Genomic DNA, 57671 nt, shown 5'->3' on the forward strand with positions numbered 1-57671 from the left:
GGGACCCGCGCGCGGATCGAGCATGTGTTTGCCGGCCTGGCCGAGATGGGCGGCAAGGCCGGCGCACGATCGCACTGGCGCGCGCCACCTTGCAGCTCAATTGGAAGGGCGCTGCTTACAATTTGCGGTGCCTGGTCTACTTGAAGATGTACTTAGCTATGTCAATTTAACTTTCTCCATTACCGTATTTCCAAGATCATCCGGTATCGGCGTACGAATAAACCTTGAAGATGACAAGGAACCGCTCCCGAATTTACATTCCTCAAATCGGCAATCCTCGAATGAACAATGAACCAGCGACGCTTTTCTGAAGTTCGTCTTCACAAAAATGCAGTTGACGAATCGAACCTCAGTCCCTATCGCGGATGTTAAATTTGCCATGAAAAAATCGCATTTCGAGAATTCACCCCGCAATACAGCACCTGATAAATTCGCCGACGTAAAGTCGCACGAATTGAAGATTTTTCCTAAATTCGTTTGCAGCGACGCAAAGCAAAATCGCACTTTCTCAACCTTGCACATCCCAAACTGGCCAGTTCGTTCAAGTGCCGCTCCAGAAAGATCGACAGAATTTATCGTTACGTTCCTGATGAATTGCGTGATCGAAATTCCACGTAAATCAACGAACCCATCATCCATCACCGGAAAAGGAAAGGTAGAATTCCCGACGAGCGCTTCTTCACCCTGGGATATTTGTTGGGTAGTCCATCGCTTCTTTAATTGTTCAATCTCTGATTTGTCCATCGCTTTTCTCAAAATGCCACTGCCGGCATCGCGACCGGCGATCACGCGACATTTACCGGTAATTTTAGGTGCCCTAAAGGTAGGGCCAGAAGGTCAGCGCGCCGATCAGCACCGCGCCGGCGGCGGCAATGAGCACGCCGCCGGCGCCGATGTCCTTGGCGTGCTTGACCGCGATGGCGTAGCCGGGCGAGACGACGTCGCACACGTATTCGACCGCCGTGTTGATGGTTTCGGCCACCCACACCGCCACCATGGCCGCGACCAGCCAGCGCCAGTCGGCGCTGCTGACATTGAAGTACAGTCCAAGGCCGACCACGATCACGCTGGCGGCCAGGTGCAGCCACGCGTTGTGCTGGGTCTTGAGCATGAAGACAATGCCCGCAATGGCGTAGCCGAAGCTTTTGGAGCGGGCCGCCAGCGAAAAGCGCTGCGGCGTAGCGACGTTTTTGGTTTCGTTCATGGTGTATCCGTAGGTTTGATCAAGCGCCAGTCCTGCGCCTTGCCGGGCCGGCGCGCCGGCTTGGCCAGCCACGACGTGACTGCGGCAATGCCGCCCAGCACAGCGGCCAGAAGGACGCAGCATGCCATTATCTGCCTCCCTGGACTTGAACGTGCAGGTTTGTGCGCCCGGAGAACGCCATGCTCACGCTGGCCTTGCCGCTGGCGTCGGCCGTGACGCTAACACCGTTGGCAAGGTACTGGCCGTGCGCCCGCAGGCCGACGAGGCCAATTACGTGGATGCCGTCGGCATACAGCACCGCGCGCAAGCCATGGCCGTCGGCATGCGCACTGGCGACCAGGATGTCGGGATACGCCAGCGCATCGAGCTGCGGCCCCGCCACCAGGGGCGGATCGCCAATCACCTGGCGAAAGCCATCGCGCGTGCCGGCGCGCGCCATCAACTCGACGCCGTGCGCCCAGACCGAGGCGCGCATGCGGTGGATCACACCATCCTTGAGCACACTCGGGCACTGCGCTTCCAGCGCGGCCATGCAGGCGTCGTAGACGGCGCTGTCGCCCAGTTCCGCCGCCGCCAGCGCGGTGGCGCTGTAGGCGCTGGCGCGCGAGAAGCCGTAGTTGCCGGTGTCGATAGGCCAGAAGGCGCGGCGGCGCAAGGCGCCATCGGGCCCGAACAACTGGCGCCGCAGCAGCAGCCACTGGCGGCGCGCCAGGTCGGGGGCGACCACGTTCAGGAAGAAGCACGGCATCGCCAGCGGCATCGCGCCGCCGATGGCCGGCAGGGCCAGGCCGGTGCGCGCCGACTTGCAGGGGACATACCGGCCGAAACCGTCGAGGAATTCGGCTTCCAGGTTGTGGCGGAAGTCGTGCGCGCGGGCCGGCCAGCGCTGCTCGCCATGCTGGGCGTCGAAGGCCATGATGGCGCTCGCGCCGATGGTGTTACACAGCGGGTAGACCCAATTCGGCTCGCAGGCGATCAGGTAGTAGGGCGAGGTCGTATATTCGTGTTCGAGGCGCCGCACCAGCGAGCCGGCATCGTGCGCGTAGCGCCGCCCCGATGGATGGGTGAGCGTAAAACGGCCGCTTTCGGAGAAATCGCGGCGCCCGGTGCTGGCACTGAACAGCGCCATTTGCAGCGCCACGAAGCCGGTGTACATGATGTTCTCGCGTGCGATCGGGTCCGGGTCGGCCCGCAGGTTACCCCACAGGTTTTCCAGTCCCCAGTACGACCAGACCCGGTGCTGCGCCTGTTTGTCGAGCAGCGCGATCTGGGCCTTGTGCATGTAGCCGCGAAACGCCGGCGTGTAGCGCGCTTGCGTGAGCGCCACGCCGTAGGCGAGAAAATTCAACTGGTAGCGCGTGGCGGCCGTCTGGAACTGGTCGATTTTTTCGAAGCCGTTGAACTGGTCGAGCGGTTGCAGGGCGCGGTCGAGGGCAAAGCGCAGGCGCCGCAGGTGGTCGAGCGACATTTCTGGCGCATCGCCGGTGCCGGGAGCGGCGTTGAAAATGTGGCTCAAACGGCCCGATTGACTGGCAAGCCAGGCGTTGTCGATCTTGCGCTGGCGGCGTGCGAGGGTGAAGCGGGCGGCCATGGCGAGGGCCAGCGCCACGAAAGCGAGGGCCACACCGGAGAGCACCATGTCGATCGTCGCTGCCCGCAGCGCGCCGTGGCGCATGGTGGCCGCGCCCGTGGCCATGCCCAGCCAGGCCACGGGCGGCGCGAGGATATTGCCGGTGCCGAACCAGACCAGCAGGGCGAAGGCGAAGGTGGCCATGCCGGCAACCGCCGCAAGCAGGTGGCCGACGCCGCTGGCGGTGCAGATGTCGGCATGGGCGAGAAAGCCGCCGCCGGGCAGGATCAGGCCCATGCCCAGGATGCGCAGTTGGTCTTGGTGCGTCAGGAACAGCAAGGCCATTCCTGCGCCGAGCATCAGCAGATAGAGAAGGAACAGGCGGATGAGGCGTGCCTGGGTAACCGGGCCGAACAGGCGTTGGTAAGGTGGCAGGGAAACGATATCGGTGTCGTGAGAGGTCATTCCTGCCGGCCGGTCGGGTAAAGCATCATTTTACTTGAACTGCCGCAAGTAAATTTGTTGCCGCCCAGGATTGGATGACTTTGAAGACATTGGCATGGCTACCATTTGCCATTGAAGCTGCCATCACAAAACTCGCCGTTGCCCTTGACCAATATCGAACACCAGGGCATTTGTCGCGACAATGCCAGCAGCGCCGGACGTGAAAAATTGTCTCCGTCCAGGGTGATGCAAATATGCTCTAATTGCGTCATCGGCGCCAGTCGGTCCAAGCCGGACTGGTCAATCGAGGTCCCGTGAATTTGCAGATCGACCAGATTGTTGAGCTTTAGCAGGTGAACGATGCAGTCGTTGGTGAGCTGATCATTTTCCTTCAGCCGCAGGCTGGTCAGGCGTGGCAGGGCGGCAAGGTGCGCCAGGCCCTGGTCGCTGATCTCCGTCCACTGCAGGTTCAGGTCCTCAATGCTTTTCGCTTTCGCGAGACAGGCAAGCCCGGCATCGTCGAGGTTGGTACCGCTAAAGCACGCAGAGCGCAGGCGGCTTAGCTCGCACAGCTTCTCCAGCTCGTCCATGCGAGCGATATCGCGTGTTCCGGCGAAAGTAAAATGGCGGATAGACCGATCGAACCATGCACCGTCGATATTGATCATGCGTGCCCTCCGCAGGCGCGCGCGCAGATGGTTGAACGTGAGAAATGTAAGATGAATGTCATATGGGGCAAGGATAACCGCGGTCCGGCACCATACGCAAGCGGCCGTTCTTGCGGCTGCTGATATCCGGCACGTCAATCATGGCGTCCTTATATATCCAAACGGAAATTAAATGTATTTACCGCCGCGCATCTAATTTACAATAGACGATCACTGCAACGGTAGTTTTTCATTGGAAACACCCGCTTGCATCGTTTCTGATTGTTAGCGGAGTCAAGTAATGAATTATCAAGAAGGCCCTTTCGCAGGAGGGCTGGAGACAGTTTTCCTGACGCCAACGATCAGCCTCCGTTCAGGCGTCCCGGAGACTTTGCCCGCATTGCAATACTGGCGCGAGCGCGTCAAGCTGCAGGCGCGAGCGCTGATGCATCGGCGCGTCACCGATCAGTGGTTGCGCGTGCTCAATGCGCATCCGGTCTTTTGCGACCTGGTGCGCGATTCGCCGAAGCTGCTGTACAAAATCTATCGCCCCTACATGAGCAATGTGCTGTGCGCCGAGGCGCGCCTGCGCGTGTTGGCGACGCATTACGGCTTTGTGTTTAGCCGTGGAATGGGGCCGCTGATCGTCGCGGCCGCTCGCGCCGGCGTAGCGCTCGGATCGGTCGAGGGCAAAACCGGCGCTATTTATGAGCTGCAACTGCGCGCCGTATCCACCATGGAACGCGAAGGCGAGCTGGTGTTGCAGTTGTGCGACGGCGGCACGCCGGTGTTTTCGCTGGCGTTCACGTTTGCGGAAGAAGAGGGGCAGCAGATCGTGTGCATCGGCTGCATCCAGGGTCCGAAGGGCAGCGACGGGCTCGAAGCGATCCGTACGGCAACGCGCGAGTTGCACGGGGCGCGGCCCAAGCATTTGCTGGTGACCCTGGTGCGGCAGCTGGGCCATGCTGTCGGATGCAGTCGCGTGCGGCTGGTTGGCAATGCGAACCGGGTTGTACACGGTGCGATTCGCCGTGGCAAGGTGATGGCCGACTACGACCAGATGTGGAACGAGCTGGGCGCCGAGCGGCGCGCCGATGGCGATTATGCGATTGCCTGCGAGCCTGTGCCGGAACCCGACATGGAACAAATCCAGTCGAAAAAGCGCTCCGAAGCGCGCAAGCGCCACGCGGTGGTGCTGGAACTGGCCGATGCGCTGGTGGCCAGCCTGGCCAAGCCGCCCAACCCTTGATCCAGCTCAAACCGGGGTCTGACCCTAATGCCGGTAAAAACCGTCATTCCCGCCTACGCGGGAATGACGGGTCTTAACGCCATTAGGGTCTGACCCCGGTTTGAGGCGGATCAAGTCAGGGGACGCTGGTGGCGGCCCCCGCCGGGCAAGCGGCCCGGCTGGCGCCTGTGGAGATGCTCGCCCATCATCGTTCGTGTCAGCGGGGCACGGCGTGGAAGCTGCCGTGCAGCGCGACCGAATTGGCGAGGCGGACATCGTCCAAGCCGGCGCCGTGCACACCTCCCGCCACGTCCGGTGTGTAGGGCGCAATACCATCGGTATAGCCCGCGAGGTTCTTGATCTGCGCGATGGCCGCTGCATCGCCTTCGAATGCCTGCGCCATTTCTTCGGCGTAGTCGAGCGGGTCGCCCATGAACATGATTTCGAGCGGATTCATGGTCAAATACGGAAGCGGCAGGGCTTTGAGCGCATCCATGGCGTTTTGCCAATATGCCTTGCCCAATGCCGGATCGCCGGCGATCGCTTCGAAGTGCGGCAGCGCCTGCGACAGGTTTTCAATCGCCTTGGCGACGGTGGTACATGGCAAGCCGACTTCGATTGCTTCTTCGTCCTCGTCCTCGTCCTCATCTTCATCAAGCTCGACCGTCACCATCTGGATATCGTCCGCCTTGAAGCAGAAAAACCAGGGGATGGGGATCGCGTAGGCCGCTTCGGCAACCTCCGCATAGCTGTTTCCCGGCTTGTCCAGGTCACGGGCCAGCGCAAACGGGTTGCTGGTCAGGACGGATGTGTTTAACAGGACTGCGCGGTTCGACATAGGTGCTTTCCGGTAATAGGATTGAGTCTGACAGTTTATGTTGCCGAGGCCGCACTTGCAACACGCGCAGGCGCCGCCGGACAACCCGCCCAGCTGGTGCCTGCCGGAATGTGCTCGCCCTTCATCACCAGGGTCAGCGGGCCGAGGCGGGCGTTGTCGCCGACTTTGGCGCTGTAGAGCACGGCACTGCGCGGCCCCATCGTGACCTTGCTGCCGATCTCGACATGATCAATCTTCATCACGCGGTCTTCGAACAGGTGGGTCTGCGGGCAGGCGAACGCGTTGAGCTCGCTGTAGTCGCCGATCGAGACGCAGTCGAACTCGGTGATATCGGTGGTGTCCAGATACACGCCGCGCCCCATTTTGCATCCCAACAAGCGGAACGCGACCGGCAGCCAGGGCGTGCCGCGCAGATAGCGCATGAAGTTCGGTACGGCAATGCCCTCGTACAGATTGGTGACGCCTTCCGACAGCCACACGAACGGCGTCCACATCGGCGCCGAGCGCTTGCGGTAGTGGCCCAGCAGCAGCCATTTGAGCGTGAGCACGAACACGAAGTTGCCGATGCCGTACATCAGGCCGGCCAGCGCCAGGTCGGCGATCACCTCGCCCCACAGCCCGGCGGCCGCGGTCGGCATGACGTCGAGCACCACCGTGTAGCCGACCGCAATCACCAGCGCGTGCGGCGCAACGATACGGAAAGTTTCCACCAGGGTGCGCCCGACGCGGCGCAGCGCCGACGGCCGGTAGGTCAGCCATTCGGGATAGCCGCTGACCTGCTCGCGCGCCGGCAAGTGGATCGCCGGCGAACCGAGCCAGGTGTCGCCGCTGGCCATGCGCGCGTTGTCCGGCGCATGGGTGTGCACGCCGACCAGCACGCGTTCCGGCAGGATGGTGCCATCTGGAATATAACTGCCGTTGCCGACAAAGCTGCGGTGCGACACCACGGTCGCCTGCATGGTCATCCAGCCGCCGTCGATGTGTTCGTCGCCGAGCATGACGGCGTCGGCAATGAAGGTTTCGTCGCCCAGGGTCAGCATGTCGGGCACCACGCCGAGCGCGGTCGAAATCTCGGCATCGCGCCCGACCTTGGCGCCCAGCAGGCGATACCAAAAGGGCGCGAACACGGTCGCATAAATGCCGTGCAGCACGTTCAGGCTGGATTCCTGGATATGGCTCACCAGCCATTTTGCACAATAAATATTGCTGTGGACGGCGGAGCGACCCGGTTTCAGGCGTGGCAAGCCGCCCCAGCGGATCGCGGCCGAGACCAGCGCGGTCAGCACGATCAGCACGGCGGAAGCCGGAAATGCCAGCAGGAAATAGCGGACCAGTTGGGTCATGACTTGGTTGCCTTGCAGCCAGGGCATGACTTCCATTTCATCGAGCCAGTCGATCAAGACAAAACTCGGGAACACCGGCATGAAGAACACCGTGGTCACGAGCAAGATGCCGAACACGAAGAAGACCGCTTCGCCCGCCAGGCGCGCAGGGCTGGCCTTCGGTCGCGGCGGCAGGGTCGACACGAACGGCCCCTGGTCGCGCGCGGGCGAGCCGCCCCACACGCGCGCCGCCGGCACGCTGGCGCCATCGGCCAGGGCGGCCTGGCCTTCGAGGTGGCCGAGCGCGCCGACCGAGGTGTTGCCTTCCATGACGGCGTAGGACGATACCGAGGCGTTTTCGCCAAGCGCAATGGCGCCCAGCAGCAGGCGGCCGCGATCGACGCGCGCGTTTTCGAGGTTCACGGCGTTGCCGATGCTCACGCCATCGGCAATGTCGAGCAAGTCCGGCGCGCGCAGGGTCATCGAGCCGACCAGCACTTCGCTACCGACCCGTGCGCCAAGCGCGCGCAGCCACCAGACGTACAGCGAGGATCCGCTCAGCAGGTACACCGGGGCCGACTCGACCAGGCGGTCGGCCAGCCACCAGCGGTAATAGGTCCAGCCCCACAGCGGGTAGGACCCGGCCTTGAGGCGCCCGGCGATGAGCCATTTGCCGGCGATCGCGATGACGAATTCCATCGCGGTGGCGAACAAGAATACGCCGATCGAGGCCGCCACCGCGCGCGCCACCGAGTCGCCCGGTTCTCCGGTGAAAAAGTGATACGTGAAGAACGGCGCCAGCCACTGCGCCATGCGCAGGGTGACCAGCGGCGGAATGGCCAGCGCCTGGCCGGCCGCGCAGATCCAGCGCCGGGTGGCGGACGGCGCCGTCCAATCCTGCTCGGCGGCGCCGGCGGCCGGCGCATCCATCAGGGCGATGGCGATCTTGCCGATCTGGCGTTGCTGATATATATCGCGCACCGTGACGTGGGCAAACGCCGGATCGGTGCGCAAGGCCGAGGCCAGCCGCGCGGCGAACAGGGAATGGCCGCCCAGGTCGGTAAAAAAGTCGGCTTCGCGCCGGATCGGCTGGCCAGGAAACAGGCCGGCCAGGGCCTTGAACAGCGCTGCTTCGGCCGGGGTTTCGGGCTGGTCCGAGCCATCGGCGGCAGCCAGGGTGGCCAGCGGCATGGCCTTGAGCGCCTTGCGGTCGATCTTGCCCGACGTTAAGCGCGGCATCAGCGGCAAGATCTCGTAGCGGCTCGGGACCATATAGGCCGGCAAATGCTCTCCCAGCGCGCGGCGCAGGGTGGGGCTCGATACGGACTCGTCGTTGGCACCGGCGCCGGCCACCACGTAAGCGACCAGCTGGTCGATGCCGTCGTCCTTGCGCAGCAGCACGGCCACCGTGCCCACCCCCGCTTGCTGGGCCAGCACCGCTTCGATTTCGCCCAACTCCACGCGGAAACCCCGGATTTTCACCTGGTCGTCGGTGCGGCCGAGGCACTGCACTTCGCCGTCGGCATCGATGCGCGCCAGGTCGCCGGTACGGTACAGGCGCGCGTCGTGCGGGCCGCTCGACCAGGGGTTGGCCAGGAATTTTTCATCGGTCAGGTCGGGCCGGCCGAGGTAGCCGGCGGCCAGGCCCGGACCGGTGATGCACAACTCGCCCGTGGCGCCGCGCGGCTGCAGCGCCAGGACCGGGCCTTCGGTGCCGATCACCAGCAGCCCGTAGTTGGGCAAGGGGGTGCCGATGGTGATCGTGCGCCCCGGCTCCAGGCGCGCCAGGCTGCACGAGACGGTCGCCTCGGTCGGTCCGTAGGTGTTAAAAATCTGGCGGCCGGGCGCGGCCCAGCGCTCGACCACGGATTCGGGGCACATTTCGCCCCCCAGGTTAATCAGGCGCAAGCCCGGTACGTCCTCGGCGAACAGGGCCAGCAGGGTCGGCACGGCATGCAAGACGGTCACGCGGTTAGCGGACAGCATGCGCGGCAACGTTTCCGGGTCGCCGGCAATGTCCTTGGGGCCAATCCAGAGCGTGGCGCCGACCAGGTAGGAAATCCAGATTTCCTCGAACGACATGTCGAACGCCACCGAAAAGCCCTGGTACACGCGGTCCTCGGCGCGCACGCCGAGCACCGCGTTTTCGCTGCGCAAGAAGTGGCAGATGCTGCGCTGGGAAATCAGGATGCCTTTCGGCTTGCCGGTCGAGCCCGAAGTGTAGATGACGTAGGCGGGCACGTCGGGCGAGACCTCGCCCCGGCGCTGCAGCCGTTCGCCGTCCGCCAGCGGGGCCAGCAAGTCTTCGGCGCACCAGGCGGCGCTGGCGCCGCCGGCCAGTTGCCCGGCAAAGGCGGCGCTGGTGACGACGCCAACGGCGCTGGCGTCGTCCACGCAGACGGCGAGGCGCTCGACCGGCGTATCCTGGTCGACCGGCAGCCAGGCGGCGCCGGCCTTGGCAATGGCAGCTTGCGCAACCAGCAACTCGATGCCGCGCATCATCCACAGGCCGACAATATGGCCGGGACGCACGCCCAGGCCGATCAGGCGCGAGGCGCCGATATCGGCCAGCCGGTCCAGTTCGGCGTAGCTCAGGCGGCGTTCCTGGTAGATCAGCGCAAGCTGGTCGGGCGTGCGGCGGGCGCTCGCTTCGAGCAGGTCGGCCAGGATTTCGTGTTTGAGCAGGGAGGGTTCGGCTGGCCCGTACAGGATGTCGGGATGGGCGGCGACAGGAGCGTCGGAAAGCGAAGTCAATTCGAGCATTTATACCACGTGGTTGAGACGGCGCGGAGGGACCTCGGCGCCAAACGTCAAGATATAACATTTCGCAAGCGCCGTGTTACCGCACGGCTCTTTAATCAGGGAAAATTAAGTCTGTGCATCAATGCATGCCAAGCGGCAGGATTTAGTTTCTCTCTGTCAATTATTCTGCGAGCGCCCCGTGGGAATCCTTGACCTGTTCAACACCAAACCGACCCCCGCCAAATTCGCCACGCTGATGGAGTGGGGCGTGAGCGTCGAGGACGGCCTGGCCGCAGCGTCCGACAATCTGCGCGGGCGCAGCGTGACCAACTTCGACGAGGTGGTGCCGGGCGTCTTCCTCAGCGCCTGGAACGATTCGTACGACAGCTCGCGCCTGCTGTTCCCGGATATCGTGCATCGCCTGAACCTGGGCGCCGAGCCGGTGATGATGATGCCCACGCGTTCGCGCCTGATCGCCACGTCCGCCCACAAGCTCGCGGGCATGCTGGCGATGGTCGAACCGGCGCACTGAATGCTCGACGCCGGCTACCCGCCGCGTTACCGCACCACCGAGTTTCCGCCCAGGGCCGTGCGCGACACGCTGGCGACCATCGCGCTGTAACCGCGCCGCAGCGCCATCGCCAGGTTAAGCAGCAGCCAGCCGGCCGATGCGAACATCGCCCCGGCCGCCGGGCGCGCCAGCTGCGCCGGCCACCAGCAGGCCGCCAGCAGCAGGGCCAGGGCTGCCGCGTGCAGCCAGAATTGGCGCTGCGCCGACTGGTCGGTGATGAGCGTCTTGATGGCCGGCGCGCGCTGGCCATCGGCGGCGCGCTCCTGCAGCTCGCGCCAGACCAGGAACGGCACGATCTTGTACAGCATGCCGTTGATGGTCGAGTACAAAAAACCCACCAGCATCAGCACGCCCATGGCCAGGGTGCGACCGTCGCCCGCCAGCTGCGATGGCAGCGCCCACAGCGCCGCGCAGGCGAGCATGCTGGCCATCGCCAGGCGCCAGAACAGGGTCATGGCGTCGGCCTGCGGACGCTTGCGACGCGCCAGCAGGCGCAGGGTCGCCAGCGCAAACACGGCGTAGGCGCCAAGTACCAGCGCGCCGGCCAGCGTGTCGATCCAGGCCAGGCGCGCGCGCAGCGCCGTGGCGCTCACGCTCCACAGCACCAGCAGCAAAAAGATCGCCACGCCCAGCACCTGCGGCAGCGGTTTGTCGTACAGCGGCGTGACCTGGAACATCGGCACCACCTGGAACGACACACCGACCAGCAGCAGTCCGGCCCACCCGAACACACCCCACAGCGCATGCAGGTCGGTGGCCAGCATCAGCGGCAGCGGCGTGGCCGCTCCCGGCCAGGCAAAGGCGTACGCCAGCAGCGCGCCGAGGCACACCGTGACCACCAGGCTGCCGAGCGCCAGCCGGACGGTGGCCGTCATCGGGATCGCGCCCGGCGGCGGCATCTGCCACAAGGCGACCGTGAGCGCGCCGACCAGCCACGCAAAACCCGGCAGCAGCAAGGCCAGCGCGACTCGAAACAGCCATGGCTGCGTAAACAGGAAGGCGCAGCACAAGGCCGCCGTGCCGCCGCCCAGCAGCGCGTGCACACCGGGCGCCAGCATGCGCGCGCGCGGCAGCGCGACGCCAGCCACCACCGGCAGGAGCTGGATCAGCGCGCCGGCCATGGTCATGCCCAGGGTGCCGAGGGTGAGCAGGTGGGTCAGCGCCAGCGTGGCAGGCGACCAGCGCGAAACCAGCGCCGGTGCGCCCTGCCACAGCAGCAGTGCGGCGGCCAGCATGGCGCACACCGGGGTGGCGAGAAAGTAGCGCAGCACCGCGCCGAGAGGCGGCGATTGTTCGAGCGAGAGGGTGCGCTGCATGCGTCAGGCGGCCGGCACGCGGCGCCAGATGCGCACTTCGTACAGATAGTCGGGCAGCGCGGAGGTGGCGTGGCCATAGCCGTTTTGCGCCAGGATGCGGTACAGCGGGCGCGGCTCGCGTTCGATCAGGATGCACAGGTGGTCGCCCTCGGGCAGGCGCTCGAGCGCGTCGAGCACGCGTTCCAGCGGTTCGGGCGGCTCCAGGCCGCGCACGTCGATGTGGTGGGTTTGCGGGGTAGGCGCGGCGGCGTTCATGCGGCGCTGGCCATCTGGTCCATCGCCCCGAACGCCTGCATGGCCGCCACCAGCTTGTGGCAGTTCGGCGCCAGCACGCGCTCGATCATCGGATAGAGCACGCCTTCTTCCTTTTCGCTGTGCTGGTACAAAACGATGCCCAGCGTGTCGGCGTGATTGAGGAACGCATCGGTATCGCGCTCGCGCAGCGCATTCGACAAGCGCTGCGCCACGCCGCGGATGCGCAGGTGCTCGCTGCGCATCGCGGCGGTGGGGGCGCTGGCGGCGCCGATGGCGTTTTCGAACGCCGGAAAAATGATCCGCTCCTCGATCAGCAAATGCCGTTCCAGCGCGTGGCAAAAGGCGGCGAAGCAGTGTGCGGCTTCGCGCCACAGTCCCTTGCGCACGGCGCGGCGCGCGTCTGCGAACAGTGCGTCGCAGCGCACATGGTCGGCTTCGAGATAGCTTCCGATTGTGTCCATCGTGGTCTCCTGCTGTTTGTGCATGGCGCCATTGTCGCCGCTTCGCAGTCCGGAAATCCTTGATGCACGTCAAAGATTTCCGGACTGCCGTCGGGCTACAGTGCAGTCCCCCACCTTACGACGAATGAACATGATGTCAAATTCTTCCGACGGCGCCGCGCCGTTCGAACTGGTGTGCCCTGCCGGCAGCCTGCCGGCCCTCAAGGCGGCCGTGGACAACGGCGCCGACTGCGTCTACCTGGGTTTTCGCGACGCGACCAACGCCCGCAATTTCGCGGGCCTGAACTTCGACGAGGCGGCCATCGAGCAGGGCATCGCCTACAGCCATGCGCGCGGACGCAAGGTGCTGCTGGCGCTGAACACCTACCCGCAGCCGTCCGCCGGCGCCCTGTGGCGGCGCGCCATCGACCGCGCCGCCGGCGCCGGCATCGACGCCATCATCCTGGCCGATCCGGGCCTGATGCGCTACGCCGCCGAGCGCTATCCGGCGCTGCGGCTGCACCTGTCGGTGCAGGGTTCCGCCACCAACTACGAGGCCATCAACTTCTTCCATCGCCACTTCGGCATTGCCCGGGCCGTGCTGCCGCGCGTGCTGTCGGTGGCGCAGGTGGAGCAGGTTGTACGCAATACGCCTGTGGAAATTGAAGTCTTCGGCTTCGGCAGCCTGTGCGTGATGGTCGAAGGGCGCTGCGCGCTGTCGTCCTACGCCACGGGCGAATCGCCCAATACCCACGGCGTGTGCTCGCCGGCCAAGGCGGTGCGCTGGCAGCAAACGCCGGCCGGGCTGGAGGCGCGCCTGAGCGGCGTTCTGATCGACCGCTACGCCGACGGCGAGCAGGCCAATTATCCGACCCTGTGCAAGGGCCGTTTCGACGTCGCCGGCGAACAGTTTTACGCGATCGAGGAGCCGGCCAGCTTGAATACCCTGGAACTGCTGCCGCAGCTGATCGAGCTGGGCGTCTCCGCCATCAAGATCGAAGGGCGCCAGCGCAGTCCCGCGTACGTGGCGCAGGTAACGCGCGTATGGCGCGAGGCGATCGACCAGTACCGCGCCAGTCCGATGCGTTTTTCGGCCAAACAGGCGTGGATGGCGGATCTGAACAAGGTGGCCGAGGGGCAGCAGCATACGCTGGGCGCCTACCACCGCTCATGGAAATAAGGGAGGCAGCATGATGAAACTGGCCCTCGGCCCGGTGTTGTACTACTGGCCGCGCGATACGATGATGGCGTTCTACGACACGGTGGCGGCAAGCCCGGTCGATATCGTCTACCTTGGCGAAACCGTGTGCTCGCGCCGCCACGAGCTGCGCCTGCCCGACTGGCTGTCGCTGGCCGCCATGCTGGCCGACGCCGGCAAGGAAGTGGTGCTGTCGACCCAGGCGCTGCTCGAATCGGGCAGCGATCTGACCAACCTGCGCAAGCTCACCTCGAACGGGCGCTTTGCGATCGAAGCGAACGACATCGGCGCCGTGCACTGCCTCGACGGCAGCGTGCCGTTCGTGGCCGGCCCGCACCTGAACCTGTACAACGAAGACAGCGTGGCGCTGATGGCGCAACTAGGCGCGCGGCGCTGGGTCATGCCGCTCGAAATGGGGCGCGCCGCGCTGGCGGCGATGCAGCAAAGCCGGCCGGACGGGCTCGAGACCGAGGTATTCGCGTATGGCCGCATGCCGCTGGCGTTTTCGGCGCGCTGCTTTACGGCGCGCCACCGCAACCTGGGCAAGGACGATTGCCAGTTCAGCTGCATGGCCCATCCGGACGGGCTGGAATTGCGCACGCGCGACGCCGACACCTTTTTGATCCTCAACGGCACCCAGATCCAGTCGCACCTGGTGTACAACCTGCTGGGCGAGCTGGCGGTATTGGCGTCGATGGGCGTGGACGTGCTGCGCATCAGTCCACAGGCGCAGCACACCGAGGCCGTGGTCGCGCTGTTCGACCGCGCGCGCCGGGGCCAGGTCGACACCGGGCAGGCGCTGGCCGGGCTGGCCCCGTTGATGCCGGCGGCGGCGTGCGACGGCTACTGGCACGGCAAGCCGGGCATGGCGTTCGACAGGCGGGAGGCGGCATGAAGCAGCACGTTTACCCGGCTGTTCCGGCCCCGCTGGCCGGTTTGTTGGGCCGCCTGCCGCGTTTTCCCGGCTCGCTGCTGTTTGCCGCCGGCTTGAGCCGTGTGCTCGGGCCGCAGCTGCCCGGCGACGTGCGCACCGCGCTGGAGGGGCGCTCGATCAGCATCGGCGTGCTTGACGCCGGCGTGCGCTTCGACGTGAGCTGGCGCGGATCACGCTTCGTGGCCCTGGCGGCCCAGCCGGCGCCGGACCTGTCGATCGGGGCCAGCGCGCGCGACTTTTTGCTGCTGGCGCAGCGGCGCGAAGATCCTGACACGCTGTTTTTTGCACGTCGCCTGACCATGGAGGGCGACACCGAACTGGGGCTGCTGGTGAAGAACACGCTCGACGCGATTGATGTTGCGCTGTTCGATCCGGAGCGTTTGCTACCGGCGCGCTGGCGCCGGGGTTCTGCCATGTAAAGGAGGTCGATGATGGGTACCGACAGGGCGGCGCTGCCGCTGGTGTATTCGTGTTCGGGGTGTTCGAGCGCGGCGCAGATGGCCAATTACCTGGCGCTGGCGCTCGATCGCAGTGGGGCGGCTGAAATGTCGTGCATCGCCGGCGTGGGCGGCGGCGTGGCGCCGCTGGTCAAGCTGGCGCGCTCGGGCCGGCCGGTGCTGGCGATCGATGGGTGTCCGCTGGCGTGCGCGCGCCAGTGCCTGGCGCAGCATGGGGTGGTGCCGGACAAGCATGTGCTGCTCAGTGAGCTCGGGGTGCGCAAGCGGATGCATGCGGATTTCGACAAGGAGCAGGCCGATGAACTGGCGGTGCAGTTGCGTAGCGACGTGGACGCACTCGTATCGGCGGCCATGCCCGTCGTTCCCGCGTAGGCGGGAACCCAAGAAATCACCGACTATGCCCGTCGTTCCCGGCCTCGGCGGCCCCTTGGCGGGAACCCAAGTCTGTTCCGCAGCCAGTAGCGGCTCAACAAACTTGGGTTCCCGCCAAGGGGGCCGCCGAGGCCGGGAACGACGGTCGCAAGGCTTACGGCGCTACGCGGGCCGTAACACAAAGCTGTCGAAGCGCGCGGCAATCCGTTCAAGCGCCGCGGCGCTCATCACCGACCCCGCCGTCGCGTTCAGGCCGGCATCGGCGCAACCCTGCGCGCGGAAGGTCTGGATCGCGTAATTGCGCACGCCGGCGCCGGCCAGCGTTTCCGCCAGGTCTTCAACCTCGGCTTCCGACAGCAAGGCCGGGTGCAGGGTGGTCCTGCACTCATGCGCCACGCCGCTGTCGACGATCATCTCGAGGCAGGCGCGCGCCGGCGCGCCGCTGTCGAACACGCCGGTCACGCGCGGGTAAGCCGCGAACGGCGCCTTGATATCGAATCCCACCCAATCGACCAGCGGCAGCACCGCCTTCAACTGGCGCGGATAGATGCATGCCGTGTGCAGCCCGACCGCAAGCCCCATCTGGCGCACTGCCGCCATCGCAAAGGGCAGGGCCGGGTCCATGGTCGGCTCGCCGCCGCTGAACACCACGCCATCGAGCAAGCCGGCGCGGCGCGCCAGCAGGGCCATGACGTCGGCCCAGGCCAGCGGTCCGCGCTGGCGCGGCTGCAAGTGCGGATTGTGGCAGTAGCCGCAGCGCCACGGGCACCCCTGGATGAACACCGCGGCCGCCAGCTTGCCGGGAAAATCGGTTGCGGTAAAGGCGGTGACACCGCCCACCCGCAGCGCGCCGGCGCCCACGCTAGCCGCGCGCCGCAATGGCGCGTTCGGTGAACCAGGTACGCTCGTGGAACTCGCCCTTCTTGCCGGTATTGAAGGACGATACGGGACGGTGATAACCCATCACGCGGGTCCAGACTTCGCAGGGCTGGCGCTCGGCATCGGTTAACGTGATGGTTTTTGGTGCAAAAAATACGGCTTGGCTCAGGTCTGACATGGATAGCTCCTTTAGTGGTTACGCAAAGTGTTTATGCAAGTTCGCGTTGCTTGCGCGCGATCAGGTCCAGATCGCATTTCGGACAAAACGGGTGGCTGCCCCCCAGGTAACCGTGCTTGGGGCAGATCGAAAACGTTGGCGTGACGGTGATGTACGGCAGGCCAAAGCGGCTGAGGGCGCGTTTGACCAACTGGCGGCAGGCGTCGGCGGAGGACAGCGGCTCGCTCATGTACAGGTGCAGCACGGTGCCGCCGGTGTACTTGCGCTGCAATGGGTCCTGCCGCTCCAGCGCCTCGAACGGATCGTCGGTAAAGCCGACCGGCAGCTGCGAGGAGTTGGTGTAGTAGGGCATGGCGTCGGTGCCGGCCTGCAGGATGTCCGGATGGCGCTTGCGGTCCTCGCGCGCGAAGCGGTAGGTGGTGCCTTCGGCGGGTGTGGCTTCGAGGTTGTACATATGGCCGGTCTGGTCCTGGAACTCCAGCATGCGCGCGCGCACATGGTCCAGCAGGCGCAGGGCGAAGGCGTGCCCCGAGTCGGTGGAGATATCGTGCTCGCCCCAGGTGAAATTGCGGATCATCTCGTTGACGCCGTTCACGCCCAGGGTCGAGAAGTGATTGCGCAAGGTGCCCAGGTAGCGCTTCGTGTACGGGAACAAGCCATTGTCCATGTGGCGCTGGATGACCTTGCGCTTGATCTCCAGGCTGTCGCGGCCCAGGTCCAGCAGGCGGTCGAGCGCGTCGAGCAAACCTTCTTCGTCGTCCGCATGCAGGTAGCCCAGGCGCGCGCAGTTGATCGTCACCACGCCGAGCGAGCCGGTTTGCTCGGCCGATCCGAACAAGCCGTTGCCGCGCTTGAGCAGTTCGCGCAGGTCCAGTTGCAGGCGGCAGCACATCGAACGGATCATGTTCGGCTTCAGTTCCGAGTTGAGGAAGTTCTGGAAGTAGGGCAGGCCGTAGCGCGCAGTCATCTCGAACAGCAGTTCCGCGTTCGGGCTGTTCCACGCGAAGTCCTCGGTGATGTTGTAGGTCGGGATCGGGAAGGTGAACACGCGGCCCTTGGCGTCGCCGGTCATCATGATCTCGATGTAGGCGCGGTTGATCATGTCCATCTCGACCTGCAAGTCGCCGTAGGTGAACGGCATGTCGGTTCCGGCGATGTGCGGCACCTGCTCGCGCAGGTCTTCCGGGCACACCCAGTCGAAGGTCAGGTTGGTGAAGGGCGTTTGCGTGCCCCAGCGCGATGGCACGTTCAGGTTGTAGATCAGCTCCTGGATGTACTGCTTGACGCTCTCGTAACTGAGCTCGTCGACGCGCACGTAGGGCGCCATGTACGTGTCGAAAGAGCTGAACGCCTGGGCGCCTGCCCATTCGTTTTGCAAGGTGCCGAGGAAGTTGACGATCTGGCCGATGGCGCTCGACATGTGTTTCGGCGGCGCCGATTCGATCTTGCCCGGCACGCCGTTCAAGCCTTCGTGCAGCAGCGTGCGCAGCGACCAGCCGGCGCAGTAACCGGCCAGCATGTCGAGGTCGTGGATATGCAGGTCGGCGTTGCGGTGGGCGGCGCCCACGGCGGGTGGATACACGTGATCGAGCCAGTAGTTGGCGATCACCTTGCCCGACACATTGAGAATCAGCCCGCCCAGCGAGTAGCCCTGGTTGGCGTTGGCGTTGACGCGCCAGTCGCGCTGTTCCAGGTATTCGTTCATCGACGCTTCGACGTCGATCAGGCTTTTGCGGTCGCGCCGCAGGCCGTGGTGCTGCTCGCGATAGACCACGAAGGCACGCAGGGTGGCGCGGTGGCCGGCGTCGAACAGGGCGGTCTCCACCGCATCCTGGACTTGCTCGACGCCGGGGGTGTGGACGCCCAGTGCGGACAGCGCGGGCAGGACCGCGTTCCAGGTCAGCAGATGGGCGGCGTCGGCGTCGAACTCGCCGCTGGCCAGCGCGGCGCGCTCCAGGGCCGACGCGATGCGGGTGGCGTCGAACGGCTTGACGGCGCCGTCGCGCTTGCGGATGTGGGTGGGTAAGTGAAGCGGTGGAATAATCATTTGCTCTCCATGAGGCACAAGATGTAGTGCATGGAGAGAGGTTAAATACTATATATAGTGTGGTCAACGGAGTTTTGGAGCGCTTGTAAAATCCTTGATCCAGGTTGGTTTTTGGTGGCCGTGGCGCCTATTTGAGCGCCAACCGGATCTGCGCGACGAAGGCCGGATCGGGCAGGGGACTCAGTTGCGTGCTTGCGGCCAGCAGTTTGCCGTTGGCGTCGAGCAGGCAGACGCGCGCGGTGTGATTGATCTCTCCGTTGGTGACGGCGCGGTACTTGACCTGCAGCGCGCCGGCCATGGCGCGCGTATGGGTTTCGTTGGCGGCCACCGCCAGGCGGAAGATGGCGGGATCGAGCTTGTGCGATTTTGCCAGTCCGGCCAGCGAGTCGGGCGTGTCGTACAGCGGGTCGAGGCTGACCATCAGCACCGCCAGCCGTCCCGGTGCGGGTTTGATCAAGTCGACCGTGCGGCGCAGGTTTTCGATGATGATCGGGCAGGCCGCGTTGCAGTCGCCGTAAAACATTGTCACCAGCAGCGGACGGCCGGCCAGTGCGCGCCAGTCGAACTGGCGGCCCTGGCTATCCTTGAGCGGGACCGACAGGCGGTAGAGCGAGTCGGGCGGCAGCGCATCGGCGTGCGCCAGCGGGGCCGCGATGAAGCTGGCGGCAAGGATGCTCGCGCGCAGCAGCGCGCGGCGCATCGGATTGAAGGTGTTCACGGGGAGTCTTTCGGTTTGGGTGCATCGGTGGCCGCGCCGCGTGCGCAGCGAAAGCCCAGGTAGCCGCCATCCTGCGCGCCTTCCATCGCCGCCAGCAGCGCAATGCGCATCAGCACCGCGTAGTTGCGGCGGTCGCCCAGCGAAAGCGCCGCGCCGCCGCAGTAATCGAGCTGCTTGCGCGGGTCCTGGGTGCGGCTGTCGGCGCTGACGAACAGCGCGCTGTAATCTTCGACCCATTCCCACACCAGGCCGTGCATGTCGTACAGGCCGTGGTAATCCGGCGGATTGGCGCGCACCCGCGCGGGCGGCGTGCTGGCCGGATGGGCGTACCAGTTAAGGATATGTTCCAGCCATTGCGGGTCGTCGCGGGCGTCGGCGCGGGTGGCGTCGGCCGCTGCGGCGTATTCCCATTCGTGCCAGCGCGGCAGACGCGCGCCCTCGCTGGCGCAAAAGGCGTTCGCCGCGTGCCAGCTGACGTTGGTGACCGGGGCATCCGGCGCCAGCGCGCCGTGATCCGCAGGGCCGCGCCACGCGGCCAGGTACGTCGGCGCGGCCAGCACCGCCGGCGCCTGGCCGCGCTGCCACTCGGGATGCGCGAGCACGAAGTCGCGGAATTCGGCGTTGCTGACCGGCGCCGTACGCATCGAAAACGGCGCCACGATGGCCGGCGCCTCCTTGCCGTCGGCCGGCATGACGGAGCGCAGCTCGCCGCCGGGCAGCGCCGCGTACTGGCCGGCTGCTGCGGCGCCGCACAACATCGCCGCGCAGGCGAAGGTGGTCAGGTGACGTTTCATCGCGCGTTCAATTGGCTTTGACCTGGCGCATCTGCTTGACCTGGGCCGGCGTGATGACGGCTTTGCCGCCGTTCATGTCGGTGCTGACGTAGTTGATGACGGCGGCGACATCGTCGTCATCGAGGTCCTGCGGCGGCATGACCGAGTTGTAATGCTCGCCGTTGACGACCATCTCTCCGCTGCGGCCATGCAGCACGATATGCGCCATTTCGTAAGGCCGCTGCTGGAAGAAATCCGAGTTGGCCAGCGGCGGGAACACTCCCGGAACGCCTTTGCCGTCCGGCAGATGGCAGGCCGCGCAGGTGTTGTCATACACCGCCTTGCCGCGCACGCGCTGCGCGCTGGTGACGGCGGGCGCCGGTGGCGCCTTGGCCGCAACGGCCGGTGGCTTGGCGCCGCTCAGCGCTGTCTTGATGCCCTTGCCGTAAATATCGAGCCGTTCGGGACCGCTGATCGCCATCAAGCCGACCGCGCCCTTGTTGAAGGCGCGCGTAAGCGAGTGGTCCACCAGGGTCAGGTTGCCGGGTACTTTGGGGACGAATTCGACGATGGTCGAGCCGCCCGGAGGCACCAGCGTGGTCTGGACGTTTTCCTGGAAGCGCGAGCCGCCGTCGGCAAAGACCTTGTCGAAAATAGCGCCGATGATGTGGAAGCTCGATACCGTGTTCGGTCCGCCCACGCCGAAGAACATGCGCACCTTGTCGCCCGCCTTGGCGGTGAGCGCGCCCTGGCCGGTGAGTGCGCCGTCGGCGCCGTTGAACAGCACGTAGGTGGGGCGCTCGTCGATGGCCTTTTGCAGGTCGAAGCCTTGCAGGCCGGGGGCGCGGTAGGCGCCGGTGGTGTAGAAGTCACCCTGCATGACGTAGTATTCCTTGTCGACCTTGGCCATGCCTTCCTTCGGTTCGACCAGGATCATGCCGTACATGCCGTTGGCGACGTGCATGCCGACGGGCGCGGTGGCGCAGTGGTAGACGTACAGGCCGGGGGCCAGCGCCTTGAAGGTGAAGCTGGCTTGATTGCCCGGGGCGATCAGGGTTTGCCCGGCGCCGCCACCGGGACCGGTGACGGCGTGCAGGTCGATATTGTGGGGCAGCTTGTTGCCGGAGAGGTTTTGCAGGTTGAGTTCGACCGTGTCGCCTTCGCGCACGCGGATCATTTTGCCGGGGACGGTGCCGCCGAAGGTCCAGAAGGTGTAGCGCGTGCCGGGTGCGATTTCGCGCTCGATTTCCTCGACCGTCAGGTTGACGACCACGCGCGCCGGGGTCTTGCGCGTGATTTGCGGCGGCAGCGCGGGCGGGGCGAGCAGCTCCTGATGGATGACTGGCAGCGCCGCTTCGGCGCCCTGGACGTGCAGCGAGAGGAGGGCGGAAGCGGTGGCGAGGCAGGTGCCGGCGAGACGGAGAGGAAGCGAGCGCATGATAAGACCTTTTCTTTTTCTGTTGGACGTTGCGAAAGGCAGCCGTCAACAGCATGCTAAGGTTTGCGTTCGGGAAATTCCTTGATGTGGATTACATTTTGGGGCAATCTGGCGAACCGTTGGCGGTCCGACGGCGCGATGGAACCCGATGGCGCCGGCTTTTCAGTGTCTTCGGCTTTCTTTAACCCGTCATCGCCCGTGTCCTCACCGATGTCAGGTCTGACTGCAAGGGCGTCATTCGGACACGAACTCAAGCATGAGGGCGCAGGTTCACGCAAGACTGCCGTGTCCGCGTGGACGGAAACATCTGCACGGAGGGCGGGGCCGGCGATTGAACGAATCGGTGGTCTCTGCTCGCGCGGGAAAATGACAGCCTTACCTGGACAATATTGTTAGTGGGGAAAAAACATGGCATGGGATGATGGAGACTTTTTCGGTGAGCACATCATGGCTGGTGATAAACCGGCCGATGAATTCGGTCTTTGTCTCAAGCGGATATGCGCCGCTTATGAGGATAGATTCGAACGAAAGCCGACGGTAGCCGAGCTGTTGTATTCGTTCTCTATTGTATTGAGGTCTACTCCGGAGCAATACTGCTCCGATCCCGCAGCAGTTGAGAGGATGATGATTTCTTTGAGCGGCAAAAAAGCAGGCGCCACTGAAATCCAGGCACGGAAGTAACTACCGAGCCGCTACGGGGCCGATGACTCCACCGGTATCAGGTCTGGCTTTGGTGAGGTGACCTGTCAATATGGTCACTCCAGTTTGAGACAGCTTTTTGCTCTTTGCTGAATTTTTCGGCAAATATAGCAGGCGCGATGTTGCCGAGCCGAGAGTGTCGGCGCTGGCGGTTGTAAAAAATCTCGATGTGTTTCTGGATCGCCTCCTCGGGGGCGGTTCGGGTCTGGAACTGTCGGTGGTAGATCAATTCGTTCTTCAAGCTGCCCCACAAGCTCTCCATTGGGGCATTGTCATAGCAGTTGCCTTTGCGCGACATTGTTACCTTCATTCCGAACTGGTTGAGCAGGGCGACATAAGAATGCGCGCAATATTGGCTGCAGTGATCCGAGTCATGAATCAAGCCAGGCGCCAGGCGTTTGGATTGGAAGGCTCGCCGCAGGGCCTTCGACGTCAGTTCGGTGGTCATTCGATCGCTCATCGCGTACCCGACAATTTCACAAGTAAAAACATCCTTGATGCCTGCAAGGTAACCATCTTTCACTGGTGGCAATGTAGGTGATGTCGGTCACCCACACGGTGTTCGGGGCAACCGGCTTGAACACTTGTCCAAGCAGATTCGGGGCCACTGGCAAAATCGTGATTTGAGTTAGTTGTAGCCGTAAATTTGCGCTTCTGCTTGCAGCGCAGCGTCAATGCTTGCCGCAGCCGCGCAATCCGGTCGCGGCCAGCGACAAATCCTTGAGCTTGCAGTTATGGCTGCAATCGTACTTCGCCATACGTCTGCCGAGTCTGGCGATGTGCCGCGACAATGGCCACCTTCAATCGCTCGTCATCTCAATGTTACGGTCATTGACCTGAGCGACGTGCCCTTCGAAGTGCTCAGCATTACGGTCTCTCTCATTTCCTCAGTGGCCCATTTTGGTATTAATTTACTCCAGTTTGGCATGCAGATATCCGATTATTGGTGTTATATTGGTATACCGATATTGCACATAAAACATCGGAATTGTCGCGTAAACCGATTTCGCCATCATCGCGCGAGCACGGAGTGACGCGCGGCACACGGATCAGCCAGGTCTATCTCCGGCACGCAAGTGCCCCGACAATTTGATATGGAGCCTCAATTGAACAGAACAATCATCAGCAGCCTGATCATCAGCGTACTGGGCGGGTCGCTGGCCGCCTGCGGCGGCGGCAGCGACAATACGTCCATCGGCACCCAGTCATCCCAAAGCAAGATGTTGGCGGCAACGAGCGTGTGTTACGCAGCGTGGAACAGCGCCGCCGTCTATGATGGCGGCAAATCGGTCAGCTACGGGGGGATCAACTACACGGCTGCCTACTGGACGCAAGGCGACAATCCATCGACCAACAGCGGGGCCGCTGGAAGTGGCAAGCCATGGACGGTGAGTGGCTCGTGCGGCACCACGCCGACACCGACGCCGACACCGACGCCGACACCTACGCCGACGCCGACACCGCCCCCAAGCTGTTCATCCCAGACCTGGACCGCAGGAGTGAACTACAGCTTGGGCACCGTGGTGAAGTACCCAGCTAACGGCAATTTCTATAAGGTCGTCAATAACGGCACCAACGGCTCCGACGGTACTGATCCGACCATTAGCACCTGGTATTGGCAGCAAACTACTTGTGGCAGCACGCCAACTCCGACGCCTACTCCGGACCCGGCAGGTAGTTTTGCCGGCCTGTCAAAAGCTCAGTTCGAAGCATGGTTCCCCAGCCGCAGTTCGTTCTACCAATACGCCGACTTCGTCGCTGCGGCAGGTTACTATCCAAGCTTTGCCAAGTCGGGCAACGCTACCCTGGACAAGCAGGAAGTGGCCGCCTTCTTCGCCAACCTGCAGCACGAGTCGGACAACCTAAGGGCAGTCAGGGAATACAACACCGCCAACTGGCCCTTGTACTGCGACGTGAACTGGGTACGAGTCACCTGCAAGAGCACCAACATGGTCGACCAGTACTTCGGTCGCGGCCCGATCCAGATCAGCTGGACCTCGAACTACCGCAGTCTGGGCAACGCCATGGGCCTGGGCGAGCAACTGGTGACCAATCCGGAACTGTTGGCCACCAACGCCACCATCGCCTGGAGAAGTGCGGTCTGGTACTGGATGACCCAACCGGGCCGCGCCGGCAGGTCGGCGCATGACTCGATGGTGGGCGGATACGGTTTCGGCCAGACCATCAATGCCATTAACGGCAATCGCGAATGCGCAGGCGGCACCGAGTACCAGGGGCCGGCACAGATGCAGACCCGGGTGAATTACTACACCACCTTCACCCAGAACTTGGGCGTACCCACCGGTCCTAATCTGACTTGCTGATAGGCACCGGCTGAAGCTCAGGCCTGAAACGTAAAAGGCGGCATCGATATCCTGATACCGCCTTTTTCATATCTACACCCTCTAAGTCACGCGCAATGTCGAGCGCGCAAACCAACGATGCGATGGCTTGCCGAAGCCGGCGGCAGCGCCGCCAGATTGGCGCTCAGGCCGGCAGCTACCCGACGATGAAGACGTGTCGCGTGAGGGCGACCGCGACGATGTAGGAGACCGTCAGCAGCGCCGCGCCGAAGGCGATGGCGCGCACCTGCTTGGGACGGCCCGGCTTGAGCGCAACCACGCCCAGCCCGATGTAGAGCACCAGCGCCACCACCTTGGCGCCCAGCCAGGGCTGGGCAAACGGGTACTGGCCGCTCCACACCACCATGGTAATCGCACTGGCCAGCAGCACCGAGTCGACGATATGCGGCGCGCTTTTCACCCAGCGCCGCCCCAGTTGCGGCGAATCGCGCAGCATCCACACGCCGCGCAGCAGGAACAGGAAGATGCTGAGCGCCGCGCAGCCCATATGCAGGTGTTTGACGGCGAGGTAGCCCATGCTTGTCCTTCTCTTCAGGCGATCCCGAAGTCGATGATGATTTCGCCCGGCGCGCGCGCTACGTAGGCGATCGTCACGCGCGATCCGAAATGGGCCTCGATCTGCGCCAGCAGCGGCAGCGGATCGTGGTCGTTATAAAAGCGCATGGTCTCTCCCGGCTCCAGCGCGGACAGCGCGCCGAAAATGGCGGCGTGCCGGAAGCGCTTGGCGACGCCACGCGCGTCGAAGGGGTATAGACCAATGGAAGCGGTCGAGAAAACAGCGTTTGTCATGTTGCTACTCCTGTTAGTGTAATCGATGCGAACCCCGGCGGGAAGTGCCCGCCGGGGAAACCTGCCTTAGCGCCTGTTTGGTGCGACCGAGCCGATGACGACATTGCTGCCGCGCGCCCCGGTGGCGAGCTTGATGGCGAACAGCGCGAGGAATCCGCAGCCGACCGCAAACACCACATCACCCGGCACGCGCAGCCAGACCAGCGTTTCCATCAGCGGCGAATGGACCACCTCCGGCGAACGGGCGAACCAGGTGCCTTGCGTGACGCTGGCCCAGGCCTGGTAGATCCCGGAAGGCAGCAGCGACATGAAGACCATCATCGCCAGGCCGATGTTCAGGCTCCAGAACATGGGGCCGAGCAGTTTGTCGGACCAGGCTGCGCGTTCGGTCAGGCCGCGCAGGCAGAACAGCATCAGGCCGATGCCGAGCATGCCGTACACGCCGAACAGCGCTGCGTGACCGTGGGCGGCGGTCATGTTCATGCCCTGCATGTAGTACAGCGCGATCGGGGTGTTGATGGCGAATCCAAGCAGTCCGGCGCCAACCACGTTCCAGAAACCGACGGCGATGAAGCACAGGATCGGCCATTTGTAGGCTTGCACCCACGGCGCCGCTTTCGAGCGCTGGTAGTTGCGCCATGCTTCAACCCCGATCATCGCCAGCGGTACCACTTCCAGCGCGGAGAACATGGCGCCGATCGCGATAACAAAAGTAGGCGTGCCGGTGAAGTACAGGTGGTGCAGGGTGCCCAGGATGCCGCCGAACAGGAACACGATGGTTTCCAGGATGATGGCGCTGTTGGCGGTGGACGCGGCGATCAGGCCAAGGCGCGTGAACAGCAGCGCGATGACGGCGGTGGCGAACACTTCGAAGAAGCCTTCGACCCACAGGTGGACCAGCCACCAGCGCCAGTATTCGACCATGGCGTAGTGGGTGTGCGGACCCCAGGTCAGCGAGGTGGCGTAGAAGCCGCCGATGCACAGGGCCGCCAGGAACACCATGGCGATCAGGCCGCGGCTTTCCGATGGGGTGCGCAGGGCGGGCATCAGGCCGCGCCCGAGCAGCAGGACCCAGAACAGCAGGCCGACGAACAGCAGGATCTGCCACACGCGCCCCATGCTGGTGAATTCGAGCCCTTGGTTACCGATCCAGAAGCTGTAGTCGTTGCCCATGTGTTGCAGGGTGCCGAGCCAGCCGGTGGCGGTGGAGCCGGCCACGATGAACAGAAGCGCGTAGAACAGGACGTTGACGCCGAGCGCCTGGTACTTCGGTTCGTGCCCCGAGATGGCGGGAGCGATGTACAGGCCCGTGGCCAGCCAGGCGGTGGCGATCCACAGCACGGCGAACTGGGTGTGGATGGTGCGGCTGACGGTGAACGGCAAAATCTGGCCGAGCGGGAAGCCGAAGAAGCTCTGGCCCTCGACCGCGTAGTGGGCGGTGATGATGCCCATGCCGACCTGCACCAGCACCAAGGCGATGACGACCCAGAAGTACTTGCGGGTGGCGCGCATCGAGGCGGTCGGTTTCATGTCGAACAGCGGGTCGGACTTGGGCGGCGCGGGGTCGCCGCCTTCGTGGGCGCGGCCGTGGTAGAAGATCATGGCGGCGATGGCGGCGATCATCAGGATCACGCTGGCGATCGACCAGATGCCGGCGCCGGCGGTGGGGCCGTTGCCGACCAGCGGTTCGTGCGGCCAGTTGCTGGTGTAGCTGATGGCCGTTTCGCCCGGACGGTCGGTGGCGGCCGACCAGGACGACCAGAAGATAAAGGCCGGCAGGGCGCGCAGGTCGTCGGGATCGACCAGGCTGCCCGCGCTCATGGCGTACTGCTCGCGCAGGGCGTCGAGTTTGGGATCGGCGCCGAACAGGGCGCTGTAGTGGGCGGCGACTTCACGCACGGCTTGGGCGCGTTCCGGCGAGACGGTGATGATGCCGGTGCGCGCGTCCCAGGTATTGGCGCGCATCTCGCGCTTGAGGCGCTCGCTCAGGGCGGCCTGCTGTTCGAAGTCGAGCTGCGCGAACGGCTTGCCGAATTGCTTGGTGGCGTAGATCTCGCGCAGGGCGAGCGCTTCGCGGTGCAGCCAGTCGGCCGACCAGTCGGGCGCAAGGTAGCTGCCGTGGCCCCAGACCGAGCCGAGCTGCTGGCCGCCGGCCGAGAGCCAGGCTTGCTGGCCGCGCTGGACCTGGCCTTCGGAGAACAGTACCTCGCCCTGGCGGCTGGTCACTTGTTGGGGAATCGGGGGAGCGCTCAGGTAGATCTCGGTCCCGACCCAGCCGAGAACGGCGAAGGACAGGACACAGATGACTGCGAGCCAGGTCCATAGTTTGCGTGAGGCGTGCATGGCGTGGTTTCCTTGTTATTAGAATGAAGCGGTACAGTCCGCTCCGTTAAAGAAGGATTCTAGATACATCTATTTAAACAAGCAAGTTAAATACTTCTTTTGCGCATCGTGACGCCATCTGGATCAGTACATGTATACTGAATACCTATTTGACCCGTCATCCAACCATCCGCCAACGCCATGCGACTGACCGCCTATACCGATTACACCTTGCGCACCCTGATCTACCTGGGCATGCACCGCGATCGCCTGGCCACCATCCAGGACATCGCCGACGTGCACGGGATTTCGAAGAACCACCTGATGAAGGTGGTCTACCAGCTTGGCTTGTCGGGCATGGTGGAGACGGTGAGGGGGCGTAACGGCGGGCTGCGGCTCAAGCTCGAGCCGGAAGTGATCAATATCGGCGCCGTGGTGCGCCACAGCGAGACCGATTTTTACATGGCCGAGTGCTTCGATCCGGGCAGTAACGCCTGCACGCTGGCGCCGGCGTGCGCGCTCAAGGGCGTGCTGGCGGCGGCGACGGCGGCGTATTTGAAAGTGCTTGACGGGGTGACGCTGGCGAACTTGATTGAGCACAGCGCCAAGCCCGGGGGAAGGGCGGATAAGGCGATTATTGTTTGGAAGTAGGGCTACGGAGACGCGTCGAACTTGGATTCCCGCCGAGGGCCGCCTTGGCGCGGGAAGTCGTTTCTGCCAGTGGCAGGAAGTCGTTTCTGCCAGTGGCAGGAACGACGAGCTAGCGGGAACGACGCGGTAAAGTGATTCCGATTCCTATGACTGTGCGGTGTACACCATCGCAAAGCCGCCACCGGGCGTGCGGAAGTTGGTGGTCTGGCCTTGGTACACGCGCGCAGCCGTCCACTGCACCGCGCCGTCGTAGGTATAGCTGCGAATGTCGAACTTGAGCCGGTCCGGCGCTTCGGCGCTGCCGCCGGTGCGGGCCGGCGGCGCCATGATCGCCTGCGCCACATAGTCGCCGTCCAGGATGTCTTCCCAGGCGCGCTTGGTCAGTTTGTCGCCACGGTAGGCGGCGCGGCCGCCGTAGCCGGCCACCGGTTTGAAGAACCATTCGCGGCGCGTGCGCCACAGGCGTTCGGCCTCGCTGGCCCGCACCAGTTCCGTATGCGGTATCGCGCCGATCAGAATCGCGCGCGTCGCTTCGGGCACGCCCAGCTCGGTGAGGCGGGCGTCGTCGGACAGCAGCGCCAGGTTACGCTTGTCGGCGTACAGCGCATGCGCGCGCGGGTGCGGCGTGAGCACCACGGCGCAGGCCAGGTAGGCGTCGCGCAGGGCCGCGTGTTCGGGCGCGTCGAGCATGAAGTCGGTCAGGCGGTTGTAGACCAGGTCCACAATCAGGTCGCCGCGCCACAGGCTGCCCGCTTCCCAGCGCAGCATGGACGGGTCGACGATCAGCGCTTCGATGTCGTGGCGCGCGAACAGCTGCTGAAACAGCAGGAACTCCGGATACAGATACTGGTTCTCCGGTTCGTCGTCGACAATGACGATCGTGCGCAGCGGCGTGCTGCGCCCGCCCAGGCGCCACTCGTTGCGGAACATGGCGACGATGGCCTCTTCCAGCGCTTGCGCGCGCGCGGCGCCGTCGCCGGCGTCGCCAATGGCGCTGCAACCGCGACCGGCGCGCGCCAGCGCCGCGTTGAGCAGGGCGCCGCCGGCGTTGGTGTTGATTTCGATCAGGCCGACCGCGTCGTCGCCCACGTGGAAGTCGTAGCCGTAAAACACGCCGCGCGCGCCGGGATCGTGGCGCGCGATGGCCGGCGCGTCGGCCAGTACCGCGGCCTGGTAGGCCGGCAGCGCCACCACGGCGTGCACCGCGTCGATCAGCTGCGCCATGCGCGCCGACTGGGCCGGCGACACGAACACCGGCAGCGCCGCGAACAAATGCGGGCAACGCTCGCTGATCAGGTCGTACACCTCCGGTCCCGCATGGTCGTTGCGCAGCGCCTCGGCCAGCGCTTGGGCCGACGGTCCGGCGCAAAAGCAACTGGCGTTCAGGCCGGCCGCATCTTGGGTGGCGCAGCTTGGGTCACAGCGGGAATCGGGTGTTGCAAAGTCTTGCATGATGCGGCCTCACGGTTTCTGGGTCTGTTGTTATACCTCAAAACGCGCAAACGCATCGTTGATTTGTATCAACACGACTTGCCGCGCCTATGCAGGCTAGTTCTTTTGGGCTAGTCATCTAGCCAGATTGCCTTTCATAACTCGCCCTCAGGCTAATAGTCGTGCTCTACGGCAGCACGTAAGCTTCCTGTATCAGGTCATCGGTCCGGGAGAAGAACGTGTCTAGCAAGATTCAACAACAGAATAAGCAACAAATCGCGGTGCTGGCCAGCAGTACCTTCGCCTTCACCATCTGCTTCGCCATCTGGATGATGTTCGCGGTGCTGGGCATCCCCATCAAGGCGCAACTGGGCCTGAACGAGACCGAATTCGGCCTGCTGGCGGCCACGCCGGTGCTGAGCGGCTCGCTGGTGCGGGTGCCGCTCGGCATCTGGACCGACCGCTTTGGCGGGCGCATCGTGTTCTTCATCCTCATGCTGGCCACCGTGCTGCCGATCTGGCTCATTTCGTACGCCACCGCCTACTGGCATTTTCTGGTGCTGGGCCTGTTCGTCGGCCTGGCCGGCGGCTCGTTCTCGGTCGGTACGCCCTACGTCGCGCGCTGGTTCGGCAAGGAGCGGCGCGGGCTGGCGATGGGCATCTTTGGCGCCGGCAATTCGGGCTCGGCGCTGACCAAGTTCGTGGCCCCGGCCATCATCGCCGCCTTCGGCTGGCAGATGCTGCCCAAGGTGTACGCGGTGGCGATGCTGGTCACCGCCGTCGCTTTCTGGCTGTGTTCGTTCAGCGACCCGAGCCACAAGATGCCGGCCGGCGTGTCCTTCGCCCAGCAGATGACGGTGCTCAAGGATCCGCGCGTGTGGCGCTACTGCCAGTATTACTCGGTCGTGTTCGGCGGCTATGTGGGCCTGGCCTTGTGGATGACCAAGTACTACGTCAGCGAATACGGCTTCGACATGCGCCTGGCCGCGCTGCTGGCGGCATGCTTTTCGCTGCCGGGCGGCGTGCTGCGCGCGCTGGGCGGCTGGATTTCGGACAAATACGGCGCCTACAAGGTGACCTGGTGGGTCATGTGGGTGTGCTGGGTCTGCTTCTTCCTGCTGTCGTACCCGCAAACGAGCATGATCATCAAGACCGTGACCGGCAGCACCACCTTGCAGATTGGCGTGACGCCCGTGATGTTTACCGTGCTCCTGTTCGTCGTCGGCGTGGCCATGGCGGTCGGCAAAGCCTCGGTCTTCAAGTTCATCGGCGACGATTTTTCCGACAACATCGGCGCCGTCTCGGGCGTGGTGGGCCTTGCCGGCGGCCTGGGCGGCTTCGTGCTGCCGATTATGTTCGGCGCCCTGGTCGACCTGACCGGGGTGCGTTCCTCCGCTTTCATGCTGCTCTACGGCGCGGTATGCGTGTCGCTGGTGTGGATGCATTTCAGCTTCAAAGACAGTGCGCTCCCGGTCGCCCCCTAATTCAAAGGAGATATCAAAATGAGTAAATATGTGATCGCCACGTGGGAGCCGGAACTGCCGGCCTTCTGGCAAAGCAGCGGCAAGGCGACCGCCAACCGCAACCTGTGGATTTCGATCCCGGCGCTGATGTTCGCGTTCGCCGTGTGGATGGTGTGGAGCGTGGTGGTGGTGAACCTGCCCAATATCGGCTTCAAGTACAGCACCAACCAGCTGTTCTGGCTGACCGCGCTGCCGGGCTTGTCCGGCGCGACCTTGCGCATCTTCTATTCCTTCATGGTGCCGATTTTCGGCGGGCGCAAGTGGACAACGATCTCGACCGCCTCGCTGCTGGTTCCGGCCATCGGCATCGGTTTCGCGGTGCAGGACGTCAACACCAGCTATCCGATCATGCTGATCCTGGCCTTGCTGTGCGGCTTTGGCGGCGGCAACTTCGCTTCGTCGATGGCCAACATCAGCTTCTTCTATCCGAAGGCGCAAAAAGGTTACGCGCTCGGCATGAATGCCGGCCTGGGCAACCTGGGCGTGTCGGCGGTGCAGTTCGTGGTGCCGCTGGTGATCACCGCCGGCGTGTTCGGCGGTCTCGGCGGCGAGGCGCAGCAGTGGGTCAAGGGCGGCGCGACCAAGGCCATGTGGCTGCAGAACGCCGGTTTCATCTGGGTGCCCTTCATTGCGCTGACCGCGATCGCAGCATGGTTCGGCATGAACGACCTGGCCTCGGCCAAGGCGTCTTTCTCGGAGCAGGCCATCATTTTCAAGCGCAAGCATAACTGGCTGATGTGCTGGCTGTACACGGGCACCTTCGGTTCGTTTATCGGCTATTCGGCCGGCTTTCCGCTGCTGATCAAGACCCAGTTTCCGGACGTTAATCCACTCGACTACGCCTTCCTCGGCCCCCTGGTCGGAGCGTTGGCGCGGGTGGTGGGCGGCATCGTCGCCGACAAGCTCGGCGGCGCGCGCGTGACCCTGTGGACGTTCGTGCTGATGATCGGGGCCGCGGTCGGCGTGATCCAGTTCCTGCCGCATGGCGACGTGGCCAGCAACTTTACCGGCTTCTTCTGGATGTTCATGCTGCTCTTCGCCGGCACGGGCGTGGGCAATGCCTCGACCTTCCGCATGATTCCGGTGATCTTTCTCACCGAACGCCAGCGCGCGGCCGAGGGCAAGGGCCATGCCGCCAAGGAACAGGCGATCGTCGACGCCAACAAGGAAGGCGCGGCGGTGCTCGGCTTTACGTCGGCGGTGGCCGCGTATGGCGCGTTCTTCATTCCCAAGTGCTACGGCACCTCGATCGCCATGACCGGCGGTCCGGATGCGGCGCTGTGGTGCTTCGTCGGGTTTTATGTCTCGTGCATTGCGGTTACGTGGTGGTGCTACGCGCGGCGCAACGCCGACATGCCTTGCTAATGATGGGAGCGGTCATGGAAAAGACCCGATTCGCGCCCCAGACTTTCCTGGCGCGGCTGCCGCTGTTCGACGCCATGTCTCCGGAGGAACTGGAGGCCATCGCGGCCGGCACCAGCGAGCGCCATGTGGGACGCGGCGAGATCATCTTCCAGCGCGGCGATGCTTGCCGCGGCTTTCACCTGGTCATCTTCGGCCAGGTGAAGCTGGCGGCCGGGGTGGCCAACGGGGCCGAAAAGATCATCGAACTGATCGGCCCCGGCCACAGTTTCGGCGAGGCGCTGATGTTCATGGAAAAGCCCTACATCGTCTCGGCCACGGCGCTGGCCGACTCGCTGCTGCTGCATGTGACCAAGGAAGCGGTGTTCGACGGCATTGCGCACGACCCAGGCTTCGCGCGCAAGATGCTGGCCGGCCTGAGCCGGCGCATGCATGGCCTGATCTGTGACCTGGAATCGGTGGCCTTGCAATCGGGCACGCAGCGGGTGATCGGCTACCTGTTGCAGGACGAGGCGACCGGGCAGGGCGCGCAGTTGACACTGCCGGTGAGCAAGGCGGTGGTGGCCTCGCGCCTGAACCTGACGCCGGAACATTTTTCGCGCATTCTGGCGGACCTGAGCGTGCACGGCCTGATCGGCGTGCAGGGGCGCAACGTGACCATCATGAATATCGACGGCTTGCGCGAGTACGCCGGCTGAACGGAGCACGACATGCAAGACATCGAAAAATTCGTACGCGGCTTCAGCCGCTTCCAGGAACAGTACTTCAGCGACGAACACGGCGTCTACGAAAGCTTGCGCGGTGGACAGCGTCCCAGCACCTTGCTGATCGGCTGCTGCGATTCGCGGGTCGATCCGATGCTGCTGACCGGCAGCGGACCGGGTGACATGTTCGTGGTGCGCAACATCGCCAATCTGGTGCCGCCGTGCACGCCGGATGCGCCGCCGGGCGTCAGTTCGGCCATCGAGTTTGCCATCTGCAACCTCGAAGTGGCGCGGGTGATCGTGCTCGGGCATGCGCGCTGCGGCGGCATCCGCGCCTTGCTGGCGCCGCAGCCGCTCGCGCCCGAGCAGCAGGAGACCGGCTTCGTCGAGCGTTGGATGCGCATCGCCGAACCGGTGCGGGTGCGCGTGATGCGCGACCTGGCGCACAAGAGTTCGGAAGAGCGGCACAAGGCTTGCGAGCAAGCGAGCATCTTGCAGTCGCTCGACAACCTGCTGACCTATCCCTGGCTCAAGCGCCGGGTGGAGGAGGGCAAGCTGGTGCTGCACGGCTGGTATTTCGATATCGACAGCGGCGCGCTGATGGGCTATTCGGCGCGCCAGCATGCGTTTTTGCCGATGGTATGCCCGATCGATGCCGTCAAGGGGCGGGTGGTACCGGTCGGAACGCCCTGATCATCCCTTGGCCGAGGGATACCTGAAGCGCGCCCGCGCGGCGTTTCAGAAGATGAAACAGGGTTTGCCCGCAGCGGACGCAGCGATTGTCGAGAATGTCTTTTCCGACGGCAAACCACTTCCGGAGCGAACTGAACAGGTGATCTGCGACAGCGTCTGGACCACCAGCCATGCCATCGTCGACGCGACAGTGGATGACGCGCGCTGGCTCAGGATGGCGGTGACGCATTTTGAATATACAAGGGCTTTCCAGGGCGTCGCCGCGTCGCGCGTATCGCGTCCATCCCCTCCTGGATTTACTCCTGGCAAGGCGTTCGTCCAGCGGCCTTTGTTGCTGGCGCGCCGCAAGCTCAGTGGCGCGATGGGCGTGACCATCCTGGTTGATTCGACGGGCAAGGTTTCCGACGTGACGATCGCGTGGAATAGCTTGAGCCCTGGATATGTTACCAGCGCGAATGGCGACAGTTTCACGGCCGTGGACTTAGTTTTGCCGGTGCTCAGCGCGTATTTCAGCGAGGGACGATTTGAACCAAGACTGGTCGACGGCGTTCCGGCGCCATTTTCGGTTTCGCAAGAAATCGAATGGAAATAGTTTCGCTGCCGGCTTCCCGAAACGACAGGTTCGCGCTTAGTTTATCGCAAACAGAGCGCTTGACTTCGGCAGAATAATGGGATGGCGTTGTACCTCGCTTCCTGATGTTTTATGGAATGCGGCAGCGCATGTATTGCGGCGTGGCCTTCAACGCCATGCTCATCGCCATTCATTTTCAGGAGGCTATTATGTGGATCGGATCCATCGGGCTGGTCGCAGCGACCAAAGATGTTGCCAATGCCGGCACCGATAACCTGGTGCAAGCCAGCATTTTAAGAAACGGGGCCGTCATCCGGGTGTTGAACCTGGATTATGCGGAATTGGATGATCACGAACGCGGCGACGACCGCAGCTACGTGTACAGCGGACCGGCCAAACTGCCGCGCAGGAACGACCTGACGCCGGAACTGCCACCTGGAATCGGCATGATTCCGATGCCCTATCCGGGCTATGGATTCGAATTTTCGGAAGGCTTGAGCGGCCACCTGCAAATTCAATTGCGCATTAACGGCGACGATATGTGGATCAAGGATAGCATCGATCTGTACGTCAAAATCATTCGCCTGCGCGCCACCAGCTTTGATACGCTGGCCTGGCTGGAAGATACGGAATGGACCTATATCGCCAGCTGGAATCAGGACGTACCCATGTCCACCGATGCCGATGAAGGCGTGACCACCTGGACGCTGAATCTGGCGTAAGCCGGCCGCTGGTGATCAGGCGGCGCGCATTTAATCAGGACTGATTATCAGGACTGACGCATTTTCCAATGGCCGGGAGCTTGTTCATGCCGGCCATATTCAATTCATTCAACTTTTCCCCCCTCCTGCCGTTAATGAATGACGAGCACGGCGAATCGCCATCTATTCCCGTCAAGATCGCACATTCACGGCGCGCCCCGCGCCAACAAGGAGAGGTCATGAGCATTACCATTCCCAACACCACAGCGCCGTCAGGCGCCGCGCCGATCGTCCTGCGCGAGGCCGGGCGTCGTTCCGGCGAGGCCACCCAGGCGGACCAGGCTGTCAAAGCCGACAAGGTCACCCTGAGCGGGCCGTCCGAGCCGCCCCTGACCTACGGCGCCCCGCGCGCGGCGACGGTCCAGGCCCCGCCCGACCTCGACGCCCTGCTGGCCGAATCCGACCGCCAGGCGCAGGAAGTCATCAACCTGATCCTGCCGGCGGTCGAGCAGCAAGGGCTGAACCTGGCCAAGGTGATCAGCGGCGAGCAAAAACTGACTGCCGACCCGGCCACGATCGCGGAGGCCAAGGCGGCCACGGGCGACGAGGGCGAGTTCAGCGTCGCCAAGGTGTCCGGACGCATTCTCGACTTCGCCAAAGCGGCGATCGGCGACGATCCGTCCAAACTGGCGTCGATCCGGGCCGCCGTGGAGCAGGGCTTCGACGACGCGGCCAAGGCGCTCGGCGGCACCTTGCCCGAACTGAGCGAGAAGACCCGCGCCACCATCATGGCTGCCTTCGACAGTTGGGCCGATGACGGCAGCACCGTGGCCGACAAGGGCAGCGAGAGCAAGGGACCGGCCGATAGCGCTTGATCAAGCTGGGCCCGGGCGCGCCGCGAGCCCGGGCTGTCGGGCATGCATGAGACTTAGAAAGATTGCCGCAAGTTAAGTAAATCATTATCTATTCTCATCGATCCCGGGACAGTAGGGGGCACGCATCGTCCGGATGCACTTTACCGGCTTGCATTGCGGCGCACATCCATATTGACGTCTTTCAAAGAAGAACTTGTTCTTCTGGCAGTGCCCAAGGATGTAACAACGGCAACGGCGCGCTGATGCGCGCCTTGCCGCTGGCGTTGTGGCACCGCGGCTCGGATGCAAGCCTGGTGCATGACGCCCACGAGCAATCCCTACCAACTCACGGCCACCTGCGCTCGCAGGTGTGCTGCGCGCTGTACTGCCTGTGGGCGCGGCGCGTGCTGGCGGCGTCAAGCGACGCGTGGGGTGGGGCGGTGGCAAGCCTGCGCGCCATCTACGCCGCCATGCCGGAAGCGCTGGAGGAACTCGAATGGTCGGTGCGCCCCGATGACGCGCCCGAGGGCAACGGCTCCGGTTACGTGGTCGATGCGCTGCGCTCGGCGCGCATGGTGCAGGCTGGCGCGACCTACGAAGAGGTGGTGCGCGCAGCCATTGCGCTGGGCAACGACACCGATACCACGGCCTGCATCGCCGGCGGTATTGCCGGCCTGCGCTTCGGCATGCACGGTATTCCTGACCGCTGGCGCACCCAACTCAGGGGACGCGAGCTATATCAGCCGCTGCTCGAGAAACTATTGCATTGGAGCATGACGGAATTGATCGATGAATAAGCCCTGCGGACGGTATGACGCCGTATTGCAGAATGTGCTTCAAGAAGTATTGGACGCTGCCCACCGCGCTGGCGCTCCGCAGGTGTCGCTGGAACGGATGCTGGTCCATCTGATCGAGGACGATAGCGTGCGCGCAGTGCTGGCGGCCTGCATCCCGCAGGCGGGCATCATGACCTTGGGCGATGAACTGCGCGCGATGGTGGCCGCCCGGCTGGCTGCCGAACTCGCGCGGCTGGACCGCGAAAGCGGCCGGCGCAAGCGTAGCAAAGCTGTTCTGCCACGCAGCATGCCGATTGGCATAGCCTGGATCGATGCCTGGCTTGACCGGCGGGCCGCGTTGGACCCGCAGTTGTCGGTCGCACTGCGCTGCGCGGTGGCGCGGGTCAGTGGCGCGGGCAGGCCAGCCGATTGCCTCGCTGTTCTCGTGACGATCGTCGACAAGACGACAGGCGCGGCGGCGAATGCCCTGCTGGGCCGCGGTCTCGACCGCTACGAGCTGGCCTGCCGCGTTGCCTACGGTGAACCGACCAGCAGCGCTGGGCAGGAAAATATCGTCCCCTCCGACAGCGCGTCCCTTGCGTTGGTGCTGCTTGACGACGATTACACGACGATGGCGTTTGTGGTGGAGGCGCTCGAGGCGGTGATGGCGATCCCCACGGATCAAGCGCAGCTGATGATGCTCCGTACCCACCGGGAAGGACGGGTCGTGGTCGCAGAGTTGCCGGCCGCTGCCGCACGCGTCAAAAGCGGCGGGTTCGAACGGTTCGGGCGCGAACGCTGCGAGCCGTTGCGTGTCCGCCTGGAATTGCCGTCGTAATGCGTCGCGCGCGACACGGTGCGATGGCGCCATGATCCGGCCGGGCGCCCTCGATGACGGCTCAGGCGCCCAGCAGGACCGTTGACGCTCTCTTGCGCGCCGCCATGGCGACTTTCGGCGCCGCCGCGCGGCCCTGGCCGGGCGCATCGACCTTGAACACCTTGACGGTCTCGACCAGGTTGCCGGCTTGCTCTTCCAGCGATTCGGCGGCGGCGGCGGCTTCCTCGACCAGCGAGGAATTGCTTTGCACCAGCGCGTCCATCTGGACAATGGCCTGGTTCACTTGCTCGATGCCCGACGATTGTTCCAGGCTGGCCGTGGCGATCTCGCCGACAATGGTGGAGACGCGGCCGATGCTGGCCACCACATCGTTCATGGTCGCGCCGGCGTGATCGACCAGCTTGCTGCCCAGGTCCACCTTGTCGACCGAATCGTTGATCAGGGCCTTGATCTCTTTTGCCGCCCCGGCGGACCGTTGCGCCAGGTTGCGCACTTCCGAGGCTACCACCGCAAAGCCGCGCCCCTGTTCACCGGCGCGCGCCGCTTCCACCGCCGCGTTCAGCGCCAGAATATTGGTCTGGAACGCAATGCTGTCGATCACGCTGATGATATCGACGATCTTGCGCGCTGATTCGTTGATGGAACCCATCGTATCGACCACCTGCGCGACCACCGCGCCGCCCTTGATGGCGACCTCGGAGGCGGAGGCGGCGAGCAGGTTCGCCTGGCGCGCGTTGTCGGCATTTTGCCTGACAGTGCTGGTCAGCTCTTCCATGGAAGAGGCGGTTTCTTCCAGCGAACTGGCCTGCGACTCGGTGCGCGCCGACAGGTCGGCGTTGCCGACGGCAATGTCATGGGTGGCCGCCGAGATCTCGTCCGAACTTTCGCGGATCTTGTGCACGGTCTGGCGCAGGTTGGTGCTGATGGTATTCATGCTTTGCAGCAGCTGACCGACTTCATCGCTGCGCTCTTCCACGGCGTCGCCGTTCAAGTCGCCCGAGGCGATCTTGCTGGCGGTATCGATCGCGTGGCCGAAGCCGGCCTTGATGTGCCGGTAGATCATCAGCACCGTTGCCAGCGACATCACCAGGGACACGCCAAGCGTGCCGATGGCCGCCCAGAAAGCGGTATCGGCCCGTGACGCGGCCACGCGCACCTCTTCACTCGTGCGTTGGTCGAGCATGACCAGGAACTCATTAACCGGCTTCATGATCGTTGCCTTGTTCTTGTGGTAATCGGCGTCGTGCATGATCTTGCGCGCCAGGTCCATGTCGGGTTCGCGCTTTTGCGTGAACTTGCCGGTACCGTCATCGAACAAGCCCTTCACGGCATTCATGGCGATCACTTCGGTCTTGACCAGGGCGTCGGAGTTGTCCTGGGCTTGCTTGAGCTTGGCGAATTCGGCATCGGTAAAACCGGCCTTGCGCATCAGGTCGGCGAGCGCGACGGCCTGCCCGTCCGGCGTCGGTTTGCTGACCCCGGCGGCGACGAAATCCCAATAGATGCGTTCGTAATGTTGCGGACGGGGCTTGGCGCCGTTGCGGATGTCGAGAATGTCCATGTACTGGCGTTCGTAGGCGGCATCGCCCGAGACGACGAAGGTGCGCGCCAGGCGGGTCAGGTCGTCCGAGCTCTGGCGCAGTTCATCGGCCAGCAGGAAGGACTGGTAGCGGTTTTCGCTGGCGCGCATGGTTTTGTCCTGCTCTGTCGAGACGCGCGCGAAGGCCATCAGGGAGCACGCCGACAGCGCCACGCTGACAAGGAAAAACGCCGTAAAAATGATGCGGATCGAATAATTCTTGAGCATGGCCCCCCCCGATGAGTTCAACGTTGTCCGGCGAGAAATCCCGACACGATGTCTGATGTGCCATCGCAAACGACTGCGGTGATGCATGCAGTCTCGCGAACTCGTTGATCCATGTCAACACATTGCAAACTATTTGCTGTGTGTGTGGAGGGGCGGGCAGGTGGGAAACCGACTGCCGCCGGCGCGCTTCCCCCATGCCGGGCGGTTACGCGCAAGCCATTGTTTAATCGATTGTCATGAGGCGTGAGCGCAACACCTGGCCAGTACGGCTTGGTGTCGGCTTGGTGTCATGTCGGCTTGGTGTCAGGTCTGACATTCAGACACGGCCTGGGCAGTGGTGATCGTTCAGTTCGTGTCCGAATGTCAGACCTGACACCAGTTGTGTGTCCGAATGTCAGACCTGACACCGGCTAGACCTGACACCGGCTGATGACACCGGCTGGGGGGAGGTAAATTACTGGGCCATTCGCTTGAGTTCGCCATCCTTTCCAAACGCCAGGAATTGGCCGATCTGACCAGTGTGAATGTAGGTCACCATCATATTGAGCGGCGCTTCCGCCTCGGACGAGGCCGGCGGCTTGCCGTTGCGGCCCGACATGGTGGTGACGAACACGATGTCCCATTCCTTGCCGGTGTAGGCCGACTCGGCCACCAGCTCGGCGAAGCTGCCCAGTTCCTCGGTGGTCTTGTCGACGCACATCACCGGGGCCAGCGCGCCGCCGCGCTGCTCGGCAAATCCCGCGCGCTCGGCCTCGCCTGCCTCATCCGGCAACTCCGCCTTGGCAAACGCGAACAACAGGCGCTGCGGTTGCGGCTGGGCGCGCGCGGCGCGGATCAGGTCGTCATAACTGCTGATATTCATGGGTATTTCCTTCAACGTCGATGTCAGATACCGCATGTATACCGTATCCATCCGGCACCCTCCATAGCCACAAAGGACTAGGCCGTCTACTCCTTGTCGCCGCGCCCGACCACCTTCTTGCCAATATGCACCATGACTGCCGCTGCGTAGACTGGGCTCAATCGGGTAGCGCCCTGTTGACGGCGCCCCTCTCATCCAAGCGGAGGCAGCATGAGTCATTTTCTGGATCGTCTGAAGTTCTTCAATCGCCCCAAGGAGACGTTTTCCGACGGCCACGGCGCCGTGGTCCATGAGGACCGTACCTGGGAAAACGCCTATCGCCAGCGCTGGCAGCACGATAAAATCGTGCGCTCGACGCACGGCGTCAACTGCACCGGCTCATGCAGCTGGAAGGTGTATGTCAAGAATGGCCTGATCACCTGGGAAACCCAGCAGACCGACTATCCGCGCACCCGGCCCGACCTGCCCAACCACGAACCGCGCGGCTGCCCGCGCGGCGCCAGCTATTCCTGGTACGTGTATTCGGCCCAGCGCGTTAAATACCCGATGGTGCGCGGCCGCCTGATGCAGATGTGGCGCGAAGCGCGCCTGACCATGGACCCGATCGCCGCCTGGGCCTGGATCAGCCAGGACCCGGAACGGGCCAAGTCGTACAAGTCGATCCGCGGCCTGGGCGGTTTTGTGCGCGCCAAGTGGGATGACGTCAATGAAATGATTGCCGCCGCCAATGCCTTCACCATCAAGAAATACGGCCCGGACCGCATCGTCGGCTTTTCGCCGATTCCCGCCATGTCGATGGTCAGCTATGCCGCCGGCACGCGCTACCTGTCGCTCATCGGCGGCGTGGCCCTGAGTTTCTACGACTGGTATTGCGACTTGCCGCCAGCGAGCCCACAGGTGTGGGGCGAACAGACCGACGTGCCGGAATCGGCCGATTGGTACAACTCCACGTTCCTGATGGTGTGGGGTTCGAACGTGCCGATGACGCGCACGCCGGACGCCCACTTCTACACGGAAGTTCGCTACAAGGGCACGAAAACGGTGGCTGTGTCCTCCGATTTCGGCGAAATGGCGAAATTCGGCGATATCTGGCTCGCTCCCAAGCAAGGCACCGACGCCGCGCTGGCGCTGGCCATGGGTCACGTGGTCCTGAAAGAATTCCACGCCAACGGCGGCTCGGACTATTTCCGTGGCTACGCCAAGCAGTACACCGACTTTCCGATGCTGGTCATGCTCAAGGAAACCAAGGGCGCGCTGGTGCCGGATTACTTCCTGCGTGCTTCGCACCTGGCCAATAACCTGGACGAAACCAATAATCCCGACTGGAAAACCCTGGTCATCGACGAAGCGACCGGCAACATCTGCGCGCCGGCCGGCACCATCGGTTTCCGCTGGGGCGAGTCGGGTCGCTGGAACCTGGAACAGAAAGAGGGCACCAGCGGCAAGGCGATCGATCCGCTGCTGTCCCTGATCGGCTGCAGCGATGCGGTCGAGGAAGTCGGCTTTGCCTACTTCGGCGGCAAGGATGCCAGCGACATGCTGATGCGCCGCGTGCCGGTCAAGAAAGTGCTGCTGGCCGACGGCAGCACCGCGCTGGTGACCACCGTGTTCGACCTGACCCTGGCCAACTATGGCATCGACCGTGGCTTGGGTGGCGGCAACGTTGCCACCAGCTATAACGACGACGTGCCGTACACGCCGGCCTGGCAAGTCAAGCACACCGGCGTGAAAGCGGCCGATGTCATCACCGTGGCGCGCCAGTTTGCCGAAAACGCCGACAAGACCCAGGGCAAGAGCATGGTCATCGTCGGCGCCGCACTGAATCACTGGTACCACATGGACATGACGTATCGCGGCATCATCAACCTGTTGATGATGTGCGGCTGCATCGGCAAGTCGGGCGGCGGCTGGGCGCACTACGTGGGCCAGGAAAAGCTGCGTCCGCAAACCGGCTGGACCCCGCTCGCCTTTGCGCAGGACTGGAACCGGCCGATGCGCCAGATGAACGGTACCTCGTTCTTCTACGCCCACACCAGCCAGTGGCGCCATGAAAAACTGCACACGAGCGAAATTTCTTCGCCGTCGGCAGGGGACGACGTCGAGCCGATGGCGCTGATCGACTACAACGCCAAGGCTGAACGCATGGGCTGGCTGCCATCGGCGCCGCAGCTGGAAACCAATCCGCTGGAAGTCACCCGCGCGGCCCAGGCCGCCGGCATGGAACCGGCCGCGTATGCGGTCGAACAGATCAAGGCCGGCAAGCTCAATTTTTCCTGCGACGATCCGGACAATCCGGCCAACTTCCCGCGCAATATGTTTGTGTGGCGCTCGAACATCCTGGGCAGCTCGGGCAAGGGCCACGAGTATTTCCTCAAGTACTTGTTGGGCACCCAGAACGCGCTGATGAGCGACGAAACGCACTGCGTCAAGCCGCGCGACGTGAAAATCCGTCCCGCCGCCGAAGGCAAGCTGGACCTGGTGGTGGTGCTGGACTTCCGCATGTCCACCACCTGCCTGTACGGCGACATCGTGCTGCCGACCGCCACCTGGTATGAAAAGGACGACCTGAACACGTCGGACATGCACCCCTTCATCCACCCGCTGTCGGAAGCCGTGCAACCGCTGTGGCAATCGAAATCGGATTGGGAAATCTACAAGGGCATCGCCGAAAAATTCGCGGAAATCGGCGGTGAGTACCTGGGCACCCAGCAAGACCTGGTGCTCACCCCGCTGATGCACGATACCCCGGGCGAACTGGGCCAACCGTTCGATCCGAAGGATTGGCGCGCCGGCGAGTGCGAGCCGATTCCGGGCAAGACCATGCCGAACCTGAGCGTGGTGACGCGCGATTACAAGGATGTCTTCAAGAAATTCACCTCGATCGGCCCCTTGCTGGAAAAACTGGGCAATGGCGGCAAGGGCATCGGCTGGAAGACCGGGCACGAAGTCGATGTGCTGCGCGGTATCAACCGCACGGTGTTGGAAGAGGGCGTCTCGCAAGGGCAGCCACGGTTAGATACCGCCATCGACGCGGCCGAAATGATCTTGTCGCTGGCGCCGGAAACCAATGGCCACGTGGCGGTCAAGGCCTGGGCGGCGCTGTCGACCATGACCGGACGCGATCACACGCACCTGGCGCTGCCGCGCGAGCACGACACGATCCGCTTCCGCGATGTGCAGGCGCAACCGCGCAAGATCATCTCGTCGCCGACCTGGTCGGGACTGGAGTCGGAAGAAGTGAGCTACACGGCCGGCTATACCAATGTGCACGAACTGATCCCATGGCGCACCCTGACCGGCCGCCAGCAGTTTTACCAGGATCACCGCTGGATGCGCGATTTTGGCGAGGGATTGTGCGTGTACAAGCCGGCCATCGACACCAAGACCACGGCGGCGATGTTGGGCGCGGCGCCGAACGGCAACAAGGAAATCGCGCTGAACTTCCTGACGCCGCACCAGAAATGGGGCATCCACTCCACGTATTCGGACAACCTGCGCATGCTGACCTTGTCGCGCGGCGGGCCGCACGTGTGGATTTCGGAAATCGATGCGAAGGATGCCGGGATTGTCGACAACGACTGGATCGAAGTGTTCAACGTCAACGGCACCCTGACGGCGCGGGCGGTGGTCAGCCAGCGTATTCCGGAAGGGATGACCTTGATGTACCACGCCCAGGAAAAGATCATCAACACGCCGGGCGCGGAATTGTCGGGCAAGCGGGGCGGCATCCACAACTCGGTCACGCGCACCGTGACCAAGCCGACCCACATGATCGGCGGTTATGCACAGTTGTCGTGGGGCTTCAATTACTACGGCACGGTCGGCTCGAACCGCGATGAGTTTGTGCTGGTACGCAAGATGGACAAAGTGGAGTGGCTGGAAGGCCCCCTGGTGGAAGAAACGAGTGGAGCAAACAAGGGAGCACACGTATGAAGATCAGAGCGCAAATCGGCATGGTGTTGAACCTGGACAAGTGCATTGGCTGTCACACGTGTTCGGTAACCTGCAAGAACGTTTGGACCAGCCGCGACGGCGTCGAATACGCCTGGTTCAACAATGTCGAAACGAAACCCGGCATCGGTTACCCGAAGGAATGGGAAAACCAGGATAAATGGAATGGCGGCTGGAAACGCACGGCTGCCGGCAAGATCGAACCGCGCCAGGGCGGGCGGCTGAAAATTCTCGCCAATATTTTCGCCAATCCGAACCTGCCGGCCATCGACAAGTATTACGAGCCGTTCACCTACGACTACGAGCGCCTGCAAAACGCGCCGCTGTCGGAAACGCCGCCGACGGCGCGTCCGATCTCTGTGTTGACCGGCAAGAAGATGGACAAGATCGAATGGGGTCCGAACTGGGAAGACGACCTGGGCGGGGAGTTCGCCGCCCGCAGCAAGGACAAGCTGTTCGACAACATGCAGAAGGAAATGTACGGCACCTTCGAAAACACCTTCATGATGTACCTGCCGCGCCTGTGCGAGCACTGCCTGAACCCGACCTGCGTGGCGTCCTGCCCGTCGGGTTCGGTGTACAAGCGGGAAGACGACGGCATCGTGCTGATCGACCAGGATAAATGCCGCGGCTGGCGCATGTGCATTTCCGGCTGCCCGTACAAGAAGATTTACTACAACTGGTCGTCGGGCAAGGCCGAGAAATGCACCTTCTGCTATCCGCGCATTGAAGCGGGCCAGCCGACCGTGTGTTCGGAAACCTGCGTCGGGCGCATCCGCTACCTGGGCGTGCTGCTGTACGACGCCGACAAGATCGAAGCGGCGGCCTCGGTGCCGGACGAGCGCGACCTGTACCAGGCGCAGCTGGGCCTGTTCCTCGACCCGCACGACCCGGCCATCATCGAGGAAGCGCGACGCCAGGGCATTCCCGACTCGTGGCTGGAGTCGGCCAAGAAGTCGCCCGTCTACAAGATGGCGGTCGACTGGAAAGTGGCTTTCCCGCTGCATCCGGAATACCGGACGCTGCCGATGGTGTGGTACATCCCGCCGCTGTCGCCGATCCAGGCGGCGGCCGAGTCCGGCAAGCTGGGGATGAACGGCATCTTGCCCGATACCAACAGCCTGCGCATTCCGGTGCAGTACCTGGCCAATTTGCTGACCGCCGGCGACCAGCCGCCCGTGATCCGCGCGCTCGACCGCATGCTGGCCATGCGCGCCTACATGCGCAGCAAGACCGTGGACAAGGTCGAGAACCTGGCCGTGCTGGAACAGGTCGGCTTGAGCCGCGCCATGGTCGAGGATATGTACCACATCATGGCGATCGCCAATTACGAGGACCGCTTCGTGATTCCGAGCAGTCACAAGGAAATGGCGGAAGACAGCTTCAACGAAAAAGGTTCGTGCGGCTTCAGCTTCGGTAACGGCTGTTCGGACGGCGTGACGGAAACCAGCCTGTTCGGGAAGAAAAAGCAGGGCTCGGCCATCTTCATGGCGATGCCGAAGTCGCGCAAGAGAAAAGATGAGAAGCAAGACGAAACGCAAGACATCCAGGAGGCATGATGAAAACCAATCAACATTATCAGGTGTTGTCCAACCTGCTGCTGTATCCGGAAGCGGAGCTGATCGCCGAGTTGCCTTTCCTGGCCAATGCGATGGCGCATTCGCCGGCCCTGCACGCGCCGCTGCTGCCGCTGTTCGCCTACCTGAGCGACGGCGCCCTGATCGACCTGCAGCAAAACTATGTGATGACGTTCGACCGCAATCCCTCGCATTCGCTGCATCTGTTCGAGCATATTCATGGCGAATCGCGCGACCGTGGCCAGGCCATGGTCGACCTGATGGAAGAATACAAGGGACACGGCTTGTTCATGACGGGCGACGACTTGCCCGACTTCGTGCCGCTGTTCCTCGAATTCCTGTCGCAACAGAGCACGGAGGAGGCCGCGCGCCTGCTGTCGGACGCGGTGCACGTGCTGGCGCACATCGGCCGCAAGCTGGCCGCCAACGGCAGCCCGTACGCCGGCGTGTTCGCCGTGCTGGAACAGTTGAGCCCGGTGGCGGCCGAGGAGCTGACCGAGCCGCCGGTGCGCGACATGGACGAGGCGCTGGAAACCTTCGGTCCGGGCATGGACGGGGTCGAACCGCTGCTCAAACCAGGGGCGCCCGGCACGCACACGATCAAATTCTATCCCCGCACGGCGCGCGCCGCGGCCGGCGCGTAAAGGAGGCATCATGGACTATCTGCATCAATTTCTGTTCGGGATTTATCCCTACATCGCGCTGGCGATCTTTTTGCTCGGCAGCCTGATCCGTTTCGACCGCGAGCAATATACGTGGAAGTCGGAATCGACCCAGGTGCTGCATCAGGGCAGCTTGCGGTATGGGAGCGTCCTGTTCCATATTGGCATCATCGGCCTGTTCTTCGGCCACATGGCGGGCCTGCTGACGCCGGTGTGGGTGTGGGATACGCTGGGTGTCAGCCATGGCCTCAAGCAACTGGTGGCGATGGTGGCCGGCGGTGTCATGGGGCTGCTGTGCCTGGTTGGCATCGTGCTGCTGCTGGCACGGCGCTTCGGCAATGACCGCCTGCGCAAGGCCACCACCTTCAAGGACAAGATCGTGCTGCTGTGGATCCTGGCCACCTTGCTGCTGGGACTGTCGTCGATCTACGTGTCGGCCGGCCACATGGACGGACACACGATGGTCCTGCTGATGAACTGGGCGCAACATATCGTAACTTTCCGCGGCGATGCGGCCGCATTCATCATCGATGCGCCGCTGCTGTTCAAGCTGCATCTGTTCATGGGCATGTCGCTGTTCGTCATCTTCCCGTTCACCCGCCTGGTGCACGTGTGGAGCGGCTTCGGCGCGCTGACCTATCTTGGCCGCGCTTACCAGCTCGTGCGTAGTCGTTAATCGGGAGGATGATCATGGGTATTTCTGTGAATGGCGTGGAGATCGACGATGTGGCGATCGAGCGCGAGTTGCCGCATCACCAGGAAGCGGGCAATCCGCTCAAAGAAGCGGTGCATGAACTGGTGCTGCGCACCTTGCTGCTGCAACAGGCCGATGAACTGGGAATGACCGGGGGCGACGACGACGCCCGCATCGAGGCGCTGCTGGCGCTGCAGGTCAAGGTGCCGAAGGCCGACGAAGCGGCCTGCATGACGTGGTACCGCAACAATGCCCAACGTTATACCAGCGGCGAGATGGTCGAGGCGCGCCATATCCTGTTCCAGGTGACCCCTGGCGCGCCGCTGGAGTTGCTGCGCGCCACTGGCGAGGCCGTGCTGGAAGAGTTGCAGGCGCATCCGGACCGCTTCGGCGAGCTGGCCGCGCAGTATTCGAACTGCAGTTCCGGCAAGGTGGGCGGCAGCCTCGGGCAATTGTCGCGCGGGCAAAGCGTGCCGGAGTTCGAGGAACTGGTGTTCCGGCTGGGCGAAGGCGAGCTGGCGGGGCGCTTGCTCGAAACGCGCTTCGGCCTGCATATCGTGCAGGTGCTGCGGCGGGTGGCGGGGCGCTTGTTGCCGTTCGACGCGGTGAAAAGCGAGATTGCGGCGTATCTCGACCGCCAGTCGAGCCAGCGCGCCACGCATCAGTACCTGCATATTTTGGTGGGACAGGCGCGGATCGAGGGCATGAGCATGGAAGGGGCCGATAGTCCGCTGGTCCAGTAGCGCCTTGCCTGGCCTGCGGCGGGATACGTCGCGATTGCGGGCGGCGTACCCGCGTGCTAACCTGCGCGGCCGACACGACAGGATCGCGACAATGCCATTCCTCCTTACCAGGCAGCTCATGCTCGATGACCTGGCCCGCTTCATCAGGCCGGCGCTGTTAATGGAAACGCCGGTCGAGGTCGACCCGGCCTTGCCGGTGCCGGCGCAATGGGTGGCCATCCTGCACGATCAGCAACAGGGGCGCAAGCTGGCCTTGGGCGCTTACTGGAACAAGGTCGCGGCCCGGATGCCGGCCGTCCTCAATTTCCTGCACACGTTCGCCAAGCCGTTGGTGGTGCTGGTGGAGCACAGCAAGGCGGTGTCGCTGTTGTATCCATTCACGGCCAAAGGCAAGCGCCATTTCTATCGCGGGCATCCCGCCCTGCGCGCCGTGCCCGCGCAGTTCCAGACCGTGTGGCCGCGCATTCCCGCGCAATTGCGTGACTTCTACATGCATATCCACAATGGCTGGACCTTCCTGTCCGCCAATTCAATGGGGCCGTTGCCGGTCGAAGACTGGGCTTTCTTGTCCGACGACCGGTTCGATATCGACGACGACACCGCCGCCAGCATGCCGTGCGATATCAGCAAGGTGCTGACCGTCTTTCATAATGGGGGAGGCGATTACCTGTGCCTGGACTTTTCGGCGCCGGATGGCGTTGCGACCGGCTTGATCTGGTGGCACGAGGAGCCCGATACGCCCGAAGTGGTCGATTTTTGGGCATATCTCGATGCGTGGATCAGTATCTATGTCGACGACGCCGACAGCGTTGATATGTGCGCCAGTCGTGGCGGCACCGCTGGAGGCTAGCCGGCGGCGCTTGCGTGGCGAACGCCGGTCTTGTCGATGCGGCACAGCCATCTGGCGCTTGCGGCCCACGGCGGCGGGTTGACTACCGGTTCCGCGTGTCCGTTGGCGACGAGATAGCCCGGATGGCCTTGCTCGTTGATATCCTCATCAAAGATGGCCACTGGCATGCCGCGATAGAAGCCGTGGAGAGCACCGGCGGAGTCGGTTTCCTCGTCCCGGTGCGACAGCACGACGAGGTTGTAATCGACCATCTCGGCGCAATCGACGCGGATGCGGGGAGAAAGGTGTGCGGGCAGGGGCAGGGCGATCGCTGGCGGGCGGCAAGGCAGGCGCAGGTCGGCCGCGCTGGCAAAGGTGATTGCGCCCCCCGCATAGGCATCGCTGTTGCGACCTTCCACATGAAAGCACACCGCGCACTGGATCACAAGCTGCCCTGTCGCAACCGACTTGTAGGTGGCAAAATCCTCGTGCCTGCATCTGGGACAACACTGCTCGATGTGAAGCGTGACCAGGCGTTCCATTGTCTCGCTCAGAAGCCCCGCAATGGAGTTCAGGTCGCCCCAGACGTCGTAGCCCAGGATGCAGTTCTTGAAATGGCGGAACTCGGCATCGCGCATCGTCGATTGCGCCACCGGATAGTCGGCCGCCTGCATGCTGAAGTAGCGCGCGAAACGCAAGTAGGCAAATGGCCCGCTGCTGAACTGCGGGCGGTATTTCCTGAATCCAGCGACGAGGGTCTTGAAAATGACTTCCGGCTCGGCGTGATCGTCGAGCCGCAGCAACTGATCGCGCAGGTCGTGCCATTGGTGTTTCATCAACTTTCGCATCGATCGGCCTTGCGGGCGCGCTTACACGTAGGGGCGTCGCACGGGATTGAATACGTGCGGGTGGTCGTTATCATCGAGCAGGTCGAGGAATTCGCCCAGGCCTTCCTCGCTGTTACGGACCAGGGCATATTCGCTGTCCGAGATCAGGTGCACGCACAGGGTGCCGATCGCGTATCCGTCATGGTCGATATGCTCGAACAGTTCGCGGTCGGTACGGATAATCGGCGGCAGGAACAGGAAGGTCTTGAACGCACAGCCTTCCAGCGGCGACATCGGCATCGGCACGGTGTGACCCTGGCCGAACCAGGTGTGGTCGAATTCCGGCAGCTTTGCCAGCCAGCGCAAGGTGGTGAAATAGGCGGGATTGAGGTCCGGTACGTTCCATACCAGCTCCGCAGCGAGGGTGTCGGCGACATCGGTATCGAGCGGGCCGGTCATGAGCCGGTCGCTCATGCCGGAGGTGACCAGCACATAGCCTTCCTGGTCCGCGGCGGCGACCTCGCATTCCTCGACAAAGTTACGGCCAAAGGCGTAGATGTTGACACGCAGGGTGGGATCGTCGTCCAGGTCCATGTGATCGGGCTCGCCAAATGCGCTGGCCATGGCGCGCAGGCGCATGGCGGCCAGGGTCTCGTCATTGGCTTCGGCAACGCCGTACAGGATGTCTGATTTCTCGGCCATGGATCGCTTTTCTGGAAATGGAGATAGGTGGACTATACAACGCGGGCGCAGAAACGTCGATGCCGGCCTGGCGCATGCGCTTGCCGGCAGTCAGGCGAGGTTCCAGTCCGCAGGTAAATCCGCATCGCACATCGCGCACACGAACACGCCCTCCTTGATCACATTCAGGGCATGGCAATCCGTGCATTTCCGGAACAGGAAATTGACGTGGAAGCCGGCCGGAGCCACCAGGCCGGCCTTGCGGATGGCGTCGGCCACCTGCGGCCATGACTGAGGCTCGGGGCAGTAGCCGGTGGACTGGTTTGTGACGGCGTGAACGCGCGCCTGGCCCTTGTCGACCTGAAAAGTCATTTCGCCGGCCGATTGCACCGGGCGGCCACCGGCGCAGGCCACATGTTCGCTGCAACGATCCGCGATGCGCAGTGTGCCGTTTTCATCGACGATGAATGTGGCGATCACCTGCCCGTTGATATCGGCTTGCTGCTGGTCGTCGGCCAGCCATTGCATCAAGCCGGCGCTTGATAACACCGGAAAACCCGGAGCGACCTTGGCGACGGCGTCGGCGATGTCTTTCGGGCCGATATAGTCATACATTGTCAATGGCATTCATGTTTGTTCCGATGGATCCGGCGACTGACATCCCGATCTCCAATCGATTGTGTAGGTGAGATCGATTTCCCAGGGCCTGGCGATCGGGAAGCGCCACAGCACGCCGTGGGTGCTCATGGCTTCGACACAGTCGCCGACGATGTTGACTTCGTAAAAGGGGTTGGAGACAGTGAGAAAGATCGCCCATACCAGTCCATGCTCGTTCACCACCGCGACGAAGCCTTCGTTACCCATGCCTCCTTCGCCGCACAATGCACGCGCACCTGTGCCGGGAATGGCGCTCTGCCTTATGCACGGGTCCACCTCGATGAATTCCATGCCGAACTCGCACAAGCTCTCAATCGACGTTTCGCAGAGGGGCCGGACATGGCAACGAATGCCGTCTCCTGCGTGCTGGTACCTCTCATCCATGACCAGGACCGTGCCATCGCCGGTGACAATGCCGCAGACGTCAGGCATCCGGAATTGCTTCCATTGCTCGCGTATGAGCGGGTGGGAACATGGGGCGTCAAGATCGATATGGCGCATTGGTGCATTCGGTTGTTGTAAAAATGATGACTCAACCACGGATCATGCCGCGTGCCGCAGGGTCGAAATCGCGAGGCCAGAGCGTGGAATGATCGTACAGCGCGGCTGACAAATCGGCAGTGTCCAGTTCCTCGCATTGCTCCAGGTTGGCGCCGCAAAATACCGCACCTGAAAACCGCGCGCCCCCGACGGCGGCGTGGCGAAAACACGCTCCACGAAAATTTGCGCCCTCGAAACCGCCGCTTCGCATCATCGCTTTGCTCAGGTCGGCATGAGCAAAATTCGCTCCCGCCGCCTCGCACGCGGCCAGGCTCGCGCCATTGAAAACGCAGCGCGAGAAATCGGCGCCGGGCGCATACGCGGACCGTAGTCCTGCCCCGGAAAAATCGGACCCCTGTACATTTTCGCCGACAAGCAGGGCGCGATGCAGATCGAGGCCTGCAAAAGACGCGCCGGCCAGGGAATCGGCCGCGATGCGCACATCGCATCCTGTTTCACACCGAACGATGATCATAAAGCCTCTTGCAAAATTGCCAGGGATGCCGGGGAGCGCGCTGATCCAGGTGCAAATGAGTCATCCATGTTATTGCTTTCTTGATCGACCGCCTGCGGCCCGCGCGTGCTGACGTTTTCTGTGTCGCGCGCAAAGCCCATCATCATATTGCCCAGACAATCCGGCGATACGCCATCAAATGCGCTTTGCGTGGAGATGTCTTTGAATTTGATTGTGCGCGCGGTTTCCGGCCGCCTTGATTCTGCCGGCTGGACTGTCAGGTGCTCAGCGCTTCCTTGAGAAACGTGTCGAGCCGCGTGGCGTCCAATTCGATGGCCTCGATCACCTCGCGTGCGCAATCCCGGTTTCCCCGCATCAGTTCCCCATACAATACCCACAGCCCTTGCCGGGCGCGCTCCCTGCACTTGTCACCAAGATCAGGCGCTCCCAATGCAAGCTCGTCCTCATGGGATTCGCCCAAAACGATTTGAAGCAAAAGTTCCAGTACGCTGATCGTCACATGGCTGAGACGAGGTTCCAGCAAAGCCGCCAGTAAAACCGGCACGACGAATTGCGCCGCCTCGAATAGCTGGCCCTGGACGACAACGCGATTTTCGAGCTTCCAGTAAGCGTCTTCGCAATCGGCGGGCGTTGCAGCCCCCAGCAGCTGGTGAAGCGCGTCTGGTATGTTGACAGCCGAGCCTCCCATGATGCGAAGTTGCTGCCACGGGCACCTGGCAATTTCAATGGCGGCGATGGATAACATGGGTTCTCTCAGAATTGTCACGCGCGCAATTCTTTACTCATCATTCGTCCAGCTTCGGCCGCACCGCCGACAGGATGCGTCCGATCACGTCATGCCAATCCGTCATGCGCGCGTTGCGCTTGTCGTCCATCGCCAGCAAATTGCCGGTCTGGTCGTACTGGTCGTTGCGCTCTGTCGCAGGCAGGGCACCTTCGCCCGTCACGATCTGGCCCGCCACCTGCGATAGCATTGGCCCCATCGGATCGTGATGGAAGGTGTTGGCCAGCGCGCCCTGGATACGGCGGTTGGGGCGCGGCTGCCGGGCGTGACCGCTGGCGCTAGCCTGGCGCGGATGTGCGGATGCGTCGGACAGCTTATCGAGCACCGGCCCATCCGGCCCCACGGTCCGGGTCCTGTTGCCCAGCGCGTCGTACTGGTGACGCAGGACCCGCGTTTCGCCGCCGCTTTCGCGCTGCTCGCTCACCAGTTGTCCCAACGCGTCGTAATTTAGCGCCACGATGGCGTCGGCGCTGATGGCTTGCGTCATCCGGCCCAGGTCGTCGTAGGTGAAGCGCTGGCGCGACTGTTCGGCGTTGGCGTCGCCGGCCACGCGTGTGATGAACATGTCGAGGACTTGCCCGGCGCTGTTGCGCGTATAACTGGTATCGGTGCGCACGCCGTTGTCGAGTTCTTCCTTCGCGGCCAGCAGTCCGCTGTCGCCGTAAAGGTAGCGGGTCAGGCGAGCGTCGAAGCCGGTCTCCTCAACCATGCGGTCGAGCGCGTCGTACACGACGAGGTGGGTGTCGCCATCCTCGTTGATCAGTGCGGCGAGGCGGCGCGCCCCGTCGTAGCGGTACTCGAGCACCCCGCCGCGCGCATCGATGCGTTTGAGCAGCTTGCCATCCACATCGAGCACGTAGCTGCTGCGGTTGCCGGCGGCGTCGGTGTGCGCCAGCAGGCGGCCCAGGGCGTCGTATTCGTAAGCCTCGGTGGCGCCTTCGGGGTGCACGGTCGTCGTCACGCGGCCGGCCGCATCGTAAGTGTAGGAAGTGGCGTTGCCCTGCGCATCGGTCCAGCGCAACAGCTTGCCGTCGACGTCGTAGCTGAAGTGACTGGTGTTGCCCGAGCAATCGGTATAGCTGACCGGCTGGGCCGCGCGGTTGTAGGTCAGCAGCTTGACGCCACCGGCGGCGTCGGTCACCTTGACAGGCAAGCCGTGCTCGTTGTATCGATAGTCGGTGCGGTTGCCGAGCGCGTCCGTTACACTGAGCAGGTTGCCGCGCTCGTCGTAGCGCAGCGCCGTGATGGCGCCAAGCGCATCGGTGATCAGGGCCGGCTTGTCGACCTTGGCGTCGTACACGATGCCGGTCCCTTTGCCGTTGCTTTCCACCCGCATTACGCGGCTGCGCCGGTCGTAGCGGTAGATGGTGCTCGGTCCGCCGGGCGCGACGATGCCGACCACATTGCCATGGTTGTCGAGGTGGCGCACGGTTTCGCCGCCGAGCGCGTCGACCATGCCGGTGAAGCGGTGCTTTTTGTCGAAGCGGAAAAGCTCCTCGCGCCCGAGGTGGTCGTAGACCAGGGTTTCGCCGGTCAGGTAGCGGAAATTCCACGACATGCCGTTGTTGGCCCAGTTGCGCGTGACCTTGCCGGTCCACTCGTATTCGTCGTACTCGTAGCGCGACACCAGAGCGCCGGGCCGCGCGTGTTCGATCATGATATGGTTCATGTAGGCGAACTGACGCGTGACGTGGCCGGCACGGTCGATCACCTGGAACAGATTGCCGAGTTCATCGTACTTATATTGCATTACCAACTCGGTGGTCGGTTCCTCGTAGTCGACCGCGTCGCGCTGCACGCTGATGCTGCCCAGTCGCACCTGGCCGCGATGGGCGATGTAGTCCATGACGAATACGCGCCCGGCGCTGTCTTGCACCGTCTCGGGCAGTTGGCGCGCGTTCCAGGCGATGCTGATCCGGTTGTCGTTGGCATCGACTATGCCGACCAGCACGGCGCTGTCGTAGGCCCTCGGCAGCATGGCAAATTGCTTGCGCAGGCCGTCGGCGTCGGTCAGCTCGAAGCTGCGCTCGCCGGTGCGTTCCAGGGTGATTTTTTCCGTCAGCGAATACAGGGCCTCGCCCGCCCGCGGCAGTGCGAAAGTGATGTCGCGCTGGAATGGATCGAGGATAATGAGCTGGCCATCGCTGATGTGCAGCGTATCCGACAGCGGCGTGCTCCAGCCCTGGCCGAGCAGGCCGGTCTTGCGCTGGCCGGAACTGTAGATGCGCTGCCAGCGCAGGGGCAGGGCGGCCGGCAGGGCGAAGTCGAGATCGCTGTCGCCGGCCAGCAGCTTGCAGCCCGAAATCGGGTTGACCGGATAGCCTCGCACCAGCCGCAGCGCAGGGGCGATCGGCATCGCGGCAGCGGCGATCGGGCCAGGCGAAGCGGCCGCTTGATGCGACAAATGGCGCAGGCGCTTGTCGCTCGCGCGTCGTTGCCGGTCGCTTGCCGATGTATCTCGCCGTTGCATCTTGCGTGCCATGTCGTTGAAGTTTGTCCAGCTATTTGGAGCGAGATTAGTTGTCATTCAAGAAGAGTTTCGGCTCGTGGATGTCGATCGACCGTAAAAATGTCTAATATCTAATGATTAATTTCTTTGTGATAGTATACACACTTTCCAAAACGATAACCTTCATTTTCTTGCACTGGCTGGCGCGACAGGGCCGGCGGACGCGCAAGCGAAGAGGGCGGGCGAGGGCGGCGCAACGGCGCGAATGCCTGGCCACGCCGGGGTAATCGATCCACTTTTTGTACTTGCGGGAGCAGCAGCGATGTCATTTCAACCCTTAGATAGCAAGACCGGCCGCATTGACGCCACCGATGATGGCCTCAAACCACACACGACCGTTGCCACCAAGCCTCCGGCGCCGGCCCCATCGGTTACGGGCCTGGCGCTCGGCGCTGCCGGCCTGGCCGGCGTCGACGGCCAGAAGATCGCTGTCGCCGGCGCTGCCATCGAAGCGGCATCGGCCCTGCAGGGTGGCGCCGGTCTTGGCGACCTTGCCAGCGCGGGCGCGGCCCTGGCGGCGCAGGCCAACCCTAACGTCGCCAAGGCGATGCAGGTCGCCGGCCAGGCGCAAGCGCTGTTAAGCCAGGCGGGCGATATCGCCGGCAAGATTCCGCACATGCCGTTCGTGCCTGACGCACGCGGCTTGGGAGACACGATTTCCGGCAAGATTCCGCACATGCCCTTCGTGCCGGGCGCGCCCGCCGTGGGCGAGGATATGTCTCAGTATCTGAACTTGTCGATCGCCGAGCACCCGCTGGCCGGGCAGGCGGCCATGGACTTCAGCGTACCAGTTGAGAGCTTTATGCCGGCGGCGATTGATCCGGTGGCGCTGTCCGCCCCCGGAGCCGGTGCTGGCGGCGGCGGCGGCGGCGGGGGGGGAGGCGGAGGCGGAGGCGCCGCCGACTATGTCGACACCACGCGCCTGCTGCGCTTTTACTCGCCGATCAAAGGTTTGCTGATCGAGTCGATGAGCGGCACCACGACGATTTCGGACCAGTACATTTTTAACCTGAGCCTGATCTCGAAGGACGGCGCCATCGAGCTCAAGACCCTGATGGGCAAGAACGTCAGCGTCGGCGTGCTGATGGCCGATGGCAGCGAAAGCTACATCAACGGCTACGTCAACTCGTTCGGCTTCAGCCATTCGGATGGCGGCTTCGCCTTTTACCACGCCGAAATCGTGCCTTGGCTGACGTACCTCAAGCGCCGCGTCAACTCGCGCATTTTCCAGGACCTGAACGTGCTCGGCGTGCTCGACAAGATCTACAAGGGCGACCACGGCGGCCTGGCCACCTACGAATTCCGCACCAGCAAAAGCTATCCGCCGGAAAACTACATCGTCCAGTACGACGAGACCGACGAGCACTTCACGTGCCGCCTGATGGAAAAGTACGGCCTGTTCTATTACTTCGAGCACAGCGCCGGCAGCCACATCATGGTCATCAGCGACGACTCCTGCAACGCGGGCTTTTGCCCGCCGCAGAAAGGGCACGCATCGGTCAAGTTCAACGCCGGTAACCGGGTTCACTCAGAGGATGCGGTGACCGCGTTCACAGCCGAGCGCATGGTGCAGTCGACCAAGATGGCCTTGAACACGTTTAACTTCAAGGAGCCGAACACCATCCAGCTGGTCGAGCAGCCCACCGTGGCCGAGCAGGGCGACGTGCCGAAGATGGAAGTGTACGACGGCAATCCGGCCTTCTTCTACAAGAACAAGGGCGAAGGCAAGGCGGAAGCCAAGCAGCGCCTGGAAGTGCTGGAATGGCAGGCCAAGATTTTCACCGGCACCTCCGACTGCCGCGGCTTTGCCTCGGGCCATACATTCAAGCTGACCGAGCATCATTGGTTCGAGCAGGGCGGCGACAACGACTTCCTGGTGCTGTCGGTGCAGTACAGCGCGCGCAATAACTATTTTGAGCGCGGCGCCAGCGATGTGTACCGCAACAGCTTCAGCGCGATCCGCCGCAAGATTCCGTATCGTCCGCGCCAGGCGCATTTGCGTCCCAACATGCCGGGTCCGCAGACGGCCACCGTGGTCGGCCCGAAAGGGACCGAGATCCACACCGACAAGTTCGGGCGCATCAAGGTGCAGTTCCACTGGGACCGTTACGGCCGCCGCGATGAGCTCAGCTCGTGCTGGATCCGTGTGTCGCAACCGTGGGCCGGCAAGAACTGGGGCACGATTTCGATTCCGCGCATCGGCCAGGAAGTGATCATCGATTAC

53 protein-coding genes and 1 pseudogene (1 of these 54 cut by a window edge) are annotated in these 57671 nt (G+C 63.4%); 25 read left to right on the forward strand and 29 right to left on the reverse strand.

The window, feature by feature from the left end:
• Positions 1–156 precede the first annotated feature (156 nt).
• From F2P46_RS38485 to F2P46_RS01560, 4 genes are all read right to left on the reverse strand, one after another.
• A complete protein-coding gene (locus F2P46_RS38485) occupies positions 157–789 on the reverse strand; it encodes a pentapeptide repeat-containing protein (protein ID WP_166884568.1) in 633 nt (210 codons plus the stop codon).
• Positions 790–817: 28 nt separating this feature from the next.
• The gene (locus tag F2P46_RS01550) at positions 818–1204 is read right to left on the reverse strand and encodes a diacylglycerol kinase family protein (protein ID WP_166884570.1); all 387 of its coding nucleotides are present in this window, start codon (positions 1202–1204) and stop codon (positions 818–820) included.
• 127 nt (positions 1205–1331) lie between these two features.
• Entirely contained in the window at positions 1332–3239 is a 1908-nt protein-coding gene (locus F2P46_RS01555) for a hypothetical protein (RefSeq protein WP_166884572.1), read from the reverse strand.
• A gap of 98 nt (positions 3240–3337) precedes the next feature.
• Positions 3338–3886 (reverse strand): hypothetical protein, encoded by a 549-nt coding sequence (locus F2P46_RS01560; protein WP_166884574.1) that lies wholly within the window; start codon positions 3884–3886, stop codon positions 3338–3340.
• Between the two features lie 370 nt (positions 3887–4256).
• Between F2P46_RS01560 and F2P46_RS01565 the strand changes: the two genes are divergently transcribed.
• Positions 4257–5114 (forward strand): VirK/YbjX family protein, encoded by an 858-nt coding sequence (locus F2P46_RS01565; RefSeq protein ID WP_166884575.1) that lies wholly within the window; start codon positions 4257–4259, stop codon positions 5112–5114.
• A gap of 196 nt (positions 5115–5310) precedes the next feature.
• Here F2P46_RS01565 and F2P46_RS01570 read toward each other — a convergent pair whose 3' ends face one another.
• Positions 5311–5931: a hypothetical protein gene (locus F2P46_RS01570; protein WP_166884577.1), complete on the reverse strand. Its 621-nt coding sequence runs from the start codon at positions 5929–5931 to the stop codon at positions 5311–5313.
• Between the two features lie 35 nt (positions 5932–5966).
• The gene (locus F2P46_RS01575) at positions 5967–10016 is read right to left on the reverse strand and encodes a Pls/PosA family non-ribosomal peptide synthetase (protein WP_166884579.1); all 4050 of its coding nucleotides are present in this window, start codon (positions 10014–10016) and stop codon (positions 5967–5969) included.
• 178 nt (positions 10017–10194) lie between these two features.
• Here F2P46_RS01575 and F2P46_RS01580 point away from each other — a divergent pair, with 178 nt between their 5' ends.
• On the forward strand, positions 10195–10527 hold the full coding sequence (locus F2P46_RS01580) for a hypothetical protein (protein WP_166884581.1): 333 nt from the start codon (positions 10195–10197) through the stop codon (positions 10525–10527).
• A 26-nt stretch (positions 10528–10553) separates the two neighbouring features.
• On the opposite strand, the gene F2P46_RS01585 is transcribed toward F2P46_RS01580, so the two are convergent.
• The 3 genes from F2P46_RS01585 to F2P46_RS01595 are packed head-to-tail and all read right to left on the reverse strand — an operon-like array spanning position 10554 to position 12598.
• On the reverse strand, positions 10554–11882 hold the full coding sequence (locus F2P46_RS01585; RefSeq protein ID WP_208296471.1) for a permease: 1329 nt from the start codon (positions 11880–11882) through the stop codon (positions 10554–10556).
• Between the two features lie 3 nt (positions 11883–11885).
• Positions 11886–12137, reverse strand: coding sequence for a DUF2249 domain-containing protein (locus F2P46_RS01590; protein WP_166884583.1), 252 nt, complete (start codon positions 12135–12137; stop codon positions 11886–11888).
• Complete coding sequence (locus F2P46_RS01595) at positions 12134–12598, reverse strand: hemerythrin domain-containing protein (RefSeq protein WP_166884585.1); 465 nt, start codon at positions 12596–12598, stop codon at positions 12134–12136. Before F2P46_RS01595 ends, F2P46_RS01590 begins: the two co-directional genes overlap by 4 nt.
• Before the next feature lie 124 nt (positions 12599–12722).
• Between F2P46_RS01595 and F2P46_RS01600 the strand changes: the two genes are divergently transcribed.
• The 4 genes from F2P46_RS01600 to F2P46_RS01615 are packed head-to-tail and all read left to right on the forward strand — an operon-like array spanning position 12723 to position 15539.
• A complete protein-coding gene (locus F2P46_RS01600) occupies positions 12723–13757 on the forward strand; it encodes a peptidase U32 family protein (protein WP_166884587.1) in 1035 nt (344 codons plus the stop codon).
• Positions 13758–13767: 10 nt separating this feature from the next.
• Positions 13768–14670, forward strand: coding sequence for a U32 family peptidase (locus F2P46_RS01605; protein ID WP_229508937.1), 903 nt, complete (start codon positions 13768–13770; stop codon positions 14668–14670).
• A complete protein-coding gene (locus F2P46_RS01610) occupies positions 14667–15128 on the forward strand; it encodes an SCP2 domain-containing protein (protein WP_166884589.1) in 462 nt (153 codons plus the stop codon). The genes F2P46_RS01605 and F2P46_RS01610 overlap by 4 nt, the downstream gene beginning before the upstream one ends.
• Positions 15129–15140: 12 nt before the next feature.
• Positions 15141–15539 carry a putative zinc-binding protein gene (locus F2P46_RS01615; protein WP_166884731.1) on the forward strand — a complete coding sequence of 133 codons (399 nt, stop codon included), beginning with the start codon at positions 15141–15143 and terminating at the stop codon, positions 15537–15539.
• A 162-nt stretch (positions 15540–15701) separates the two neighbouring features.
• Here F2P46_RS01615 and F2P46_RS01620 read toward each other — a convergent pair whose 3' ends face one another.
• The 6 genes from F2P46_RS01620 to nirK all read right to left on the reverse strand — a co-directional run bounded on the left by F2P46_RS01620 (position 15702) and on the right by nirK (position 21572).
• Complete coding sequence (locus F2P46_RS01620) at positions 15702–16418, reverse strand: anaerobic ribonucleoside-triphosphate reductase activating protein (RefSeq protein ID WP_208296472.1); 717 nt, start codon at positions 16416–16418, stop codon at positions 15702–15704.
• Positions 16402–16596 carry an anaerobic ribonucleoside-triphosphate reductase gene (gene nrdD / locus F2P46_RS38175; RefSeq protein ID WP_166884591.1) on the reverse strand — a complete coding sequence of 65 codons (195 nt, stop codon included), beginning with the start codon at positions 16594–16596 and terminating at the stop codon, positions 16402–16404. The genes F2P46_RS01620 and nrdD overlap by 17 nt, the downstream gene beginning before the upstream one ends.
• A 31-nt stretch (positions 16597–16627) precedes the next feature.
• A complete protein-coding gene (locus tag F2P46_RS01630; protein WP_166884593.1) occupies positions 16628–18643 on the reverse strand; it encodes a ribonucleoside triphosphate reductase in 2016 nt (671 codons plus the stop codon).
• Between the two features lie 127 nt (positions 18644–18770).
• The gene (locus tag F2P46_RS01635; protein ID WP_368737864.1) at positions 18771–19361 is read right to left on the reverse strand and encodes an SCO family protein; all 591 of its coding nucleotides are present in this window, start codon (positions 19359–19361) and stop codon (positions 18771–18773) included.
• Positions 19358–20155: a formylglycine-generating enzyme family protein gene (locus tag F2P46_RS01640; protein WP_166884595.1), complete on the reverse strand. Its 798-nt coding sequence runs from the start codon at positions 20153–20155 to the stop codon at positions 19358–19360. Before F2P46_RS01640 ends, F2P46_RS01635 begins: the two co-directional genes overlap by 4 nt.
• Positions 20156–20162: 7 nt before the next feature.
• Positions 20163–21572, reverse strand: coding sequence for a copper-containing nitrite reductase (gene nirK, locus F2P46_RS01645; protein WP_166884597.1), 1410 nt, complete (start codon positions 21570–21572; stop codon positions 20163–20165).
• Positions 21573–21980: 408 nt separating this feature from the next.
• Here nirK and F2P46_RS01650 point away from each other — a divergent pair, with 408 nt between their 5' ends.
• Complete coding sequence (locus F2P46_RS01650) at positions 21981–22253, forward strand: hypothetical protein (RefSeq protein WP_166884599.1); 273 nt, start codon at positions 21981–21983, stop codon at positions 22251–22253.
• A gap of 37 nt (positions 22254–22290) precedes the next feature.
• Here F2P46_RS01650 and F2P46_RS37375 read toward each other — a convergent pair.
• Positions 22291–23087 (reverse strand): annotated as a pseudogene (locus F2P46_RS37375) (IS3 family transposase); the annotation flags it as partial.
• 290 nt (positions 23088–23377) lie between these two features.
• Here F2P46_RS37375 and F2P46_RS01660 point away from each other — a divergent pair.
• Positions 23378–24595, forward strand: coding sequence for a glycoside hydrolase family 19 protein (locus tag F2P46_RS01660; protein ID WP_166884603.1), 1218 nt, complete (start codon positions 23378–23380; stop codon positions 24593–24595).
• A 175-nt stretch (positions 24596–24770) separates the two neighbouring features.
• Here F2P46_RS01660 and F2P46_RS01665 read toward each other — a convergent pair whose 3' ends face one another.
• From F2P46_RS01665 to F2P46_RS01675, 3 genes are all read right to left on the reverse strand, one after another.
• Positions 24771–25151 (reverse strand): SirB2 family protein, encoded by a 381-nt coding sequence (locus F2P46_RS01665; protein ID WP_166884605.1) that lies wholly within the window; start codon positions 25149–25151, stop codon positions 24771–24773.
• 14 nt (positions 25152–25165) lie between these two features.
• Positions 25166–25423: a DUF2249 domain-containing protein gene (locus F2P46_RS01670; RefSeq protein WP_166884607.1), complete on the reverse strand. Its 258-nt coding sequence runs from the start codon at positions 25421–25423 to the stop codon at positions 25166–25168.
• A gap of 66 nt (positions 25424–25489) precedes the next feature.
• Positions 25490–27766 carry a nitric-oxide reductase large subunit gene (locus F2P46_RS01675; protein WP_166884608.1) on the reverse strand — a complete coding sequence of 759 codons (2277 nt, stop codon included), beginning with the start codon at positions 27764–27766 and terminating at the stop codon, positions 25490–25492.
• A 180-nt stretch (positions 27767–27946) separates the two neighbouring features.
• On the opposite strand from F2P46_RS01675, the gene F2P46_RS01680 reads away from it, so the two are divergent.
• A complete protein-coding gene (locus F2P46_RS01680) occupies positions 27947–28396 on the forward strand; it encodes an Rrf2 family transcriptional regulator (protein ID WP_166884611.1) in 450 nt (149 codons plus the stop codon).
• A gap of 144 nt (positions 28397–28540) precedes the next feature.
• Here F2P46_RS01680 and F2P46_RS01685 read toward each other — a convergent pair whose 3' ends face one another.
• The gene (locus tag F2P46_RS01685; RefSeq protein ID WP_166884613.1) at positions 28541–29848 is read right to left on the reverse strand and encodes a hypothetical protein; all 1308 of its coding nucleotides are present in this window, start codon (positions 29846–29848) and stop codon (positions 28541–28543) included.
• 230 nt (positions 29849–30078) lie between these two features.
• On the opposite strand from F2P46_RS01685, the gene F2P46_RS01690 reads away from it, so the two are divergent.
• The 9 genes from F2P46_RS01690 to F2P46_RS01730 all read left to right on the forward strand — a co-directional run bounded on the left by F2P46_RS01690 (position 30079) and on the right by F2P46_RS01730 (position 37849).
• Positions 30079–31311 (forward strand): nitrate/nitrite transporter, encoded by a 1233-nt coding sequence (locus F2P46_RS01690; protein WP_166884737.1) that lies wholly within the window; start codon positions 30079–30081, stop codon positions 31309–31311.
• Between the two features lie 18 nt (positions 31312–31329).
• On the forward strand, positions 31330–32715 hold the full coding sequence (locus F2P46_RS01695; RefSeq protein WP_166884614.1) for a NarK family nitrate/nitrite MFS transporter: 1386 nt from the start codon (positions 31330–31332) through the stop codon (positions 32713–32715).
• Positions 32716–32729: 14 nt separating this feature from the next.
• Entirely contained in the window at positions 32730–33410 is a 681-nt protein-coding gene (locus F2P46_RS01700; protein ID WP_166884616.1) for a Crp/Fnr family transcriptional regulator, read from the forward strand.
• A 12-nt stretch (positions 33411–33422) separates the two neighbouring features.
• A complete protein-coding gene (locus tag F2P46_RS01705) occupies positions 33423–34109 on the forward strand; it encodes a carbonic anhydrase (protein WP_166884618.1) in 687 nt (228 codons plus the stop codon).
• Between the two features lie 7 nt (positions 34110–34116).
• Positions 34117–34701: a hypothetical protein gene (locus tag F2P46_RS01710; RefSeq protein WP_166884620.1), complete on the forward strand. Its 585-nt coding sequence runs from the start codon at positions 34117–34119 to the stop codon at positions 34699–34701.
• A 104-nt stretch (positions 34702–34805) separates the two neighbouring features.
• Positions 34806–35402 (forward strand): hypothetical protein, encoded by a 597-nt coding sequence (locus F2P46_RS01715; protein WP_166884622.1) that lies wholly within the window; start codon positions 34806–34808, stop codon positions 35400–35402.
• A 218-nt stretch (positions 35403–35620) separates the two neighbouring features.
• Positions 35621–36256 (forward strand): hypothetical protein, encoded by a 636-nt coding sequence (locus tag F2P46_RS01720; RefSeq protein ID WP_166884624.1) that lies wholly within the window; start codon positions 35621–35623, stop codon positions 36254–36256.
• A gap of 170 nt (positions 36257–36426) precedes the next feature.
• Positions 36427–37032 (forward strand): ADP-ribosylglycohydrolase family protein, encoded by a 606-nt coding sequence (locus tag F2P46_RS01725; protein WP_368737867.1) that lies wholly within the window; start codon positions 36427–36429, stop codon positions 37030–37032.
• A complete protein-coding gene (locus F2P46_RS01730) occupies positions 37025–37849 on the forward strand; it encodes an ATP-dependent Clp protease adaptor ClpS (RefSeq protein ID WP_166884628.1) in 825 nt (274 codons plus the stop codon). Before F2P46_RS01725 ends, F2P46_RS01730 begins: the two co-directional genes overlap by 8 nt.
• A 61-nt stretch (positions 37850–37910) precedes the next feature.
• Here the strand turns inward: F2P46_RS01730 and F2P46_RS38490 are convergent, their stop codons facing one another.
• Both F2P46_RS38490 and F2P46_RS01740 read right to left on the reverse strand, forming a co-directional pair.
• Complete coding sequence (locus tag F2P46_RS38490) at positions 37911–39656, reverse strand: methyl-accepting chemotaxis protein (protein WP_166884630.1); 1746 nt, start codon at positions 39654–39656, stop codon at positions 37911–37913.
• A 454-nt stretch (positions 39657–40110) separates the two neighbouring features.
• Entirely contained in the window at positions 40111–40518 is a 408-nt protein-coding gene (locus F2P46_RS01740) for a ribonucleotide reductase subunit alpha (RefSeq protein WP_166884631.1), read from the reverse strand.
• Positions 40519–40728: 210 nt separating this feature from the next.
• Between F2P46_RS01740 and F2P46_RS01745 the strand changes: the two genes are divergently transcribed.
• From F2P46_RS01745 to F2P46_RS01770, 6 genes are all read left to right on the forward strand, one after another.
• Positions 40729–44451, forward strand: a complete 3723-nt coding sequence (locus F2P46_RS01745) for a nitrate reductase subunit alpha (protein ID WP_166884633.1) — start codon at positions 40729–40731, stop codon at positions 44449–44451.
• Positions 44448–46028: a nitrate reductase subunit beta gene (gene narH, locus F2P46_RS01750; protein WP_166884635.1), complete on the forward strand. Its 1581-nt coding sequence runs from the start codon at positions 44448–44450 to the stop codon at positions 46026–46028. The genes F2P46_RS01745 and narH overlap by 4 nt, the downstream gene beginning before the upstream one ends.
• Complete coding sequence (narJ, locus tag F2P46_RS01755) at positions 46028–46690, forward strand: nitrate reductase molybdenum cofactor assembly chaperone (RefSeq protein ID WP_166884637.1); 663 nt, start codon at positions 46028–46030, stop codon at positions 46688–46690. The genes narH and narJ overlap by 1 nt, the downstream gene beginning before the upstream one ends.
• Positions 46691–46700: 10 nt before the next feature.
• On the forward strand, positions 46701–47384 hold the full coding sequence (narI, locus tag F2P46_RS01760; protein WP_166884639.1) for a respiratory nitrate reductase subunit gamma: 684 nt from the start codon (positions 46701–46703) through the stop codon (positions 47382–47384).
• Between the two features lie 14 nt (positions 47385–47398).
• Positions 47399–48145, forward strand: coding sequence for a peptidylprolyl isomerase (locus tag F2P46_RS01765; protein ID WP_166884642.1), 747 nt, complete (start codon positions 47399–47401; stop codon positions 48143–48145).
• A 91-nt stretch (positions 48146–48236) separates the two neighbouring features.
• Positions 48237–48995 (forward strand): SMI1/KNR4 family protein, encoded by a 759-nt coding sequence (locus F2P46_RS01770; protein ID WP_166884643.1) that lies wholly within the window; start codon positions 48237–48239, stop codon positions 48993–48995.
• On the opposite strand, the gene F2P46_RS01775 is transcribed toward F2P46_RS01770, so the two are convergent.
• From F2P46_RS01775 to F2P46_RS01805, 7 genes are all read right to left on the reverse strand, one after another.
• Positions 48992–49810 carry a hypothetical protein gene (locus F2P46_RS01775; protein WP_166884645.1) on the reverse strand — a complete coding sequence of 273 codons (819 nt, stop codon included), beginning with the start codon at positions 49808–49810 and terminating at the stop codon, positions 48992–48994. The genes F2P46_RS01770 and F2P46_RS01775 overlap by 4 nt on opposite strands.
• A 33-nt stretch (positions 49811–49843) precedes the next feature.
• The gene (locus F2P46_RS01780) at positions 49844–50503 is read right to left on the reverse strand and encodes a suppressor of fused domain protein (RefSeq protein ID WP_166884647.1); all 660 of its coding nucleotides are present in this window, start codon (positions 50501–50503) and stop codon (positions 49844–49846) included.
• A 90-nt stretch (positions 50504–50593) separates the two neighbouring features.
• Entirely contained in the window at positions 50594–51109 is a 516-nt protein-coding gene (locus F2P46_RS01785; RefSeq protein ID WP_166884649.1) for a hypothetical protein, read from the reverse strand.
• Positions 51110–51640: a hypothetical protein gene (locus F2P46_RS01790; protein WP_166884651.1), complete on the reverse strand. Its 531-nt coding sequence runs from the start codon at positions 51638–51640 to the stop codon at positions 51110–51112.
• 31 nt (positions 51641–51671) lie between these two features.
• Positions 51672–52154, reverse strand: coding sequence for a pentapeptide repeat-containing protein (locus F2P46_RS01795; RefSeq protein ID WP_166884653.1), 483 nt, complete (start codon positions 52152–52154; stop codon positions 51672–51674).
• A 256-nt stretch (positions 52155–52410) separates the two neighbouring features.
• Entirely contained in the window at positions 52411–52899 is a 489-nt protein-coding gene (locus tag F2P46_RS01800; RefSeq protein WP_166884655.1) for a hypothetical protein, read from the reverse strand.
• 40 nt (positions 52900–52939) lie between these two features.
• Positions 52940–55408, reverse strand: a complete 2469-nt coding sequence (locus tag F2P46_RS01805; RefSeq protein WP_166884657.1) for a DUF6531 domain-containing protein — start codon at positions 55406–55408, stop codon at positions 52940–52942.
• A gap of 301 nt (positions 55409–55709) precedes the next feature.
• On the opposite strand from F2P46_RS01805, the gene F2P46_RS01810 reads away from it, so the two are divergent.
• A protein-coding gene (locus tag F2P46_RS01810) for a type VI secretion system tip protein TssI/VgrG (protein WP_166884659.1) crosses the window boundary here: on the forward strand, positions 55710–57671 show its 5' portion. It continues 567 nt past the right edge of the window; 1962 of the gene's 2529 nt are visible here — the first part of the coding sequence; its start codon is at positions 55710–55712; the stop codon falls past the right edge of the window.

It is taken from the genome of Massilia sp. CCM 8734, from assembly GCF_011682155.1.
Classification (GTDB): Bacteria; Pseudomonadota; Gammaproteobacteria; order Burkholderiales; family Burkholderiaceae_D; genus Telluria_A; species Telluria_A rubra.

Coding starts and splice junctions, on each gene's coding strand:
- F2P46_RS01550 (WP_166884570.1), bottom strand. CDS start 1,204: ATGAACGAAACCAAAAACGTCGCTACGCCGCAGCGCTTTTCGCTGGCG.
- F2P46_RS01555 (WP_166884572.1), bottom strand. CDS start 3,239: ATGACCTCTCACGACACCGATATCGTTTCCCTGCCACCTTACCAACGC.
- F2P46_RS01560 (WP_166884574.1), bottom strand. CDS start 3,886: ATGATCAATATCGACGGTGCATGGTTCGATCGGTCTATCCGCCATTTT.
- F2P46_RS01570 (WP_166884577.1), bottom strand. CDS start 5,931: ATGTCGAACCGCGCAGTCCTGTTAAACACATCCGTCCTGACCAGCAAC.
- F2P46_RS01575 (WP_166884579.1), bottom strand. CDS start 10,016: ATGCTCGAATTGACTTCGCTTTCCGACGCTCCTGTCGCCGCCCATCCC.
- F2P46_RS01585 (WP_208296471.1), bottom strand. CDS start 11,882: ATGCAGCGCACCCTCTCGCTCGAACAATCGCCGCCTCTCGGCGCGGTG.
- F2P46_RS01590 (WP_166884583.1), bottom strand. CDS start 12,137: ATGAACGCCGCCGCGCCTACCCCGCAAACCCACCACATCGACGTGCGC.
- F2P46_RS01595 (WP_166884585.1), bottom strand. CDS start 12,598: ATGGACACAATCGGAAGCTATCTCGAAGCCGACCATGTGCGCTGCGAC.
- F2P46_RS01600 (WP_166884587.1), top strand. CDS start 12,723: ATGAACATGATGTCAAATTCTTCCGACGGCGCCGCGCCGTTCGAACTG.
- F2P46_RS01605 (WP_229508937.1), top strand. CDS start 13,768: ATGATGAAACTGGCCCTCGGCCCGGTGTTGTACTACTGGCCGCGCGAT.
- F2P46_RS01610 (WP_166884589.1), top strand. CDS start 14,667: ATGAAGCAGCACGTTTACCCGGCTGTTCCGGCCCCGCTGGCCGGTTTG.
- F2P46_RS01615 (WP_166884731.1), top strand. CDS start 15,141: ATGGGTACCGACAGGGCGGCGCTGCCGCTGGTGTATTCGTGTTCGGGG.
- nrdD (WP_166884591.1), bottom strand. CDS start 16,596: ATGTCAGACCTGAGCCAAGCCGTATTTTTTGCACCAAAAACCATCACG.
- F2P46_RS01630 (WP_166884593.1), bottom strand. CDS start 18,643: ATGATTATTCCACCGCTTCACTTACCCACCCACATCCGCAAGCGCGAC.
- F2P46_RS01640 (WP_166884595.1), bottom strand. CDS start 20,155: ATGAAACGTCACCTGACCACCTTCGCCTGCGCGGCGATGTTGTGCGGC.
- nirK (WP_166884597.1), bottom strand. CDS start 21,572: ATGCGCTCGCTTCCTCTCCGTCTCGCCGGCACCTGCCTCGCCACCGCT.
- F2P46_RS01650 (WP_166884599.1), top strand. CDS start 21,981: ATGGCATGGGATGATGGAGACTTTTTCGGTGAGCACATCATGGCTGGT.
- F2P46_RS01665 (WP_166884605.1), bottom strand. CDS start 25,151: ATGGGCTACCTCGCCGTCAAACACCTGCATATGGGCTGCGCGGCGCTC.
- F2P46_RS01670 (WP_166884607.1), bottom strand. CDS start 25,423: ATGACAAACGCTGTTTTCTCGACCGCTTCCATTGGTCTATACCCCTTC.
- F2P46_RS01675 (WP_166884608.1), bottom strand. CDS start 27,766: ATGCACGCCTCACGCAAACTATGGACCTGGCTCGCAGTCATCTGTGTC.
- F2P46_RS01680 (WP_166884611.1), top strand. CDS start 27,947: ATGCGACTGACCGCCTATACCGATTACACCTTGCGCACCCTGATCTAC.
- F2P46_RS01685 (WP_166884613.1), bottom strand. CDS start 29,848: ATGCAAGACTTTGCAACACCCGATTCCCGCTGTGACCCAAGCTGCGCC.
- F2P46_RS01695 (WP_166884614.1), top strand. CDS start 31,330: ATGAGTAAATATGTGATCGCCACGTGGGAGCCGGAACTGCCGGCCTTC.
- F2P46_RS01700 (WP_166884616.1), top strand. CDS start 32,730: ATGGAAAAGACCCGATTCGCGCCCCAGACTTTCCTGGCGCGGCTGCCG.
- F2P46_RS01705 (WP_166884618.1), top strand. CDS start 33,423: ATGCAAGACATCGAAAAATTCGTACGCGGCTTCAGCCGCTTCCAGGAA.
- F2P46_RS01715 (WP_166884622.1), top strand. CDS start 34,806: ATGTTTTATGGAATGCGGCAGCGCATGTATTGCGGCGTGGCCTTCAAC.
- F2P46_RS01720 (WP_166884624.1), top strand. CDS start 35,621: ATGAGCATTACCATTCCCAACACCACAGCGCCGTCAGGCGCCGCGCCG.
- F2P46_RS01730 (WP_166884628.1), top strand. CDS start 37,025: ATGAATAAGCCCTGCGGACGGTATGACGCCGTATTGCAGAATGTGCTT.
- F2P46_RS38490 (WP_166884630.1), bottom strand. CDS start 39,656: ATGCTCAAGAATTATTCGATCCGCATCATTTTTACGGCGTTTTTCCTT.
- F2P46_RS01740 (WP_166884631.1), bottom strand. CDS start 40,518: ATGAATATCAGCAGTTATGACGACCTGATCCGCGCCGCGCGCGCCCAG.
- F2P46_RS01745 (WP_166884633.1), top strand. CDS start 40,729: ATGAGTCATTTTCTGGATCGTCTGAAGTTCTTCAATCGCCCCAAGGAG.
- narH (WP_166884635.1), top strand. CDS start 44,448: ATGAAGATCAGAGCGCAAATCGGCATGGTGTTGAACCTGGACAAGTGC.
- narJ (WP_166884637.1), top strand. CDS start 46,028: ATGAAAACCAATCAACATTATCAGGTGTTGTCCAACCTGCTGCTGTAT.
- narI (WP_166884639.1), top strand. CDS start 46,701: ATGGACTATCTGCATCAATTTCTGTTCGGGATTTATCCCTACATCGCG.
- F2P46_RS01765 (WP_166884642.1), top strand. CDS start 47,399: ATGGGTATTTCTGTGAATGGCGTGGAGATCGACGATGTGGCGATCGAG.
- F2P46_RS01770 (WP_166884643.1), top strand. CDS start 48,237: ATGCCATTCCTCCTTACCAGGCAGCTCATGCTCGATGACCTGGCCCGC.
- F2P46_RS01775 (WP_166884645.1), bottom strand. CDS start 49,810: ATGAAACACCAATGGCACGACCTGCGCGATCAGTTGCTGCGGCTCGAC.
- F2P46_RS01780 (WP_166884647.1), bottom strand. CDS start 50,503: ATGGCCGAGAAATCAGACATCCTGTACGGCGTTGCCGAAGCCAATGAC.
- F2P46_RS01785 (WP_166884649.1), bottom strand. CDS start 51,109: ATGCCATTGACAATGTATGACTATATCGGCCCGAAAGACATCGCCGAC.
- F2P46_RS01790 (WP_166884651.1), bottom strand. CDS start 51,640: ATGCGCCATATCGATCTTGACGCCCCATGTTCCCACCCGCTCATACGC.
- F2P46_RS01795 (WP_166884653.1), bottom strand. CDS start 52,154: ATGATCATCGTTCGGTGTGAAACAGGATGCGATGTGCGCATCGCGGCC.
- F2P46_RS01800 (WP_166884655.1), bottom strand. CDS start 52,899: ATGTTATCCATCGCCGCCATTGAAATTGCCAGGTGCCCGTGGCAGCAA.
- F2P46_RS01805 (WP_166884657.1), bottom strand. CDS start 55,408: ATGCAACGGCGAGATACATCGGCAAGCGACCGGCAACGACGCGCGAGC.